The following is a 55,282-nucleotide window of genomic DNA, read 5'->3' on the forward strand; positions in this document are numbered from 1 at the left end:
CCGGCCGTGCCGCCCCGGCCGGAAGGAACTGATCCACCGTGCTCTTCCTCTACTGCGTACTGGTCGTCTGCTGCCTGGTCATGCTCGTCGCGGGCGTCGTCGAGCAGCGCCGGCACTACGCCAACCTCGCGCAGATACCGAACCGGGTGCTGGTCAACGGCATCCGCGGCAAGAGCTCCATCACCCGGCTGTGCGCGGGAGCCCTGCGCGGCGGCGGGCTCCTGACGGTCGCCAAGACCACCGGCACCGCGGCCCGCTTCATCCACCCGGACGCCACCGAGGAGCCCGTCTACCGCAAGTTCGGCATCGCCAACGTTGTCGAACAGATCGGCATCGTCCGGCGCGCCGCCGCCTACCAGCCGCACGCCCTGGTCATGGAGTGCATGGCGGTCATGCCCGCCCTCCAGGAGATCAACCAGTCGAAGCTGATCCAGTCGACCATCGGCGTCCTGTGCAACGTCCGCGAGGACCACGTCGCCGAGATGGGCCCCACCCTCGACGACATCGCGCGCTCCCTCTCGCGCTCCATGCCGCACGGCGGAATCTGTGTCACCGCCGAGAAGGAGCGCTTCCACGTGCTCCAGGAGGAGGCCGACGCGCGCGACTGCACGCTCGTCTACGCCGACCCCGACACCGTCAGCGACGACGAGCTGCGCGGCTTCAGCTGGTTCACCTTCAAGGAGAACGTCGCCATCGCGCTCACCGTCGCCGAGCTCCTCGGGGTCGACCGCGAGACCGCCCTCCAGGGGATGTACGACGCCCCGCCGGACCCCGGCGTGCTCTCCGTCGAGCGGTACGTGGCCCCCGGCGGCAAGCGGGTGCGCTTCGCCAACGTCTTCGCCGCGAACGACCCCGAGTCGACGCTGATGAACATCAACCAGCTCCTCGACCTCGGCGCCGTCGACCGCCCCCTCAACGTCGTGATCAACTGCCGCCCGGACCGCGTCGAGCGCAACGGCCAGATGGGCGCGATCGTCCCGGACCTGATGCCCGACAAGGTCTTCGTGATCGGGCACCCGGCCAAGAGCGCCATCGACGCGATCCCCGCCGAGTGGCGCGGGCGCGCCGTCGACCTCGGCGGCGACCAGCGCGTCGGCGCGGAGTTCATGAACGAGCTCCTCGGCCACCTGGGCGAGAGCTCCTCGCTGGTCGCCATCGGCAACATCCACGGCCAGGGCGAGATCCTCCTGGAACACCTGGCGGAACTCCCCGGCTTCGAGGACGAGCCCGGCCCGGAGGAACCCCACGGGCACCAGGAGCCCGCCGTACCCCGGCAGGCCGCGCCCGCCCAGCCGCTGTACGTCCCGCACCTCGACCCGTACGCCGACCTCACCGCCGCCCAGGAAGCCAGGTACGTGCAGCCTCCCGTGCCGCGGCAGTACGCCCACCCGCCCCAGCAGCACGTCCAGTCCGACCCCCGGGACGCGTACCCGCGGCAGACGGAAGGGCAGTGGCAGCAGGCCCCCCACGCGCAGCAGCAGCCGTACGGACACCAGCCCTGGCCGCCCCACCCGTACGAGCAGCAGCCGTACGGGGCCCGCCCGTACGAGCCCGATCCGTACGAGCCACGCGCGTACGAGCAGCACCCGTACGAGCCGCACCCGTACGAGCCCGACCCGAACCCGCAGTGGCAGAGCCCAGGAGACCCCCGTTGATCCCCGCAGTCCTCACCCCCGAGATCGCCGCCATCGGCATCGCGCTGGGCCTGCTGTTCTCCCTGCTGTGCTACCTGACGACGAACCTCTCGCCCGGCGGAATGATCACCCCCGGCTGGCTCGCGCTCACCCTCGTAGAAGACCTGCAGCGCGCCGCCCTCGTCGTCGGCATCACCGCCCTGACGTACGCGCTCACCCTCGTCACCCAGAAGTTCGTCATCCTCTACGGCAAGCGCCTGTTCGCGGCCGTCGTCCTCATCGGAGTCCTCCTCCAGGCCACGGTGGTGATCGTGCTCCAGATGAAGTTCCCCCTGCTGTACGCGAACCAGACCCTCGGCTTCATCGTCCCCGGACTGATCGCCTACCAGCTCGTCCGCCAGCCCAAGGGCGCCACGCTGCTCGCCACCGGTTCCGCGACCCTCCTGACGTACGTCGTCCTGACCGCGGGCATCCTGCTCGGCTTCATGCCGCACGCCTGACCGACGCCGGCCCGACCACCCGCACCGCCCGGAGCACACCGATGACCGCCAAGCCCGCCCGCCGCACCCGTCCCGTCCTGCACGCCGCCGTCGTGGGGATCCTGCTGGCCGGCAGCGCGTACTTCACCTACGAGCTGCGCAAGGAGGAACAGGCCAAGGCCCCCGAGGTGCTGCGCGTCACCGACCAGGCGCAGAAGGGCGGCGCCCAGGAGGGCGCCCAGAAGTGGGAGCGGCTGAAGAACCCGGAGCGCTCGGTCCTGCGGGGCGGGGACGGCGCCGTCCTCGCCACCTTCACGGACGGCGCGCGCACCGCCTCGCTCACCGGCAAGAGCCGTACCTTCACCGAGCCGGCCACCACCAAGACCCGCGTCGTCACCGACAACTGGGTCCGCCTGCTCCCGGAGAGCTGGCGCAACGGCGCCGAGCGCGAGCAGTGGTTCCAGGACTGGTTCAAGAAGTACTACGGGAGCGAGGAGGACGACCTCTTCGCGATCGCCTTCCAGTACGGGGACCAGGCACCGGTCAAGAAGGACGCGGCCGGCGTCCAGTACGCGGGCGACGCCGCCTTCGGGCCGCTCAACCCGAAGGGCTCCGAGGGCAACGACCTCCGCCTGGAGGAGTCGGACTTCTACGACTACCTCGGGATCCCGTACACCTTCCGCAACGGCACCACCCAGCAGCCGGAGAAGGCCAAGCACCGGTCCATGGACTGCTCCGGCTTCATCCGCACGGTCTTCGGCTACCGCGGCCGCTTCCCGCTGATGGCCTCCGACACCGGCGGCAACGGACTCCCGCGCACCGCCAACGCAATGGCCCGTTCGAAGGCCGGCGTGGACATCCTGGCCCTCAAGGGCGTCGGCCCGCAGGACCGGCCGGCCTCCGTCGACGTCCTCCAGCCGGGCGACCTGGTGTTCTTCAAGCTCGACGCGCGCACCGGGGACCGGCTGGACCACACCGGCATGTACCTCGGCAACGACACCGAAGGGCACAAGATCTTCATATCGAGCCGTGAGGAGGCCAACGGCCCCACCATCGGCGACAAGGGCGGCGCCTCCCGGCTCGACGGCAACGGCTACTACGCCGCCGCCCTGCGCAGCGCCAAGCGCCTGTGACCCGGCCGTCCGCGCCGCGCACGGACACCCGGGACATGTGAAGAGGCGGGATCGAGCGGACCCCCGTCCGCTCGATCCCGCCTCTTCCCCCCGCGGCCCCCGCCCCACCCCCGTAGGACGGGCCCCCTGGCCCGATGGCTTCTGTGTGTGCCGGCCTCTGCGCGTGCCGGCTTCCGCGTGTGCCGCGTTACGCGACGAGCTCCTCGAAGGACTCCGCCTCGTCACGGCCGAAGCTGAGCGCCTCGTCCTCCCGCAGGCGGCGCAGCGAGCGCCAGATGCTCGACTTCACCGTGCCGACGCTGATGCCGAGGATCTCCGCGATCTCCGGGTCCGTGCGGCCCTCGTAGTAGCGGAGCACCAGCATCGTGCGCTGCGGCTCCGGGATGCGGGTCAGGGCCTGCCACAGCACCGCGCGCAGCTCCGTACCGCGCATCGCGTCCGTGTCGGAGGCCGTCTCCGGCAGCTCCTCCGTCGGGTATTCGTTCAGCTTCCGCCGACGCCACGCGCTGATGTGCAGGTTCGTCATCGTCCGGCGCAGGTAGCCGCCGACGGCCGCCTTGTCGCTGATCCGGTCCCAGGCGCGGTACGTGGAGAACAGTGCGCTCTGCAGCAGGTCCTCGGCCTCGTACCGGTCGCCGGTGAGGTGGAAGGCCGTCGCGTACAGGGCGGCGCGCCGCTCCTGGACGTACGCCGTGAACTCGGCTTCGGAGATGGAGGAAGGAGCCTGCCCGGCGGCGGGAACCGCCTGGTACTGGTTTGCGTCAATGGCTACGACGTGGGCCGGCCGGGGACGGGCGACCGCCACCGTACGGACACCCGCCCGGCGGTTCACATCGTGCAGCCGCGTGACAACCGCGCTGGTCGTGGTGCTGTGCAGCGTGTTCATCTCGCGCCCCCCGTCGTGGAGTGTGTCTGCTTCGGTCCGTTGTGCGTTGATGAAAAGACTGCCCGGCCGACTTAACCGGGGTGTCCGTCGACTGTCACAGCCGTGTCACAGCGACTTCTGACAGGACCCCGACAGGATCACGTCGCGCGACGGTCGAGTTCCCGACGGCCGATGGGTCAGAATGAGCGCGTGCCTTTCCTGTTGCTGATCGAGGACGACGACGCCATCCGCACGGCCCTCGAACTCTCCCTGTCACGCCAGGGCCACCGTGTGGCCACCGCGGCGACGGGCGAGGACGGCCTGAAACTGCTGCGCGAGCAGCGGCCGGATCTGATCGTGCTCGACGTGATGCTGCCCGGGATCGACGGCTTCGAGGTGTGCCGGCGGATCCGCCGTACCGACCAGCTGCCGATCATCCTGCTCACCGCCCGGAGCGACGACATCGATGTCGTCGTCGGGCTGGAGTCGGGAGCCGACGACTACGTCGTCAAGCCCGTCCAGGGCCGGGTCCTCGACGCCCGGATCCGGGCCGTACTGCGCCGGGGCGAGCGCGAGTCGAGCGACTCGGCGAGCTTCGGGTCCCTGGTCATCGACCGGGCCGCCATGACGGTGACGAAGAACGGCGAGGACCTGCAGCTCACGCCGACCGAGCTGCGGCTGCTGCTCGAACTGAGCCGCCGGCCCGGCCAGGCGCTCTCCCGGCAGCAGCTGCTGCGGCTGGTCTGGGAGCACGACTACCTCGGTGACTCGCGGCTCGTCGACGCCTGCGTGCAGCGGCTGCGCGCCAAGGTCGAGGACGTGCCGTCCTCACCCACCCTGATCCGTACCGTCCGGGGTGTGGGCTACCGCCTGGACTCCCCGCAGTGATCCGGTCGTTGCTCGCGGGCCGGCGCTGGAGCAGCCTGCGGCTGCGGCTCCTCATGGTGTTCTGCCTGGTCGCCCTCACGGCCGCGGTCTCGGCCTCCGGGATCGCGTACTGGCTCAACCGCGAGGCGGTCCTCACCCGCGTCCAGGACGCCGCCCTCGGCGACTTCCGCCAGGAGATGCAGAACCGGGCCGCCGCGCTGCCCGCCGATCCCACCGCCGAGGAGCTGCAGCGCACCGCCGAACTGATGGCGGGCAGCAGCCCCGGGTACAGCGTGCTGCTGGTCCAGGTCGGCAAGGACAACCGGCAGATCTTCGGGGCGGCGGGCCCCGACTCCTTCGGGCTGGCCAACGTACCGAAGTCCCTGCGGAACGCGGTGAACGACCGGCAGAAGACCACCGCCGCGAACGACTCCGAGTACCACGTGTACTGGCAGCGGACGAAGCCGCGCGGCAATCCGTACCTGGTCGGCGGGACGCGGATCGTGGGCGGCGGGCTCACCGGCTACATGTACAAGTCCCTCGCGCAGGAACGGGACGACCTGAACGCGCTCGGCTGGTCGCTGACCATCGCCACCGGCCTCGCGCTGCTCGGCTCCGCCCTGCTGGCGCAGGCCGCGGCCCGTACGGTGCTCAAGCCCGTGCAGCGGCTCGGGGACGCGGCGCGGCGGCTCGGCGAGGGCGAGCTGGACCACCGTCTCGACGTGTCCGGCACGGACGAACTCGCCGACCTGTCGCACACCTTCAACAAGACGGCCGAGGCGCTGGAGAAGAAGGTCGCCGACATGAGCGCGCGCGAGGAGGCCAGCCGGCGCTTCGTCGCGGACATGTCGCACGAGCTGCGGACGCCGCTGACCGCGCTGACGGCGGTGGCCGAGGTGCTGGAGGAGGAGGTCGACGACCTCGATCCGATGATCGCGCCGGCGGTGGGGCTGGTCGTCAGCGAGACCCGGCGGCTGAACATCCTGGTCGAGAACCTGATGGAGGTCACCCGCTTCGACGCGGGTACGGCCAAGCTGGTGCTGGACGACGTGAACGTCGCCGACCAGGTCACGGCCTGCATCGACGCCCGGGCCTGGCTCGACGCGGTCGAACTCGACGCCGAACGGGGCATCGTGGTCCGCCTCGACCCGCGCCGCCTCGACGTCATCCTCGCCAACCTGATCGGCAACGCCCTCAAGCACGGCGGCTCGCCGGTACGGGTGTCGGTCACGGTCGAGGGGGAGTGGCTGGTGATCGCGGTGCGGGACAACGGTCCGGGCATCCCCGAAGAGGTCCTGCCGCACGTCTTCGACCGCTTCTACAAAGCGAGCGCGTCGCGACCCAAGTCCGACGGCAGCGGGCTCGGCCTGTCGATCGCCATGGAGAACGCGCACATCCACGGCGGCGACATCAGCGCCGCCAATGTCGCGGGCGGCGGAGCGCTGTTCACGCTGCGGCTGCCGGTGGACGTGGGAAAGGTGATCGCGGGTGACGCGGATGCGTAGGGCCCTGCCGGTGGTTCCGGCGGTGCTGGTCCCCTTCGTCGGGGTCGCGCTGCTCGCGACCTCCGCCTGCGGGATCCGGGCGACGACCGTCCCGGTGGACGTGGGCCCGGCCCCGTCGCGGGTCTCCTGCGACACCAAGGACCAGCCGAACGGTGTGCAGGGCTTCCGCGCCACGCTGCAACTGGTCTGCGGATCGCAGCTGGTGGGCGTGGAGCGAGTGGTTCCGGTGCCCGAGAAGAAGCCCGTACGGGACCCGCTGGCGATGGTCGCGCAGGCACTGCTGGAGGAGCTGGAGCGCACTCCGGGCACGGAGGAGCGGGACGCCGGCTTCACGAGCGAGGTTCCGGCGGGGCTGTCGGCGGGCGCGCCGAAGGCGGGCGACCCGGCGGGCACGGTGCGGCTCAGCCGGAAGCCGGAGGACCTGCCGCCGGTGGCGCTCTCGCAGATCGTGTGCACGCTGTCGGGCAGCGAAGCCCTGAAGGCGACCCCGGGCCCGGTGATCCTGGGCGGTCCGGACGCCGATCCGCCGCGCGCGTGGGAGTGCACGGACGCGGTCCGCTCCCGCCCGGAGTCGGTCCCGACCCTGGGCGAACTGGCGACCCCGACCCCGACCCCGTCCTGACGCGTCGCCCGCACGGCTCGGCCACCGCCCCGGCCGGTCCGGACGGGCGCGCCGCCGCTGCCGGGGGCGCTGACCCGGACCCCCGCGCCTCAAACGCCGGCGACCGCCAAGCCCGATGGACTGCGGACACCGGCGGCTGGACTCGCAGGCGGGTCAGCGTTCCAGGAAGGTGCGGCGCCACTGGAGCGGCGACATGGTCAGCGCGGCTTCGGCCAGGGCCTGCGCCGAGGCAGTCTTCAAGCTGGCGAGCGAGGTGTCGATCCAGTCCTGAACCTCTGCGTAGCCCTGCGCCCGGTACTCCACCGCCTGCACCAGGCATTCCAGCTTGTCGGCGTCGTGGGCGACCAGGACTTCGAGGGAGCTGCCGCTCTCGTACTCGTCCACGACGCGCTGCACGCCGGCCTTTACCGACGGGTGGGCGGCGGAGACCTGGTCGGCGGTGACGGTCTGGTTCGTGGCGGCGTCGATGTAGCGGCGGCCGATGTGCGGGATGTCGCCGAGGCGGGTCTCCTGCGTGTCGTGGAACAGGCACATCAACGCGACCTTGCCCGCGTCGGCGCCTTCCATCATCGCGAGGACCGAACCGATGATTCCGACGCGGAACGAGTGCTCGGCGATCGACTCCGGGTTGTTGTTCCCGGTGAACCACCAGCCGGTGCGCTTCGCGTTCTTCAAGACGCCCATCTCGAAGAGGAACCCGGCTGTGCCCTGCGCGTTCGCCGTCTCGTCTGCCATGGTGACCTCCGGTTGCCGATCATCGGTTCTGGTGCAAAACGTAGTGGACCGCGCCGAGTTCCCGTTTGGATCTCGGAGAGATGCCGCCTTCGTCCAGGAGCCTGTCCAGCCGCCCGGCGAGCGACGCGGACAGGGCAGGGAGGGCCTGCGGGAGCCAGGGGTGGGCATGGAGCAGCGCCCACAGCGAGTGCGTGTACAGGTCGACGTAGCCGGGGGCGAAGTGCATGCCGTCGGCGAGGGCCCTCAGGAGGGCTACCGGATCCAGGCCGGTGAGGGTCCGGTCGCGCATGAACGTGTCGTCGGCCTGCGGCTGGTGGGCAACGCCGAGCCAGTACGCCCAGTAGTTGAGGTTCGCGGCCTCGCCGTCGTCGTCGGCCATGGCCCGCTCGATGAAGTCGTACATGGGGACGGGGTCGCCCAGGCGGGCGAGGGCGGCGGCGGTCGAGCGGGCTTCGGCCCAGCGGGGGGTCCACCCGCGCGCGGTCAGTGCTTCGCGCCGGGCGTGGAGGGCGTCTGCGGTCCAGGCCACGGCCTGCGGGGAACGGTCGTAGGAGGACAGGTAGAGGGCTTGTCGGTGCAGCAGGATTCCGCCGGCGTCGGTGCGGGGCGCGCTCTCGGCGGTGTTCCTCAGCCGGTCGAAGAAGATGCGGCGGTCGTCGGGGTCCAGGAGCGGGGCGACGCCCGCCGGGCCTCGGCGGGGTGCGGCGAGGAGGTCGGCCACGGAGTGCGGCGGGGTGCCGGTGAGCGCCCAGGCGAGCATGTGGGCGGTCCGACGGGTGTGGACCCACTCGCCGAGGGGGTGCTCGGCGTCGTCGTCCGCGGTGAGGACGGCCGCGATGATGCGGTCGGCGTCCATCGCGGGATCCAGCAGTGCGAGGACGGCCGGAGAGGCGCCCAGCACGGCCAGGCGGCGGCGCATGCCGAGGAGGATCCCGGCCTTCATGTTCGCCAGTGGCCGACGCCCCGACTCCCAGCCCTGCACGATCGCCAGGTCCACGGCCAGGAGCTCGGCGAGTCCCTGCTGGGTGGTCGGGATCGACGTACGGGCTGCGCGCAGCACGAAGCCGCTGATGAGACCGGCGCGTAAGGGCCGGTGAGGTGTGGTGTTCATGGCGCTCCCCTTGGGCGTGGCGCGCTCTACTCGTACCCGCAGTCAGTCCTACTCGACGCCGGCCGCTCGTACGGTCAATCCGTGGAATCGGGCGGACCTGTTGGCGGCCCGACCGTGCTGGTGACGCCCGGATTGGCGAGGAGGCTGCCGTGCTGCCCGTGTCCCCCCAAAGCCGTACTGGTCGAGGGCCGGATGTGCCCGCGTTGACCGTGGCTCGCGCCGACGGAACCACCACCACGTTGCCGGTCGACGTGACGCTGATCAGCGAGACCGTGTCCATGGTCCTGGCGTGCCGGGCGGGCACCCCGGACAGGGCGACGTGCGCGGCCTGGCACCGCTGGCTTGCCGGGCACCTGCGTCTCCTTGCCCCGATCGCAGTGGAGCAAGCTCCCCGCTGGGATGATCTAGGGCGCACGTCGCTGGTGGAGGCGACTGCCGCGGCGGTCGCCGAAGTCCTTGCGGAGGGGCTTCCCGACGACCGGGAGACCGCGTATGTCCACGTTCAGGAGCTCGCCCGCGAATGCCGGGGCCTGCTCGGCCTCGTCCTGGATCAGCCCGGGGACGGACGGTGAGCGCCGAGGCCACCCGCGGGAAGGCCGCCCGGCTGTGCGTCGGCGACACGGTCACCGGCCGGTCCTACATCGAGCCGTGGGACCGGGCCCGTCAGCAGCCACAGCTCATCACCGGGACCGTCGCCCAGATCGGTTCCGGCTGGCCGGGGGGCGACGAGGTCCTCGGCTACGTGTGGGTGCGCTTGCCCTGCGGCCGGGAGGCCAAGGCCTTGGCGCGGGAACTGGAGAAAACCACCGCCGCCCCGTCGGCCGGTGAGGGGCACCGTCCGCGGCGGACCTGATGACTTCCGTACGCTCGGGGTGGGACATCGATCCCCCAGGCGTACGGGGGTACGGACTGCACCGGATCGACGGGGGCCGTGTGGGGCACCATGCCTTATGCCCAGCTGCGCCGGGTGGGTGCCTCGAGCGTTGGCGGGGATGCGGATCAGAGGACATGCGAAGGCCCGGTCCCGCCGGACGGGGCGGGACCGGGCCGGGCGGGGGCCGAAGCCCCGGCCGCCGCGCCTGACGGACGGAGTCCGGCGCAGCGGCGCGAAGCCGGTGAGGCCCCCTGGGCCGAGGCGCGCGAGTGGCGCGGGGAAAACTAGATGCCCATGGCCGCCGAGAGGTCCTTCTTGATCGCGTCCAGGACCTCCTGGCCGCGGACGCGTGCCGCCGCCAGGTCGGAGGCCTCGGCCACCGGGACCACGACCTCCAGGTAGCACTTCAGCTTGGGCTCGGTACCCGACGGGCGGGCGATGACCCGGGCCTTGTACGCGCCGTCCAGGTAGTAGCGCAGGCCGTCCGTGGGCGGGAGGGACTCCGTGCCCTTGGACAGGTCCTCGGCCGAGACCACCCGCAGACCCGCCAGCGACACCGGCGGCTGCGCGCGCAGCGCCGCCATCGCGTCGGCGATGATCGACAGGTCCGAGACGCGCACCGACAGCTGGTCCGTGGCGTGCAGCCCGTGGGCCATCGCCAGGTCGTCCAGCAGGTCGGCCAGCGTACGGCCCTGCTCCTTGAGGACCGAGGCCAGCTCCGCCACCAGCAGGGCGGCGGTGACGCCGTCCTTGTCGCGGACGCCCTCGGGGTCCACGCAGTAGCCGAGCGCCTCCTCGTAGCCGTAGCGCAGGCCCTCGACGCGGGCGATCCACTTGAAGCCGGTGAGGGTCTCCTCGTAGCCCACGCCCGCCGCCTCCGCGATCCGGCCCAGGAGGCTGGAGGAGACGATGGACTCGGCGAAGACGCTGTTGCTGTCACCGCGTGAGACCCCCTTGTGGACCAGGTGCGCCGCCAGCAGCGCGCCGACCTCGTCGCCGCGCAGCATCCGCCAGCCGTCCGCGGTGGGTACGGCCACGGCGCAGCGGTCCGCGTCCGGGTCGTTGGCGATCACGATGTCGGGCTGGACCTCGGCGGCCTTCGCGAAGGCCAGGTCCATCGCGCCCGGCTCCTCCGGGTTGGGGAACGCCACCGTCGGGAAGGCCGGGTCGGGCTCGGCCTGCTCGGCGACGAGGACCGGCTCCGGGAAGCCGTGCCGGGCGAAGGCCGCCATGACGACGTCCTTGCCGACGCCGTGCATGGCCGTGTAGACGGTCCGCACGCCCCGGGGCGAGCCGGGGGTCAGGACGGCGTCCGTGCGGTGCAGGTAGGCCTCCAGGACCTCGTCGCCGAGCTCCTGCCAGCCGGACTCCGGGCGCGGTACGTCGGCCAGCTTCTCGACCGCCGCGATCTGCGCCGCGATCTCGCTGTCGGCCGGGGAGACGATCTGCGAGCCGTCGCCGAGGTAGACCTTGTAGCCGTTGTCCCTGGGCGGGTTGTGGCTCGCGGTCACCTCGACGCCGGCGACGGCGCCGAGGTGCCTTATCGCGTACGCGAGCACGGGCGTCGGCAGCGGGCGGGGCAGGAGGGCCGCACGCAGCCCGGCACCGGTCATGACGGCCGCGGTGTCGCGGGCGAAGTCCGCCGACTTGTAGCGGGCGTCGTAGCCGACGACGACCAGGCCGCCGTCATGACCCTGGGCCTTCAGGTAGGCCGCGAGGCCCGCCGCGGCCCGGATGACCACGCCGCGGTTCATCCGCATCGGACCGGCGCCGATCTCACCGCGCAGTCCGGCGGTGCCGAACTGCAGGGTGCCCGAGAAACGGTCCGCGAGCTCCGCCGTGTCGCCGGCCTCGATGAGCGCGGCCAGTTCCGCGGCCGTCTCCGGGTCCGGGTCCTCGGCCAGCCAGGCCTGCGCCCGGGTGATCAGGTCGTCCTGTGCCTGTGCCTGTGCCTGTTCCTGCACTGCTTCCGCCTTAGCTCTCGTACGTCGATCAGATGCGGGCGAGGACCTGCGTCAGCAGCGTGCCCATGCGGGCGGCCGAGTCGCGGCCGGCCTGGAGGACCTCTTCGTGGTTCAGCGGCTCGCCGGACAGGCCCGCCGCCAGGTTGGTGACCAGGGAGATGCCGAGCACCTCGGCGCCGGCCTCACGGGCGGCGATGGCCTCCAGGACGGTGGACATGCCGACCAGGTCGGCGCCCATGACGCGGATCATGTTGATCTCGGCCGGGGTCTCGTAGTGCGGGCCGGGGAACTGGACGTAGACGCCCTCTTCGAGGCTCGCGTCGATCTCCTTGCACATCGCGCGCAGGCGCGGCGAGTACAGGTCGGTGAGGTCGACGAAGTTGGCGCCGACGATCGGCGAGGTGGCCGTCAGGTTGAGGTGGTCGCTGATCAGGACGGGCTGGCCGGGCTTCATGCCCTCGCGCAGACCGCCGCAGCCGTTGGTCAGCACGACGGTCTTGCAGCCGGCGGCGACGGCGGTGCGCACGCCGTGGGCGACGGCGGCGACGCCGCGGCCCTCGTAGAAGTGGGTCCGGCCGAGGAAGACCAGGGCGCGCTTGTCGCCGATCTTGTACGAGCGGATCTTGCCGCCGTGGCCCTCGACGGCGGCGGGCGGGAAGCCGGGCAGCTCGGTGACGAGGAACTCGGCCTCGGGGGCGCCGAGCGCCTCTGCGGCGGGGGCCCATCCGGAGCCCATGACGAGGGCGACATCGTGGGTGTCCACGCCGGTCAGCTCACGCAGGCGGGCGGCAGCGGCATCGGCGGCGGCGAAGGGGTCGGTAACAGATGCGTTCACGCGGACGAGCGTAACCGTTTTCCGGCTACGCGCGTAGATGGCACAGCTCACGGTGTTCGGATCGTTGCCTTGTCGTTTCCGCCCAAACGTCCCCGCGGGGGTGGCGGCCCCACGGCCGGCGGGGCTGACAGGACGGGGCTCCGCCCCGGACCCCGCGCCTCAAACGCCGGCGGGGCTGGATGGTGTCCCGGCGGGGGCTGGAAGAGCGGGGCTCCGCCCCGGACCCCGCGCCTCAAACGCCGGCGGGGCTGGATGGTGTCCCGGCGGGGGCTGGAAGAGCGGGGCTCCGCCCCGGACCCCGCGCCTCGGACGTCGGACGTCGGTCGGGGTGGGGCTCCGGCCCGGGCGCCGTGCCGGTGGGGGCGGAATCGGGCGAGCGACCCCGCAGGGGATCAGCAGGGGCGCTTGCGGATTTCCATCACGTAGTCGTGGGGGGCGCCCGCGGATTCCGCGGCGTCGGCGATCTCGCCGAGGTAGCGGGCCGAGGGCAGACCGCCCTCGTAGCCGTTCAGTACGTACACCCAGGCCGCCTCCTCGCCGTCCAGCGTGTGCACCCGCACCCGCATCCGGCGGTAGATGTCGAGTCCGACACCCTCCCAGCGGTCCATCGAGTCCTCGTCCAGCGGCGCGATGTCGTACAGCGCGACGAAGACCTGGTGGCGCGGGGCCTCGACGATCGTCGCGAGAGCGCCCTCCCAGCCCATCTGCTCGCCGCCGAAGGTCAGCCGCCAGTCGTTGATCCAGCCCGTGCCGCGCAGCGGCGAATGCGGGGCGCGGCGCGTCATCAGCCGCGGGTCGAGGTTGCCGGCGTACGCGGCGTAGAGCGACATGGGGTCGAGAGTACGGGAGGGGTGCCGGTGCACGCGTGCCCGGATGGAGGGACCGGGCGCGAAGCACCGTGGAGCGTGCGGGACAATGGAGCACGGAATGCATCCCCCGGGGAGACCCCCCGGAACACCGGCCGGGGCGGCAGCCGGCCGGGTAGACGTGAGGCGGACTTTTCGTGACCCGGATCGTGATCATCGGCGGCGGACCCGGCGGGTATGAGGCAGCCCTGGTGGGGGCCCAGCTCGGCGCGGAGGTGACCGTCGTCGACTGCGACGGTCTGGGCGGGGCCTCGGTCCTCACCGACTGCGTACCTTCCAAGACTCTGATCGCGACCGCCGAGGTGATGACGACCTTCGACTCCTCGTACGAGGAGCTCGGCATCGTGGTCGCGGACGACACCCCGCACATCGAGCAGGCCGCGCGCGTCGTCGGCGTGGACCTCGGCAAGGTGAACCGGCGCGTCAAGCGTCTCGCGCTCGCCCAGTCGCACGACATCACCGCCTCCGTCACCCGGGCCGGCGCCCGCGTGGTGCGCGGCCGCGGCAAGCTCGGCGGGCCGCAGGGCATCGACGGCACGCGGGACGTCATCGTCACCGCCGCCGACGGGTCCGAGACGATCCTGACCGCCGACGCCGTCCTGATCGCGACCGGCGGCACCCCGCGCGAGATCCCCGACGCCATGCCCGACGGCGAGCGGATCCTGAACTGGACCCAGGTCTACGACCTCGACGAGCTCCCGGAGGAGCTCATCGTGGTCGGCTCCGGTGTGACCGGCGCCGAGTTCGCCGGCGCGTACCAGGCCCTCGGCTCCCGGGTGACCCTCGTGTCCTCCCGCGACCGCGTGCTCCCCGGCGAGGACCCGGACGCCGCCGCCGTGCTGGAGGACGTCTTCCGGCGCCGCGGCATGAACGTCGTCGGACGCTCGCGCGCCGAATCCGCCAAGCGGGTGGGCGACCGGGTCGAGGTCACCCTCTCCGACGGCCGCGTGCTGACCGGTACGCACTGCCTGATGGCCGTCGGCGCGATCCCCAACACCAAGAACATGAACCTGGAGGAGTCCGGGGTCCGGCTCAAGGACTCCGGGCACATCTGGACCGACAAGGTCTCGCGCACCTCGGCGCCCGGTGTGTACGCCGCCGGTGACGTCACGGGCGTCTTCGCCCTCGCGTCGGTCGCGGCGATGCAGGGCCGCATCGCGATGTACCACTTCCTCGGTGACGCGGTGGCCCCGCTGAACCTCAAGACGGTCTCCTCGAACGTCTTCACCGACCCCGAGATCGCCACCGTCGGCTACACCCAGGCGGACGTGGACGCCGGCAAGATCGACGCCCGCGTGGTGAAGCTCCCGCTGCTGCGCAACCCGCGCGCCAAGATGCAGGGCATCCGGGACGGCTTCGTGAAGCTGTTCTGCCGTCCGGGCACCGGCATCGTCGTCGGCGGCGTGGTCGTCTCCCCGCGTGCGAGCGAGCTGATCCACCCCATCTCGATCGCCGTCGACAACAACCTGACGGTCGAGCAGATCGCAAACGCGTTCACCGTGTACCCCTCGCTCTCGGGCTCGATCGCCGAAGTGGCCCGCCAGCTGCACACGCGGAAGGCCGCCGGGGAGGCCTGATCCCGGCTAACCGCCCCATGCCGTAAGGGTTTTGGGGCGGGGCCCGGATTCGTGGCGAGAAGTTCACACAACTCTCGGGCTGCGTATACCACTAGTCGCCCTGCCTTACGGACAACTTCGGTATTCCGGCGTAAAGAGCTGAAAGCAGACGGTCGTTGGGGTTACTGTCAGTTTCGTGTTCGCTGCAGAACGTCGCCAATTGATCCTCGAAATGGTGCGGGCCAACGGAGCGGTATCGCTCCGGGAGCTCGCCCGCGTCGTCCAGACCTCCGAAGTGACCGTACGGCGGGACGTGCGGGCACTGGAGGCAGAAGGACTCCTCGACCGCCGACACGGCGGTGCGGTCTTGCCGGGCGGTTTCACGCGGGAGTCCGGCTTTCCGCAAAAGTCCCATCTCGCGACGGCGGAGAAGACCGCCATTGCCGATGTCGCGGCCTCCCTCGTGGAAGAGGGCGAGGCCGTCGTCGTCGGCGCGGGCACCACGACCCAGGAGCTGGCCCGCCGGCTCGCCCGTGTGCCCGGACTGACCGTCGTCACCAACTCGCTGCTCGTCGCCCAGGCCCTGGCCCACGCGAACCGGGTGGAAGTGGTCATGACCGGCGGCACCCTGCGCGGGTCCAACTACGCCCTCGTGGGCAGCGGAGCCGAGCAGTCCCTCCAGGGGCTGCGGGTCTCCCGGGCCTTCCTGTCGGGCAGCGGTCTGACGGCCGAGCGCGGGCTGTCCACGTCCAACATGCTGTCCGCCAGCGTGGACCGGGCGCTGGTGCAGGCGGCGGCGGAGGTGGTGGTGCTGGCCGACCACACGAAGCTCGGCACCGACACCATGTTCCAGACCGTGCCGACCGACGTGATGACGCGTCTGGTGACGGACGAACCGCCGCCGCACGACGACCGGGCGGGTACGGAGCTGCAGGCGCTGGCGGACCAGGGCGTGCAGATCACCGTGGCCGGCGGGACCGTTCCCTCCGGGGGCGTGGACGGGATGCAGGGCCGGCGGCCGCGCCGCGAGTCGCCGCTGCCGGTGCAGCGGCGGGGCGGGCCGACCGCGCAGCTGCGCAGCGCCGCCGGCGGGATGCTGGAGCCGCAGGCGGAGCGGGCCCGCGTGGCCGACATGCGGCGCCGCTAGGGCCTGGCTCCGGCCGCGGTCGACGACGCCCACCGCCGTGCGACGCGCGACGGCCCCACCGGACCAGGGTCCGGTGGGGCCGTCGTGGCCCAGGCTCCTCGCCGACGCCTACCGGCCGGCGGCATCCTCCGGCTTCGCCATGATCGCGTTACCGCGCACCTTCACGAGGTAGCCGTCGTTCTGCGCGATGACGACGAACCCGGTGGCCGGCGACACCACGATCACGTCGGCCCACATGAAGTAGTGCCGGACCCGGGTGTCGAACGCCTTGACGAACTCGACGAGGCGTGACGCTTCGACGAAATAGGGCCCCTGATCCGGGTCGAAGCTGGTGCTGTTCACCACGATGAGCGGGCCTTCGAGGTCCTCGCAGTAGGACAGGAAGTCGTCCTCGATGACGTCGTCGTCGCGCGCTTCGAGGTCGAAGGGCCGCCAGTCCTCCAGCGGAATCCCCGTCATCTTGTCCGGGTTGTACGCCGTCGATCCGGGGAGCACCGCGGCCAGCACCCTTTCCGCGAACTCCCAGTTGACGTGCCTCTGTGCCGTCGCCACCCGTCCGTCTCCCGTCCTTACGTGAACACCTGCGCCGTAGCCGTGCCCGCGGATGACACCGGCCCCCAGGACCCGAACGGGTCCTGGGGGCCGGGTGCGTGCTGCGGGGCCGGACGTCAGTCCTTGATCTCGCAGATCGTGGCGCCCGAGGTGACCGAGCCGCCGACCTCGGCGGTGAGGCCGACCACGGTGCCGGAGCGGTGCGCGTTCAGCGGCTGCTCCATCTTCATGGCTTCGAGTACGACGACCAGGTCGCCCTCGTTGACCTGCTGGCCCTCCTCGACCGCGACCTTGACGATCGTGCCCTGCATCGGGGACGCGAGGGTGTCGCCGGAGGCGGCCGGGCCGGACTTCTTGGCCGCGCGGCGCTTCGGCTTCGCGCCACCGGCGGCGGCCGTGCGGGCCAGGGTCATGCCCAGCGACGACGGCAGCGAGACCTCCAGGCGCTTGCCGCCGACCTCGACGACGACCGTCTCGCGGCCCGGCTCGTCCTCGACGTCGTCCGCGGCCGGGGCCGTGAACGCCGGGATCTCGTTGACGAACTCGGTCTCGATCCACCGGGTGAAGACGGTGAAGGGGCTGCCGTCGGTGGGGGCGAACGCCGGGTCGGCGACGACCGCGCGGTGGAACGGGATGGCCGTGGCCATGCCCTCGACCTCGAACTCGGCGAGCGCGCGGGCGGCGCGCTGCAGGGCCTGCTCGCGGGTGGCGCCGGTGACGATCAGCTTGGCCAGGAGCGAGTCCCAGGCCGGGCCGATCACGGAGCCGGACTCGACGCCCGCGTCGAGGCGGACACCCGGGCCCGACGGCGGGGCGAACCTCGTCACCGTGCCGGGCGCCGGGAGGAAGCCGCGGCCCGGGTCCTCGCCGTTGATGCGGAACTCGATGGAGTGACCGCGCAGGACCGGGTCGCCGTAGCCGAGCTCCTCGCCGTCGGCGATGCGGAACATCTCGCGGACCAGGTCGATGCCGGAGACCTCTTCGGTGACCGGGTGCTCGACCTGGAGGCGGGTGTTGACCTCCAGGAAGGAGATCAGGCCGTCGGCGGAGACGAGGAACTCCACGGTGCCGGCGCCGACGTAGCCGGCTTCCTTCAGGATCGCCTTGGAAGCGGCGTACAGCTCCGCGTTCTGAGCCTCGGTCAGGAACGGCGCCGGGGCCTCCTCCACCAGCTTCTGGTGGCGGCGCTGGAGGGAGCAGTCACGGGTCGACACGACGACGACGTTGCCGTGCGTGTCGGCCAGGCACTGGGTCTCGACGTGGCGGGGCTTGTCGAGGTAGCGCTCGACGAAGCACTCGCCGCGGCCGAAGGCGGCCACGGCCTCACGGACGGCGGACTCGTAGAGCTCCGGCACCTCTTCGAGGGTGCGGGCGACCTTCAGGCCGCGGCCGCCACCACCGAAGGCCGCCTTGATGGCGATCGGCAGGCCGTGCTCCTTGGCGAAGGCGACGACCTCTTCGGACCCGGAGACCGGGTCCGGCGTACCGGCGACCAGCGGAGCCCCGGCACGCTGGGCGATGTGACGGGCGGCCACCTTGTCGCCGAGGTCACGGATGGCCTGCGGCGGCGGACCGATCCAGGTCAGGCCGGCGTCGATCACGGCCTGGGCGAAGTCGGCGTTCTCGGACAGGAAGCCGTATCCGGGATGGATGGCGTCCGCACCGGAGTCGGCTGCGGCCTGGAGGACCTTGGAGATGTCCAGGTAGCTGGCGGCCGGGGTGTCACCGCCCAACGCGAAAGCTTCGTCGGCCGCGCGGACGTGCAGAGCGTCCCGGTCCGGATCGGCGTAGACGGCTACGCTCCCGATCCCGGCGTCCCGGCAGGCCCGAGCAACGCGGACAGCGATTTCGCCACGGTTGGCGATGAGCACCTTGCGCACGATGGCTCCCTCCTTGAAACAAGCTGAGTTTAGGGACAGCCCACACGGCCTTTCGACCCTTCCCCGGTGGTGACCTTGCCCACACAGAGTGTGATGCGAGGGCCGAACCGCCGGGGAACCCTTGTGGCGCCCCAGGTCAGGGGGATCCCCGACTGCACAGTAACCCCGTCGTGTAGCCAAGGTCTCTGTCCCTCCGGTCAGCGGCCCCGGGTGATTCTTTGTCGAGTCCCTACGAACGGCCCACGGTTTCTTTGCGGTCGTGCGAGGAGTTGTCCCCTTGTTTACTGATTGGTAGCACGGTCGTCCCGCAAGCCGAACAGGGACAACACCGTACCCACAGTGACGTGGCCCGCACGGGCCCGGGCGGGCGGCAGCGCGCCGGGCGTGTCCTCCGGATGGACGACACGGGGCCCGCGACGGCGTGGCGCCGGCGGTATCGGCGAGTTGACAACCCGGCAGGGACGAACGGCGTCTTACGCACGGCGTGGAAACGACGACGGCGAGACGCCGACGACGCGCCGGTGAGACGAGGACGACGCGCCGGCGAGACGACGACGCGCCGACGACACGACGACGAGACGAGGACGAGCGAATGGCGTTAGAGGACTCCTTCCCGGAGCCCGCTCCCACCCGGTCCGGCGCGGCACGGGCCGGGTGCTGCCCACCGGCCGCCGACGCGTGAGCGCCCCGGCGAAGGCGCCCGCGGATCCGGCCGGGCGCCGGGTCCTCTCGGCGGCCCTGTTCGCGAGTGCCCCGGCGGAGGTCCTCGACTTCCTGCTGCCGCTGTGGGCGGGGTCCACGCTGAACGCGGGGGCCTCCGTGGTCGGCGCGCTGATCGCCTTCGAGGCGGTGCTGTCGCTGATCGTGCGTCCGTCGGCCGGGGAACTGGCCGACCGGTTCGACGAGCGGCGGGTGGCCGCGGCCGGCGCGGTCCTGTACGCCCTGTCGTTCGCCGGCTACGCGCTCGCCGACTCGCTGGTGGTGGCCTTCGCGGCGGCGGGCCTGGGCGGGGCCGGCGGTGCGCTGTTCTGGGTCGCGCTGCGCGCCTGGACGGGGCGGCGGGCGCGGGACGGTGACGGTACCGCCGCGTACGGCAGGCTGCTGTCGGCGGAGGGCCAGGGCGCTTTCGCCGGCTACCTGGTGGCGTTCTCGCTGCTGGAACGCGGCGGCTATCCGCTGCTGTTCTGGCTGGGCAGCGCCGCCTGCGCGGTGGCGGCGGCCTCGCTGCTGCGCGGGCCCCGCCCGGAGCGGGGCCGGGCCGTGGCCGGGCGCGGGGAGCGGAGCCGGACGGCGGGGCGGCGGCTGCTGCCGCTGATGGTGGTGTCCGCGGTGACGGCCGCCGCCGAGGCGGGGCTGTGGATGCTCCTGCTGCTCCGGCTGCAGACGGACCTGGCGCTGTCCCCGAACGAGATCGCGCTGGTCTTCGCCCCCGGCTTCGTGGTGTTCGTACTGCTGCCTGCGCACGCGCACCACCTCACCGACCGGTTGGGCCGTACGGCGGTCATGGTCGCCGCGTTCGCGGTGAGCGCGCTGTTCGCCGCGGGACTCGCGGTGCTCTCCACACCGCCCGCCATCGCCGTCCTGTGGGCTGTGGCCGCCGCCGCTTTCGCCGCGCAGATCCCGGTGGAGCAGGCGGCCGTCGCCGCCGCCTCCGGAGGGCGGACGGGCCGGGCCATGGGCCTGTACGAGAGTGCCCGCCTGGCCGGTGTGGTGGTCGGCCCCCTGGTGATGGGCCTGCTCTACGAGGAGGCCGGCTGGGCCGCCGCCTGCGGGGCGGCCGCGGCCACCTCGGTCGTGGGGGCGCTCGTGGTGCCGTACGCGGTCCGCACGCTGGGCCTGGCGGACGAGGGGAACGGGTCCGGGCCCCGGGCCGGTGGCGCGGCAGCCGACCGGGAGGGCCGGGCCCCGGGCAGGGACGCCGACGCCGACCCGGGCCCGGGCTCGCACGAAGGCACCCGCACGGGCACGGACAGCGACACGGAGACGGACACAGACACGGACACGGACACGGATAGGGAGACGGACATGAGCGAGCGGGAACCGGCGCGGCAGGCGGCCGCGGAGAGCGTCCCCGGGCCGAGGGCCCATGCCCGCAAGGAGCGGCGGGACTGGTACGTCCACACGGCGGCGTTCGCGCTGGGCCAGCTGGTCCTGTGGGCCTTGGACTCCAGCTGGCTCGTGTGGCAGATCACGGACGGTGCCGTGCCCGACGACCGGCGCGGACCGCTGGTCTGGGCCGGCCGGATCTGGCTGACCATCTGGCTGGTCGACACCGTCTGGTCCTGGTCGTACACCGTGTGGCCGCGCGAGAGGAAGCCGAAGTCGGCGTCGTAGCCCGGCCGTACGGCGCGCCGTGGGGCGGGAGACGTCCGCAAGCCGGGTGTGCGGATGTCTTGCCCGCCGGGCTACCCGTTAGTAGCCTCCAGGGCGTCGAACGGGCTTGTGAGACGTGGGGGTGGGGCATCGTGCTGCGAAGACTCGTGGCCGGACTGGCCGCGGTCGTGCTCGTCGTGGAAGCGGCGGTGCTCGTGCTCGTCCACATCGTGCTGGGCCGGACCACGGCGAACCAGTCGATGTCGATCGCGGGCAGTGACCCGGAGGTCATGTCCAAGGCGACCTATGCCATGGGGGCGGGCATGGGCGCCTTCCTCGTCCTGTGCGCCGTACTCGCCGCCGTCACCGCGCTGCGCGACCGCCCGCCGGGGCGCTTCGCCCGCGTCGTGCTCATCGGCGCCGCCGTCGTCCACGCCGTGCTCGGCATCCTCGTCGTCGGGCTGGTCGGCTGGGCCGCCTTCGCGACGCTGATGCTGATCCTGTCTCTCCTCGTACTGACCCTGACGCTCTACCCCGCCGCCCGGCGGACCGGCGACACGGACGGCGGCGGACCGGTCGAGGACACCCCGCCACCGCCGCCGTTCGGGGAGCTCAAGCCCACAAGTCCGTGATGGACACGTCCAGTTCGCCCAACAGGGAACGCAGCAGCGGCAGCGACAGCCCGATGACGTTGCCGTGATCCCCGTCGATGCCGTCGATGAACGGCGCCGACAGGCCGTCCAGGGTGAACGCGCCCGCCACGTGCAGGGGCTCCCCGCTCGCCACGTACGCCGCCACCTCCGCGTCCGTCGGCTCACCGAAGCGGACCGTCGTGGACGCCGTGGCCGAGACCTGACGGCCGTTCGCCGTGTCGATCACGCAGTGCCCGGTGCGCAGCACGCCCGCCCGTCCGCGCATCGACTTCCAGCGCGCGGTGGCCTCCTCGGCGTCGGCCGGCTTGCCCAGGGCCTCGCCGTCCAGCTCCAGCACCGAGTCGCAGCCGATCACCAGGGCCCCCGCGGCCTCGTCCAGACCCGCGACGACGGCGGCCTTCGCCTCGGCCAGGGCCAGCGCCAGGGCGGCCGGCTCGTCGTGGTTCAGGGTGTCCTCGTCGAAGCCGCTGACGATCACGTGCGGGGCGAGCCCGGCCTGCCGCAACAGGTTCAGCCGGGCGGGGGAGGCGGAGGCGAGGACGAGCTTGCGCCCGGTCGTCGTGGGCTCAGGTGTGGCAGTCATGGGGGCCATCGTAGGCGCGCCCCGCACCCCGCGGACAAGGCCTAGAAGTGGCCCACACCCAGGACGTACACCACCACGAGCATGGCGAGGGCGAGCACCAGGGTCAGCCGCCGGATCATCGCCTGCGCGTCGCGCATGTCCTTGGGCGGCTCGTTCTTCGGGTCGGACCAGAGCATGCCTCGATCCTGGCCCGGGAAAGGCCGTGGCGCCTGAGTACGGGTACTCAGGCGCCACCGTCCGTTCGCATCGATCCGGCTACGCGGGCCAGTACGTACGGCCCCAGGCCCGCGGCCCCGGATGGGGAACCCGGCGCCGGGCCACCCGCGCCGGAGCCGACCACTCGTCCGCGACCCGCGGGGCGCCCGACGGTGCCATGGCCAGCACCGCCGCGCGCGCCTGGACCACCGCCAGTGCGGCGGCCAGCTCCTCCGGGGTCGGGTTTCCCTTGACGACCTTGATCACCACAGGACTGACCTCCTACAGGGGGATGTTGCCGTGCTTCTTCGGGGGCAGCGACTCCCGCTTGGTGCGGAGCTGGCGCAGCCCCTTCACCACGTGCGCGCGGGTCTCGGACGGCATGGTCACCGCGTCGATGTAACCGCGCTCGGCGGCCGTGTACGGGTTGAGCAGTGCGTCCTCGTACTCGGCGATGAGCCGGGCCCGGGTCTCCTCGGCGTTGCCCGCCTCCTCCGCCTCGGCGATCGCGCGGCGGTGCAGGATGTTGACCGCGCCCTGCGCTCCCATGACGGCGATCTGCGCGGTCGGCCAGGCCAGGTTCAGGTCCGCGCCGAGGTGCTTGGAGCCCATGACGTCGTACGCGCCGCCGAAGGCCTTGCGGGTGATGACGGTGATGAGGGGGACGGTGGCCTCGGCGTAGGCGTAGATCAGCTTCGCGCCGCGCCGGATGATTCCGTTGTACTCCTGGTCGGTGCCCGGAAGGAAGCCCGGGACGTCCACGAAGGTCAGCACCGGGATGTTGAAGGCGTCGCAGGTCCGGACGAACCGGGCCGCCTTCTCGGAGGCGTCGATGTCCAGGCAGCCGGCGAACTGCATCGGCTGGTTGGCGACGACGCCCACCGGATGGCCCTCGACCCGGCCGAAGCCGGTCAGGATGTTCGGCGCGAAGAGCGCCTGCGTCTCCAGGAACTCCGCGTCGTCGAGCACGTGCTCGATCACGGTGTGCATGTCGTACGGCTGGTTGGCGCTGTCCGGGATCAGGACGTCGAGCTCGCGGTCGGCGTCGGAGACCTCGGTGTCCGCCTCCTCCGGGAAGGCGGGCGGCTCGGAGAGGTTGTTCGACGGCAGGTACGCGAGCAGTGACTTCACGTACTCGATGGCGTCCTTCTCGTCGCCCGCCATGTGGTGGGCGACGCCGGACGTGCTGTTGTGCGTGCGCGCCCCGCCCAGCTCCTCGAAGCCGACGTCTTCGCCGGTGACCGTCTTGATGACGTCCGGGCCGGTGATGAACATGTGCGAGGTCTGGTCGACCATGACCGTGAAGTCGGTGATGGCCGGGGAGTACACGGCGCCGCCCGCGCAGGGTCCGACGACCAGGCTGATCTGCGGGATCACGCCGGACGCGTGGACGTTGCGGCGGAAGATCTCGCCGTACATGCCCAGCGCGCTGACGCCCTCCTGGATCCGGGCGCCGCCGGAGTCGTTGATGCCCACCAGCGGGCATCCGGTCTTCAGCGCGAAGTCCATGACCTTCATGATCTTCTGGCCGTAGGTCTCGCCGAGGGCCCCGCCGAAGACGGTGAAGTCCTGCGAGAACACCGCCACCGGACGGCCGTCCACCGTGCCGTAGCCGGTGACGACGCCGTCGCCGTAGGGCCGGGTCTTCTCCAGTCCGAAGTTGGTGGAGCGGTGCCGGGCGAACTCGTCGAGCTCGACGAAGGATCCCTCGTCCAGCAGGAGGGCAACCCGCTCACGTGCCGTCAGCTTGCCCTTGGCGTGCTGCTTCTCCACGGCACGCGCGGACCCGGCGTGGGTGGCTTCGTCGATGCGGCGCTGCAGATCCGCGATCTTGCCCGCGGTGGTGTGCGTGTCGATCGGCTCGGACGGTTGTGACATCGGGGTCGCGGCTCCCTGCGTGGTGTCAACTGCCTGGTCAATTGATTGACTACTGCTGGCTACTGGTGCGTAGCGTATCGGCGGGCATGGCGCTCGGCAGTGCGGCGTTTGACACACCTAATGTGGCTTGCATGACGCCATCAGATGCCTCAGCAGGTGCTTCCGGTCGCTGGTCGAGCCTGGACCGGCCGCCGCTCAACGTCGCCGCCCTTCAGCGGGCCCTCGTCACCGGGGACGGGCTGTGGACCTCCGTGGAGGTCGTCGCCAGTACCGGGTCCACCAATACCGACCTTGCCACCCGGGCGGCGGAGCTGCCCGAGGGGGCCGTGCTCGTCGCCGAGGAGCAGAGTGCCGGGCGCGGGCGGCTCGACCGGAGCTGGGTCGCGCCCGCGCGGTCGGGGCTGTTCTTCTCCGTCCTGCTCAAGCCGGGCGACGCGGTGCCGCAGGAGCGGTGGGGGTGGCTGACGCTGCTGGCCGGTGTGGCCACCGCGACCGGGCTGTCCCGGGCGGCCGGCGTGGACACCGCCCTCAAGTGGCCCAACGACCTGCTGGTCAGTGTGGACGGCGAGGAGCGCAAGACCGGCGGGATCCTCGCCGAGCGGGTCGAGGACGGCGTGGTCATCGGGATCGGGCTCAACGTCACCCTGACCGAGGACGAGCTGCCGGTACCGGCGGCGGGCTCGCTGGCGCTGGCCAAGGCCTCCGTGACCGACCGCGACCCGCTGCTGCGGGCCGTCCTGCGGTCCCTGGAGGAGTGGTACGGGAACTGGCGCGCGGCCGGCGGCGACCCGGCGGCCAGCGGCCTCCAGGAGACCTACGCGGCGGGCTGCGCGACCCTCGGCCGGCACGTGCGCGCGGAACTGCCCGGCGGGCGCACTCTCACCGGAACGGCCGAAGCGGTGGACACCGATGGCCGCCTGGTGATCCGTACGGCCGAGGGCCGGCACGAGACGGTGGGCGCGGGCGACGTCATCCACCTGCGTTCCGTGCACTGACAGGGGCGCGGGTGCCGGGTGCGGCGCCGGACCGGGGCCGCGGCCCCGGACCCCGCACCCAGGTCGCGGGCGGGCCGGAAGCGGGGAGGGGGAGTGAGCTACGGCACACCTGCCGTATGGTTTAGGCGATCCCGGTGCTCGTGGTGATCAACCGGTTCGCAGGGCAGTGCGCACGGATATGGACAGGAGGCGGCCCTTGACCGTCGACGACCCTACGTCCAGCGCGTCCGCCGGCGGCGGCTCCGCGTCCGGCCCGGGCACCCCGATCGGCCGTGACCAGCACACCCCGCACCACGAGGTCGATCACACGGCCCAGCCGACGGCGGACCCCCTGGCCATCCGGCTGGAGCAGCTGATCCTCGGTGCCGAGCGCCGGTACACGCCCTTCCAGGCCGCCCGCAGCGCGGGCGTGTCCATGGAGCTGGCCTCGCGCTTCTGGCGGGCCATGGGCTTCGCCGACATCGGGCAGGCCCGGGCGCTGACCGAGGCCGACGTGCTGGCCCTGCGCCGGCTGGCCGGTCTGGTGGAGGCCGGGCTGCTGTCCGAGCCGATGGCCGTGCAGGTGGCGCGGTCCACGGGGCAGACCACGGCCCGGCTCGCGGAGTGGCAGATCGACTCGTTCCTGGAGGGGCTGACGGAGCCGCCGGAGCCGGGCATGACCCGTACGGAGGTCACGTACCCGCTGGTGGAGCTGCTGCTGCCCGAGCTGGAGGAGTTCCTCGTCTACGTGTGGCGCCGCCAGCTGGCGGCCGCGACCGGACGTGTGGTGCAGGTGGCCGACGACGACGAGATGGTCGACCGGCGGCTCGCGGTGGGCTTCGCCGACCTGGTGGGCTTCACCCGCCTGACGCGGCGGCTGGAGGAGGAGGAGCTCGGCGAGCTGGTCGAGTCCTTCGAGACCACCTCGGCGGACCTGGTGGCGGCGCACGGCGGCCGGCTGATCAAGACCCTCGGCGACGAGGTGCTGTACTGCGCCGACGACGCGGCGACGGCGGCCGAGATCGCGCTGCGGCTCATCGAGACGATGGAGGCCGACGCCCAGATGCCCGAGCTGCGGGTGGGGATCGCCTTCGGCACGGTGACCACCCGGATGGGCGACGTCTTCGGCACCACGGTGAACCTGGCCAGCCGGCTCACGTCCATAGCCCCCAAGGACGCGGTGCTGGTGGACGGGGCGATGGCCGAGGAGCTGTCCCGGACCGGGGCCGCTCCGGTGTCGGAGAAGGAGGCCGAGACGTCGCCCGACGAGGGTGCGTCGTACCGCTTCGCCCTGCAGCCGATGTGGCAGCGGCCGGTGCGCGGGCTCGGCGTCGTGGAGCCCTGGTCGCTGACGCGGCGCAAGCGGACCCCGTAGGCCGGCCCTCCCGGATCGTGCCGGGCTCTCGCCGTCCCCGTCGCGGATCCCGCCGTGCGTACGGCGTCCCCGTCGCCGATCCTGCCGGGCCCGGCCCGATCGGCGGACCACCCCCTAAGATCCCGGGTAACGTTCGTTAACCGGGAGGGTTCTTATGGCGTCCGAGTCCGCATTCGAGTCGGAGTTCGTGGCGGTACGCCGCCACGAGAGCGGGGTCGCGGAGCTGGTCCTGGACCGCCCCAAGGCCATGAACGCGATGTCGACCGCGATGGCCCGCGACCTCGGGGCGGCCTGCGCCCATCTGGCCGCCGACCGGACCGTACGGGTGGTCGTGCTCTCCTCGACGTCCGAGCGGGCCTTCTGCGTCGGCGCGGACCTCAAGGAGCGCAACTCCTTCTCGGACGCCGAGCTGGTCCGGCAGCGGCCGACCACGCGGGGCGCGTACGGGGGCGTGATGGCCCTGCCGATGCCCACGGTCGCGGCGGTGCACGGGTTCGCGCTGGGCGGCGGCTTCGAGCTGGCGCTGGCCTGCGACGTGATCGTCGCCGACGAGACCGCGGTGGTGGGCCTGCCCGAGGTGTCGGTGGGCGTGATCCCCGGCGGTGGAGGTACGCAGCTGCTGCCGCGCCGCGTGGGTGCGGCGCGGGCCGCCGAGCTGGTCTTCACGGCGCGCCGGGTGGAGGCTGCCGAGGCGCTCTCGCTGGGGCTGGTGGACTCGGTGGTCCCGGCCGGCCAGGACACGGCGGAGGCGCTGGCGCTGGCGTCCCGTATGGCGGCGAACTCCCCGGTGGGCCTGCGGGCGGCCAAGCGGGCGCTGCGGCTGGGGCACGGAATGGACCTGGAGGCCGGTCTGGAGATCGAGGACGCGGCCTGGCGGACGGTGGCCTTCTCGGGGGACCGGGTGGAGGGCGTCGCCGCGTTCAACGAGAAGCGCAAGCCGAACTGGCCGGGGGAGTAGCCGTCCGGGGGCGGCGGCCGCCGTGTTCCGCCCCGGCCGCCGCCGCCCGCCGCCCGTACCCGGGCGTCGCCGATCACCCTTCGTGATCTTGGTGGTACCGAATGTCGCGCTCATTGTCCCCAAATCGGACAAAAGTCCCTAACCTGGGGTGATGGGAGTTGACGGGCGGCTACGAGCCGTGGTGGGACTCGCTCAGGCGATGGCCGCGGCCTGCGCGCCGCGGGACAGCGTGCGGGCGGCCGCGCGGGGCGCGCGCGTGGCGCTGGACGGCTCGTTCGCCGCGATCTCCGCGTGGGAGCGGGAGCGGGGGCGCCTGCGGGTGCTCGTGAACGAGGGCGAGCGGCGGGCCGGCGAGGAGGAGTTCCCCGAGGACGAGTCCTATCCCGTGCACGACTTCCCCGAGATCACCGAGTTCCTGCACGAGGTCTGGGTGGGGGGCGGCGGCCCGCACGCCTGGGTCGAGAGCGCCGTGGGCGACCGGCCGGGGCGACGTGGGGAGGCCCTGCGCCGCCGCGGCCGCGGCACGTGCGTGGTCGCGCCCGTCGTGCTCAGCGGCCGCGCCTGGGGCGAGCTGTACGTCGCGCGGGACGAGGGGCTGCCCGACTTCGACGAGGACGACGCCGACTTCGCCACCGTGCTCGCCGCCGTGATCGCGGCCGGTCTCGCGCAGAACGAGCGGCTGGAGGAGGCCCGGCGGCTCGCCTTCACCGACCCGCTGACCGGGCTCGCGAACCGGCGGGCGGTCGACATGCGGCTCGACGAGGCCCTGGAGGAGCACCGGCGGACGGGGGCGGTCGTCAGCCTCGTCGTCTGCGACCTGAACGGCCTGAAGAAGGTCAACGACACCCTCGGCCACGCCATGGGCGACCGGCTCCTGGAGCGGTTCGGGTCGGTCCTGAGCCTGTGCGGGGCGATGCTGCCCGGAGCGCTGGTGGCCCGGCTCGGCGGCGACGAGTTCTGCCTGGTCGGGGTCGGTCCCACGGCGGACGAGATCGTGCGCGTCGCCGAGGAGGTGTGCACCCGCGCGGCCGAGCTGGAGCTGGGCGAGGGGGTGGCCTGCGGCGTGGCCTCCACCGGGGACCCGATCGGCCTGGTGAAGTCCTCCCGGCGGCTGTTCCGGCTGGCGGACGCCGCGCAGTACAAGGCGAAGGCCGCGCGCTCGCCCAAGCCCGTCGTGGCGGGCCGGGACACCGCGGTGGTCCGGCTCGCGGACGCCGCCGCAGAGGAGGCCCCCGGGGAGCGGCGCCGCTTCCGGGGCCGCCAGTGACCCCCGGCCCCCGGCGGCGGCCCGTAAGGGTCCCAGCCGCGTCGCGATCGTGACGAAACGAGCTAGTGACATGAAGCGATTCAATCCGTAGGGTGCTGAATATGGATATGCACACTGTCGTGGTGGGGACGTCCGGGACCACCGCCGAGGACGTCATCGCCGTAGCCCGCGGCAACGCACGCGTCGAGCTCTCCGCGGAGGCGCTCGACGCGCTCGCCCGGGCCCGCGAGATCGTCGATGCCCTCGCCGCCAAGCCCGAGCCCGTCTACGGGGTGTCCACCGGGTTCGGCGCGCTCGCCTCCCGGCACATCAGCCCCGAGCTGCGGGCCCAGCTCCAGCGCAACATCGTCCGCTCGCACGCCGCCGGCATGGGCCCGCGCGTCGAGCGGGAGGTCGTCCGCGCGCTGATGTTCCTCCGCCTGAAGACCGTCGCCTCCGGTCACACCGGCGTACGCCCCTCCGTCGCGCAGACCATGGCCGACGTGCTCAACGCCGGGATCACCCCGGTCGTCCACGAGTACGGCTCCCTGGGCTGCTCCGGCGACCTCGCGCCGCTGTCCCACTGCGCGCTCGCCCTCATGGGCGAGGGCGACGCCGAGGGCCCGGACGGTACCGTCCGCCCCGCCGGCGAGCTGCTCGCCGAAGCCGGCATCGAGCCCGTCGTGCTCCGCGAGAAGGAGGGCCTGGCCCTCCTCAACGGCACCGACGGCATGCTCGGCATGCTGGTCATGGCCCTGGCCGACCTCGGCAGGCTCTACACCTCCGCCGACATCACCGCCGCCCTCACCCTGGAGGCGCTGCTCGGCACGGAGAAGGTGCTCCAGCCCGAGCTGCACGCCATCCGCCCGCACCCCGGCCAGGGTGCCTCCGCCGCGAACATGGCCGCCGTCCTGGAGGGCTCCGGGCTCGTCCGCCACTACCAGGAGGAGACCGCCCCGCGCGTGCAGGACGCCTACTCGGTGCGCTGCGCCCCGCAGGTCGCCGGCGCCGGCCGCGACACCATGGCGCACGCCGCCCTGGTGGCCTCCCGCGAGCTGGCTGCCGCCGTCGACAACCCGGTGGTGCTGCCCGACGGGCGCGTGGAGTCCAACGGCAACTTCCACGGTGCCCCGGTCGCCTACGTGCTGGACTTCCTCGCCATCGCGGCCGCCGACCTCGGTTCCATCGCCGAGCGCCGCACCGACCGGCTGCTCGACAAGAACCGCTCGCACGGCCTGCCGCCGTTCCTCGCGGACGACGCCGGCGTGGACTCCGGTCTGATGATCGCCCAGTACACGCAGGCCGCCCTGGTCAGCGAGATGAAGCGGCTCGCGGTGCCGGCCTCGGCCGACTCGATCCCCTCCTCCGCGATGCAGGAGGACCACGTCTCGATGGGCTGGTCGGCCGCGCGCAAGCTCCGTACCGCCGTCGACAACCTGACGCGGATCATCGCCATCGAGCTCTACGCGGCCACCCGCGCCATCGAGCTGCGCCACGGGCTGACCCCGGCCCCGGCCAGCCGGGCCGCGATCGCGGCCGCCCGTGCGGCGGGCGTGCAGGGGCCTGGGCCGGATCGTTTCCTCGCCCCCGACCTGGCGGCTGCCGACGAGTTCGTCCGTTCGGGCGGCCTCCTGGCCGCGGTGGAGCCGGTGACGGGCCCGCTGGCCTGACGGCAGGCCGCGTACACGGTGGAGGGCCACCCCGGGAGCGGATCCCGGGGTGGCCCTCCGCCGTGTACGCCGTGTCTACGACGCGTGCGAGCGGCGCACCGAGAAGGCCACGAAGCCGGCCCCGACCCCCAGGAAGAGGGTGCCGCCCAGCAGGTAGGGGGTGGTGTCCACGGACCCGGTGGCGGCGAGCAGGGGCTGCGGGTGCGAGGCCGGCCCGGAGGCCGTTCCCGTGACCGTCCGGGGGGCGTCGGAGCCGGAACCGGAAGCGGAGTCGGCGGAACCGGTCGCGTCGCCGGTCTTCCCGGCGGCGTTCGCTCCCGCGGGCACGCCGGAAGCGGACTCCTCGGTACCGGCCGAGGTGGCGCCAGCCGATGGCACGAACCACAGGGCGGCGAGGAGGGTGGTCGCTCCGAGAGCGGTGAGCAGCGGTCGGCGTGCGGACACGGTGCGATCCCCCTTGTGGCAGCAGCGAATTGGCCGTGTGCGGTGATGCTACGGAAAGGGGCGGGTCGTGGGAAAGTCGGGGCTTCCGCGGGCTTACTCTCCGTCGTATGAACTCTTCTGAGACATCACGTTACGTACGACTTCGCGTGGATTTGGTGCTGGAAGTGCCGGACGTCCAGGCACTCACCGGAGCCGCCCTCGCCCACATCAAGGCCGACGAGTTCATGCCGGACGAGGAGCGCGGCCATGCGGAGTCCGCCGTCCGCGAGGACGAGTCGGAGGCCCTCGCCTACCTCGTCGACCCCACTGACCTGGTCACGGACATCCCCGGCGTGGAACTCGCGCAGGCCTCCTGGAGCAGCGAGCCCGTCGAATACGACCCCGAGTCGATGGAGTGGGACCTGGGCGAGGAAGATGGGGACTTCGACGAGGAACCCGACAACGCCTGACCGTGTGGTGGACCACATCCCAACGGAATGTGGAACCGGCCGGTGCCGTTAACGCGTTGTCAGGACCAGGCAGGGGGTGTGCCCCCTGCCCGGCCAACCCCGGGGACGGCCAGCTTCCGGGGTATCCGGCAACGATGGAGTGGCGTGTGAGGACGGACAGTAAGCGGCGGAGAAGGTCCCTGGTGGCCATATCCGCCGTTCTCGGTGGGGTACTGATGCTCTCGGCGTGCGGCGGCGGGGACGACGACAAGCCCAAGGGCAAGGGCGATTCCGCCAGTGCCCAGGCGGACGTCGACGCGGCGGCGGCCAAGGACGCGGCCAAGGCCAAGATAACCATCACGCCGAAGGACGGCGCCACGAACGTCGGCCTGAACGACGCGGCCAACGTAGCCGTCACCGACGGCACCCTCACCCTGGTCGAGCTGAAGACCAGCGAGGGCACGGCCGTGCCCGGCAAGATCGCCGCCGACGGCAAGAGCTGGAAGCCCGACGGCGCACTGAAGCGCTCCACGAAGTACGCGCTGGCGGCGACCGCCAAGGACGCCGACGGCAAGGAAGCGCACGAGAACGCCTCCTTCACCACCGTCTCCCCGGAGAACAGCTTCGTCGGCTCGTTCGTCCCGGACGAGGGCCAGACGGTCGGCGTGGGCATGCCGGTCTCGATCACCTTCAACAAGCCGATCCAGGACAAGAAGGCCGTCCAGGCGGCCATCTCGGTCAGCTCCAGCAGCGGCCAGGAAGTCGTCGGCCACTGGTTCGGCGCGCAGCGCCTGGACTTCCGCCCGGAGCAGTACTGGCAGGCGAACTCCACCGTCACCATGAAGCTGGCGCTGGAAGGCGTCCAGGGCGCTCCCGGCGTCCAGGGCGTCCAGAACAAGACCGTCACCTTCAAGATCGGCCGCAGCCAGGTCTCCACGGTCGACACGAAGACCAAGAAGATGACGGTCACCCGGGACGGCGCGGTCATCAAGACCATCCCGATCTCGGCGGGTTCCCCGGACAACCCGACCTACAACGGTCAGATGGTGATCTCCGAGAAGTTCAAGGAGACCCGCATGGACGGCTCCACCGTCGGCTTCAAGGACAGTGAGGGCAAGGGCGAGTACGACATCAAGGACGTCCCGCACGCCATGCGCCTGTCCCAGTCGGGCACCTTCCTCCACGGCAACTACTGGGGCGCCGACTCGGTCTTCGGCAGCGCGAACACCAGCCACGGCTGCGTCGGCCTGAACGACGTCAAGGGCGCGGGCGACCCGAACCAGCCCGCCGCCTGGTTCTACGACAACTCGCTCATCGGCGACGTGGTCACCGTGGTCAACTCCCCCGACAAGACCATCAAGCCCGACAACGGCCTCAACGGCTGGAACATGGGCTGGGCGGAGTGGAAGGCCGGCTCGGCCGCCTGACCACCCGGCTGCGCACCGCGCACCACGAACGGCGGGGATCCCTCACGGGGTCCCCGCCGTTCGGCGTGAAACCCCCCGGTCCGACCACACGTGATCACCTACTGTCCCCGGTATGACCATCCGCGCGCTGCCGCTGCCCCCGACCGACGCCCAGATCGACACCTGGACCGCGGTCCTCACCGCCGCCCGGGCCGCCGACCTGCCGCGGGTACCACCACCCGCCCGGACGGAGGTGGCCGGACGGCTGCGCGTGACACCGGCACGCGGCCGCGCCGCACTCTGGGCCGCGGACGCGGGAACGGGCATCGCCGCGCTGATCCTGTTCAGGGACGAGGCCAACGCGCACACCGCCTTCCTCGACGTGCTCGCCGTCCACCCGGACGCCCGGCGCCGCGGCCTGGGCCGCGCCCTGTGGGAACAGGTCCGCACCGAGCTGCTGGCCCACGGCCGGACCTCGGTCTCGACCCTGGTGGACCTGGGCGGACCGGGGCAGGCCTTCGCGGAGTCCCTCGGCTTCGTGAACGTCCTGCCCATGGCCTGGTACGAACAGGACGTGACGCGGCAGCCGCCCCCGGCCGCCGCCCCGGTCCCCGGGTACGAGCTGCGCGCCTGGCACGGCCTGGTGCCCGACGACTGGGCCGCGCCGCTGGCCACGGCCCACGGGGCGATGGAGGACGCGCCCACGGGCGACATCGACGAGAAGAGCGAGACCTGGACGCCGGACAGGCTCCACGCCGCGCACCGGCTGATCCTGGACCGGGGCGGCGAGATCACCACCGTCGCCGCGGTCACCGGCACCGGTGAGGTGGCCGCGTACACCGAACTGGTCCTGCCCGATCCGGCCGGGCCGCGCGCCCTGCAGTACGACACCGTGGTCGCCCCCGCCCACCGGGGCCGCGGCCTGGGCCGCGCGGTCAAGCTGCACATGCTCGAACTGGCCCGCCGCCGGTATCCGGACCTGGGCCGGATCGCCACCACGGTGGCCGACGAGAACACCGCGATGCGGGCGGTCAACGAAGGCCTCGGCTACCGCCTCGACCGCCCCGCCGCGTACTACCAGCTCAGCCTGTAGCCGCCGGGTTCCGCACCCCGGCCCCCTCGGACGGGGTCGACCACGAGGCCAGCAGACGCAGGGCGTCCGCCGAGGGGGAGCCGGGGACGGCGTGGAAGGTGACCAGGGACTGCGCCGGGTCGTCCGGCAGCTTCAGCGTCTCGAACGACAGCCGCAGCTCACCCACCAGCGGGTGCCGCAGCAGCTTCTCACCGTGCGTCTTGTCCGCCACCGTGTGCGCCGCCCACAGCCGCCGGAACTCCTCGTTCTTCACCGACAGCTCCCCGACCAGCGCCGACAACTGCTCGTCGTCCGGGTGCTGGCCCGCGTACATCCGCAGGTTGCTCACCACCTCGCAGGCCCGGCACTCCCACTCCCCGTACAGCTCCGCCGTCGCCGGATCCAGGAACACCAGCCGCACCAGGTTCCGCTCGGCGGCCGGCAGCGCCCCGAAGTCCCCGAAGACCGCCGCCGCCAGCCGGTTCCAGCCGATGACGTCCTGCCGGTGCCCCACCAGGTACGCCGGTACGCCGTACATCGCGTCCATCAGCGTGCGCAGCTCCGGCCGGACCTGCTGAGGGCGCCGGCTGTGGCGGCGCCGGTGCGCCTTCGGCCGCGCCAGGTCCATCAGGTGCGCCCGTTCGCTCCCGTCCAGGCGCAGGGCCCGCGCGAGCGCGTCCAGTACCTCCACCGACACGTTGTGCCCGTCGCGCTGCTCCAGCCGCGTGTAGTAGGCGACCGACACCCCTGCCAGCTGCGCCAGTTCCTCGCGGCGCAGCCCGGGCACGCGCCGGCGGCGCCCGTGGTCGGGCAGGCCCACGTCCTCGGGGCGCAACCGCGCACGGCGGGAGCGGAGGAACTCGCCGAGGCAGGCTCGCTGATCAAGCTGGTCCATCCCGTCAGTATCCCCGGGCGGCGCGCCGCGGTGCAGGCGTGAGCCTGACCCCGCCAGGAGTAGGTTCGCCAGGCGTAGGCAGGACAGGGGGATGGCTGCCTTCCGGACGAACCGGCAGCGTGGGGGCCACCGCAGAGGCACGACCCCGTTCGAGGAGCACACCCATGTCCGCCACCCAGACCGCCCGTTCGACGCAGGCCGCCATCGGCGCCCACACCCCCCGGGGCACTCGGGTCGCCGCCTACGCCGCCCCCGCGGCCAAGGCCCCGCTGGAGCGCACCACCATCACGCGCCGTCCCGTCGGCGAGCACGACGTCCTCATCGACATCAAGTACTCCGGCATCTGCCACTCCGACATCCACCAGGTGCGCGACGGCTGGGGCGAGGGCATCTACCCGATGGTCCCCGGCCACGAGATCGCCGGGGTCGTCTGCGAAGTCGGCCCGTCCGTCACCCGGTTCTCCGTCGGGGACCGGGTCGGCGTCGGCTGCTTCGTCGACTCCTGCCGCCGCTGCGCGTACTGCCTGCGCGGCCAGGAACAGTTCTGCGCCGAGGGCATGACCGGCACCTACAACGCCCTCGACCGCAACGGCGAGCCCACGTACGGCGGTTACTCCACCCACCTCGTCGTCGACGAGAAGTACACCGTGCGCATCCCCGACGGCCTCGGCCTCGACGTCGCCGCCCCGCTGCTGTGCGCCGGCATCACCCTCTACTCGCCGCTGAAGCACTGGCAGGCGGGCCCCGGCAAGAAGGTCGCGGTCGTCGGCCTCGGCGGCCTCGGCCACCTCGGCGTGAAGATCGCGCACGCGCTCGGCGCGGAGGTCACCGTCCTGTCGCAGACCCTGCGCAAGCGGGAGGACGGCCTGAAGCTGGGCGCCACCCACTTCCACGCCACCGGCGACGAGGCCACCTTCGAGGAACTGGCCGGCCGCTTCGACCTGATCCTGTCCACCGTCTCCGCCCCGCTCGGCCTGGACGCCTACCTGGGCCTGCTGAAGGTCGACGGCGCACTGGTGAACGTCGGCGCCCCGGAGGAACCCGTCGCCCTCAACCTGTTCTCCGTCATCGGCGGCCGCAAGACCCTCGCCGGATCGATGATCGGCGGGATCGCCGAGACCCAGGAGATGCTGGACTTCTGCGCCGAGCACGGACTGGGCTCGGAGATCGAGCTGATCGCCGCCGGGCAGATCAACGAGGCGTACGAGCGGGTGCTGGCGAGCGACGTGCGCTACCGCTTCGTGATCGACGCCTCGACGATCTGACCCGGAGCGGCCCGGCCGGCCCGGTCCCCCGCGCGGGGAGACCGGGCCCGGTCAGCGCACCCAAGAGGCGGTCAGGCCCTCGTACGCGGTGCCGGCGACGGGCCGGCGACGCGTACGACCACGCGGTCGCTCACGCCCCGGGGGCCTTGGCCACGCCGATCGGGCAGGCCACGCCCGTGCCGCCGATGCCGCAGTAGCCGCCCGGGTTCTTGTCCAGGTACTGCTGGTGGGGTGCCTCCGCGGGCCAGAAGGGGCGCTCCGCGGCCGGCAGCACCGCCGTGGTGATCGGGCCGTAGCCCGAGGAGGCCAGGACCTCCTGGTAGGCGGCGCGGGAGGCCTCCGCCGTCTCCTGCTGCTCGGGGGAGTGGGTGTAGACCGCCGAGCGGTACTGGGTGCCGACGTCGTTGCCCTGGCGGAAGCCCTGGGTGGGGTCGTGGGACTCCCAGAACACCTTCAGCAGGGCGGCGTAGGAGACCTGGGACGGGTCGAAGACCACGCGGACCACCTCGGTGTGACCGGTCAGACCCGAGCAGACCTCCTCGTAGGTCGGATTCTCGGTGAAGCCGCCCTGGTAGCCGGCCAGCGTGGTCCAGACCCCGGGGGTCTGCCAGAACTTGCGCTCCGCACCCCAGAAACAGCCCAGACCGAAGTCGGCGACTTCCAGGTGCGCGGGGTAGGGGCCGGACAGCGGGTTGCCCAGCACGGTGTGCCGGTCGGGCACGGCGAACAGCGGCTCCGCGCGGCCCGTCAGGGCCTCCTCGCGGGTGGGGAGCTCGGGCGTACGGCGGTACGAGAACATGGATCGCCTCCTTGTGGGAGTGACAACGTGCGGAGGGCGGGCCGGGATTCCCCGGCCCGCCCTCCGTCCCCGCACCGGTCAGAGACCCGGCGTGGTCACGCCCACCGCCCAGTCCCGGGCGTACAGGTACCGGCGCTTCGGCGAGCCCGCGTAGGACCACGGCAGGCAGCCGATGTACCCGTCGATGTACCGGAACTGCTCGACGGCCTCGGCGTCACGGTCCTGCCAGAAGAGCAGGTACGCCAGGATGTGCCGCATGCCCGTCGTCCCCGGGTGGTCGTCGCCCGCAGCCGCCAGGTCCAGCAGCGCCGCGTCCACCGCCGCGACGATCTCCGGCTCCTTGAAGAACGTCTCCGCGGCCAGGTCGTCCTCGTGCGTCTCCTGCTCGAAGTACGCGATCAGCGGCAGCCGCGAGAACAGCTCACCGGGCTCCCCGGCAGCCGCCGACTCTCGCGCGAAGGCCAGCGCCAGCTCGTGCGAGCCGCGCCACTTCTGGCACCAGTACTGCAGTGCGCTGACGTGCGCCCACAGCACCTTCGGATCGCGCTCGACGATCTTCGCCCACAGGTCGCGGTACCGCTCGTGCGAGTAGCCCAGGCCCTGCCCGATCGGCTGCTCCACGATGTACGGGGTCGGGTCCGCCGGGTCGGCGAGGCGCTGGGCCGCGTGGGCGGCCTCCTGCGCCTTGACCAGCAGATCGCGGAAGAGCCGGAACTGCTCCTGCGTGGTGCGGCTGCCCGACTGGGAGCCGCGCACGTTCCACGCCACCTGGATCGCGGTGTCGGCGTCGACCAGGGCCGCCGTCGGGTCCGTGGGCCGCGCCGCACGCCAGGCCAGCAGCCACGCGTCGTCCTCGGCGGCCTCCTCGGCCAGCGGGCGGACCCGCTCCATGCGCTCGTGCCAGTTCTTCCCGGCCGCCTCGACGTAGGCGGCTGCCGCCTCCCAGTCGCCCGACCGGACCGCCTCCAGGACGGCGGTCTGCTCCGGCGGCACCGGAGCGGCGTTCTCGGTGTCCAGGTCGGCTTCGGCCACGAACCCCAGAGCGACGACCGCGGCCGCCTTCCCGGCCTTCTCCTCGGCCTCGATCGCCTCGGTTTCGGCGTTCAGGGCCTCGGTCCGGCCCTCGATGACGGCGATCTCCGCCTCCAGCCGCTTCGCCTTGCGGATGAAGTAGACGCCCCGCAGGAACTTGAACGCGCCGAACAGCAGCACGGCGCCCAGGATGTACAGGCCGATCACGGGGCAAGCACCAGCTTTCGCAGGGATTCGGTCTCCGGCAGGTCGGCGACGGCCGCGTCCAGGGCGGCGCCCAGACGGTCCTCGAAGCCGTCGGCCGGGTAGCGCAGAGCGGCCGAGTCGGACCAGGACAGCTGCCAGCGGGCGGCGCCGCGGGCCGTCAGCTCGACGGTGACCAGCTGGTTCAGCGCCCGCCGGACGACCGGGCGGGCGAACTCACGGGCCGTGCGGCCGGTGGCGGCCTGCGCCTCTTCCGACTTCGGGAACCGGTCGGCGATGCGCCAGCGCACCGCCGGGTCGGCGTCGAACGCGTCCAGCACGGCGTCGAGCCCGGGGCCGGCGCCCTCGGCGGCGAACGCCTCGCGGACGTCCTCCGCGCCCTGGCCGACGTACAGGGTCATGGACTCGTGGACGAGGTCCTCCCAGTCGAGCCGCTTGAGGGCGAGCGCCTCCGGGGTGAGCACGGCCTGCTCCAGCGCGGCCAGCGCCGTACCGGCGTCGGCCAGCAGCTCCAGGGCCGGCCGGGCGGCCTGCCCGGCGCGGCCGTCGTCGGGCAGGGCCTCGATGCGGGCCACGCGCTCGGCGAGCGCCGGGTGGGAGTCGTAGGGGGAGGTGGGCTCGGTCGACAGTTCCTGGCGCAGCTCGTCCAGCTCGGCCGACCGCGCGTCCAGGAGCCGGCGCAGGCCGCCGAAGACCTCGCCGGGGCGGGGCAGCAGGCCGGCGCCGACACCGAGGGTGGCGTACGAGCCCATGTAGAAGTCGTGCGCCGAGCCCAGGGCGTTCAGCTCGCGCAGCGCGGACGCGGCCGAGTCGCGGCCGGCGACCCGGACCGACGCGAGGTCGGCGGCGAGCTCCTGGCGGCGGGAGGTGGAGCGGGTGGCCCGCATGTAGAAGTTGCCGTACCCGATGTAGATCTTGGCCATGGCGCGGTACATCGCACCCTCGCCCGAGGTGTCGACGCCCTTGGCCTTCTTGCCCTTGGCGATCCGCTTCTCGTCCTTGCGCTCCTGCTTCACGCGCTCCTTGGCGACCTTCTTGTCGGCGCGGTCGTGGAAGTAGCCGATGGTGCGGATCAGCTGCGCGCGGCCGCGGGCGATCAGCGGCGTGAGACGGGTGTCGAAGTTGGCGTAGTGACCCATCTCGTGGGCGAGCACGGCGCGCAGCTGCATCTCGTCCAGGCCCGTCATCAGGGGCAGGCCGAGGTAGAGGCGGCGGGTGCCGGGCCGCAGGCCCAGCAGCTTCGCGTCCTCGGCGACGGCCGCGTTCACCTCGTCGATCAGCACGATCTCGTCGGGGGCGCGGGTACCGACCTGCTGCGCGATGTCACGCACGACGGCCCACAGCTCGGGCTCCTGCGCCTCCCCGACCGTCACACCGGCCGGGGGCTCGCCCTTGGGGGTGCGCAGCATGAACATGCCGCGGACGATCGGGACGGTCAGGACCAGGGAGGCGAGGACCAGCTTGGCCACGATCGGGCCGTGCAGGTTGGTGACGACGGCGTAGTCGATGGCGCCGAGGGCGGCCAGCAGGAACACGCCGAGCAGATAGAAGCCTGCGAGCAGGACGAGGGCGCGCAAGGCGCGCAGTGATGCGCCCATATGGACAGATCCCCCCACGGGATGAAAGCGGTGTGCCGGAGTCGGTGGCAGGGCAGAAGGCCGCCACCGCCGCATCATGCGGCCTGTGATTACTTACGGCAACTTTATTGGCCCACGTCGAGGCCCGTCCCGTGGGGTGGGGACACGCGGCGGGGCCCCCGGGGCGGGCGGGCCGCCGCCCGGCCCGCAGGCACGACGGCGACCCCGCCCGCAAGCACGACGGCGACCCCGCCCGGAGGCACGACGGCGACCCCGCCCGGAGGCACGTCGGCGACCGGCCCGGAGCCAGTTCGGCGACCCGCCCGGCGGCACTACGGCGACCGGCCCGGGGAAGAGGCGGACTACCCCGCCAGCGTCGCCGGCGAGCCGCCGTTCGCCTCGTACCCCGCCACCGCCATCGCCCGGTACACCGCGTACGCCGCAGCCGGGTTCTCCGCCTCCGACCACGGCAGCGCGCCCACGTACCCGTCCACGTGCCGCACCTGCTCCATCGCCTCCGCCCACCGCTCCATGCAGACCAGGAACATCAGCAGCAGGTGCCGTACGTGCGCCACCATCGGGTCGTCCTGCCGTGCCGTCTGCACCGCGTACAGGGCACCCGCCACCGCCCGCGTGACGACCGCGCCCCGGTAGAAGCCCGGGCTCAGCACGATGTCCGGCTGGTTCTCACGCAGCGCGAACATCGGCAGCGCCGCCAGCAGCGAACCCTGCGGGGCACGCGCCGCGGCCGCGTGCGCGAAGGCGTCGGCCTTCTCCCGCGAGCCGTGCCACTGCGCGCCCCAGTAGTGCAGCGCCGCGAGGTGGGCGCCCATGTGCTGCGGCGCCCGGTCGACGACCTTCGCCCACAGCTCGTCGAACTCCGCCTCCGGGTACGCCAGTCCCCGCGCGATCGCCAGCTCCGTGATGTACGGGACCGGGTCCTGCGGAGCCAGCAGCGCAGCCTTGCGGCACGCCTCCCGGGCCTCCTCCAGGATGATCCGGTGGTCCTCGGAACCCACCCCGCCCGACTGCCGCCACGCCTGCTGCACCAGCAGCTCCGCGTGCACCTGCGCGCCGCCCGGGTCCTCCTCCGCCTCCAGCCGCCACGCCTTCAGCCACTGCGCGCCCGCCCCGGGCTGCGCCATCAGCTCCAGGGCCGCGGCCCCGCCGAAGGCCTGTACGCGCTGCCAGCGCTGCTCGCCCTCCCGAGGGGTCCCGGCGAGCAGCTGCGAGGCCGCCTGCCACCGGCCGGTGAGCCGTACGTTGTCCAGGGCGTCCATCAGGTCCTGGTCGGGCCCCGGGACGCGGATGTCGAGCTCTTCCTGCGGGTCGAATCCGTAGTCCGCGGGGTCGGCGGCGTCGGGGCTGTCCGGCGTGACCAGGCGGATACCGCCGTGCCGGCGGCGGATGTACGGACCGACGATGAACACGATCATGAGCATCGCGAACACGAACCACAGAATCTCCATGCCTCCAGCGAACCAGACCGAGTGCGAAGCAGGCCAATAGGGGGCCCGTCCGGCCCTGGGCGGGCATAGCATCGGACCATGAGCGACGACAGCCACGAGCACCAGAGCTTCGAGACCCGCGCGATCCACGCGGGCAACAAAGCGGACCCGCTGACCGGCGCGGTCGTACCCCCCATCTACCAGGTTTCCACTTTCAAGCAGGACGGCGTGGGAGGGTTCCGCGGCGGTTACGAATACAGCCGCAGCGCCAACCCGACCCGCACCGCGCTGGAGGAGAACCTCGCGGCCCTGGAAGGCGGCCGTCGCGGTCTCGCCTTCGCGTCCGGACTCGCCGCCGAGGACTGCCTGCTGCGCACGCTGCTCGCCCCGGGCGACCACGTGGTCATCCCGAACGACGCGTACGGCGGCACCTTCCGCCTCTTCGCGAAGGTCGTCTCCCGCTGGGGCGTGGAGTGGTCGGTGGCCGACACCTCCGACGCCGAGTCCGTACGGGCCGCCCTCACCCCGAAGACGAAGGTCATCTGGGTCGAGACCCCCTCCAACCCGCTGCTCGGCATCACCGACATCGCCGTCGTCGCCGACATCGCGCGGACGGCCGGCGCCAAGCTGGTCGTGGACAACACCTTCGCCTCGCCCTACCTCCAGCAGCCGCTGTCGCTGGGCGCGGACGTGGTCGTGCACTCGCTGACCAAGTACATGGGCGGGCACTCCGACGTGGTCGGCGGCGCGCTGATCACGGCCGACGAGGAGCTGGGCGCGGAGCTGGCCTACCACCAGAACGCGATGGGCGCGGTGGCCGGACCGTTCGACTCGTGGGTCGTGCTGCGGGGCATCAAGACCCTGGCCGTGCGCATGGACCGGCACGCGGAGAACGCGGCCAAGATCGTCGAGGTGCTCCAGCGGCACCCGAAGGTCACCAAGATCTACTACCCGGGCCTGCCCGAGCACCCGGGTCACGAGATCGCCGCCAAGCAGATGCGCAACTTCGGCGGCATGGTCTCCTTCCAGGTCGCCGGCGGCGAGGAAGAGGCCCTCGCGGTCTGCGCCCGCACCAAGATCTTCACCCTCGCCGAGTCCCTGGGCGGCGTCGAGTCCCTGATCGAGCACCCGGGCCGCATGACGCACGCGTCGGTGGCCGGCTCGGCCCTGGAGGTCCCGGCGGACCTGATCCGTCTGTCGACGGGCATCGAGAACGCCGACGACCTCGTGGCGGACCTGACCCAGGCCCTGGGCTAACCCACCCGGCCGCCGGGCCCACCCGGGCCCGGCGGCCTTCCCGGCTGCGCCGCCCCCTTCCCGGCTGCGCCGCCCCCTTCCCGGCTGCGCCGCCCCCTTCCCGGCTGCGCCGCCCCCTTCCCGGCTGCGCCGCGCCACGTCCAGCTTCGCCGGCGGGGTTTGCGCCTCGGCCGGGCCGTCTCCAGCCCCGCCGGCGTTTGAGGCGCGGGGTCTGGGGCGGCGCCCCAGGAGACCCGGCTCCGCCGGGCACCGGGCTCCGCCGGGCACCGGGCTCCGCCCGGACCCGCTCCTCAAACACCGGAGGGGCTGGAGACGGCCCGGCGGGGCTGGAACGGGCCCTGCGGAGCCGGGGTTACCAGCCCTCCAGGGGTGGGGAGATGCCGCTCGGCGGCGTGGCCCAGGGGCGGGTCAGCGAAGCCCACACCACGAAGGCCACCGCGGCAGCGAAGAGCACGGCCCAGCCGAACCTGCGCAGGGCCCGCCGCCGGCGCAGGAGCCGGTCGCCCCGCGCCGCCGCACCCGCCGCGAGCCCCGTCGGCACCGGCGGGTACGGGCCCTCCAGAAGCCGTCTGACCTGGGCTTCCTTCCGGTCGGGGAGCCCGCTCACGCCGCTTCCCGGTTCCGCAGGGCCTCCACGGCCCGGTTGCACAGGACCCGTACCCGCTCCACCGGCATCCCGAGCTGCGCCGCCGTGACTTCCTCCGCGACCCCCTCGTAGAGCCGCAGGACGAGCACGAGCCGCTCCGGCGGGCTCAGCCGCGCCAGCACACCGGCGCCGCCGTGATGGCGCCAGCCGGTCCGGGCGAAGGCCCGGCACAGCTCCTGGCGGGTGAAGTCGTACGGATCGTCCCCGCGCAGGCGCCGCCAGTGCGCGTACGTCCGGGCCAGCGCGCCCCCCAGCAGCCGCCGGGCCGACTCCCGTTCACCGGTCAGCAGCAGTGCGACATGCAGGAGACGCCCGGCCGCGCCCGCGACGAAGGCTTCGAACTCCGCGTAGGAGCCCACCTGTTGATCAACCACCCGCATAGTCCACATAGTGCGGCCAGCGGGGCCGTCCCGGTCAATAGGGAGGACGGACTCCGCTCAGGAAGCGGGGCCGGCTTCGGCCACGGCTGCCATGAGCTCCGACAGCGAAAGGTTGAAGCGGGTCAGCAGACCGGTGAAGGACTCCCGCTCGCCCTCGCTCCAGCCCTCCGTCACCCGGGCCATCAGCTCGCGCCGAGAGGAGCGGACCTCCTCCAGCCGGGCCAGCCCCCGCTGGGACAGCGCGAGCACCACAGCCCGTCCGTCCTCGGGGTGGGAGGTCCGCTTGACCAGACCGCTGTCGACCAGCGGCGCGACCTGCCGGGTCACCGTGGAGGAGTCGATCCCCATGCCGCCGGCGAGCGCCTTCACGCCCATCGGGCCTTCCAGGTCGAGCCGGTTCAGCAGCAGGTAGGCGGCGCGGTCCATCGAGTTGCGGGCCTGGCCCACACCGCCCAGACGGGTCTGCTCGGCACGGCGGGCGAAGACCGCCACCTGGTGCTGGAGCGCGTCGAGGAGACCGGCTCCGGCGGGCGCTTCGGGCGCCGCGGGCAGATCGGAATTGGCCGGGGTGGAAGGCATGGCCGTGGGCTCTCTTCGCGTGGGTCCGACAAGGTTGGGGGACAGAGTACGCGGCCGTGCGGCGGCTCGTACGCCTCGTACGAGAACTGGTGCGGCCGGTTCGGCCCCCCGCGCCGCCGGTGTCCCGGATGGCGAGATATCGCCCCTCCCGCGCACTCTCCCGCGCCTCTTTCCGTACGCCCTCCTGCGTCCCCGCCCGCGCCCCCTCCCGCGTCCCCGTCCGCACCCTCCGCGGCGTTCCCGTCCGCGGCACGGAGCCCGCTCCCGCCGGGGCTGCGAGACTGGCGGCATGAACTACCGTGTGCCCCAGCCCGTCCCCCAGGTCATCCTCGACGACGTCCGGGGGGCCCAGAAGATGCTGTCGGGCGTCTCGCGGGTCACCGCCATGGAGGGCAGCCGGCACCTCTCCGCGCTCACCGGCTCCCCGGTCCACCTCAAGTGCGAGAACCTCCAGCGCACCGGCTCCTTCAAGCTCCGCGGCGCCTACGTACGCATCGCCGGCCTGCGCCCCGAGCAGCGGGCCGCCGGTGTCGTCGCCGCGAGCGCGGGCAACCACGCCCAGGGCGTGGCGCTGGCCTCCTCGCTGCTCGGGGTCCGCTCGACCGTGTTCATGCCGGTCGGGGCGCCGCTGCCGAAGGTGGCCGCGACCCAGGACTACGGAGCCGACGTACGCCTGCACGGGCAGGTCGTCGACGAGACCTTCCTGGCGGCCCAGGAGTACGCGGACCGCACCGGCGCGGTGTTCATCCACCCCTTCGACCACCGCGACGTCATCGCGGGCCAGGGCACGGTCGGCCTGGAGATCCTGGAACAGTGCCCGGAGGTGCGGACCATCCTCGTCGGGATCGGCGGCGGCGGTCTCGCGGCCGGTGTCGCGGTCGCCGTGAAGGCGCTGCGGCCGGACGTGCGGGTCATCGGGGTGCAGGCGGCGGGCGCGGCCGCGTACCCGCCTTCGCTCAGGGCCGGGCACCCGGTCTCGGTCGACGAACCGATGACGATGGCCGACGGGATCAAGGTCGGCCGCCCCGGCGACGTCCCCTTCAACATCATCGCCGAGCTCGTCGACGACGTCCGTACGGTCTCCGAGGACGCCCTGTCCAGCGCCCTGCTGCTGTGCCTGGAGCGGGCCAAGCTGGTGGTCGAACCGGCCGGGTGCAGTCCGGTCGCGGCCCTGCTCGCCGAACCCGAACTGTACGGCGGCGGACCGGTGGTGGCCGTCCTGTCCGGCGGGAACGTCGATCCGCTGCTGCTCCAGCGGATCCTGCGGCACGGCATGGCGGCGGCGGGCCGGTACCTGTCCCTGAGGCTGCGCGTGGCCGACCGGCCGGGCGCCCTGGCGGGGCTCCTGGCGGTGTTGTCAGTGGTGGATGCGAACGTGTTGGACGTGAGCCATATGCGGACCGACCCGCGGCTGGGGCTCACGGAGGTGGAGGTGGAGCTGCACCTGGAGACGAAGGGCCCGGAGCACTGCGCGGAAGTCGCGCGTTCCCTGCACGGCGCGGGATACAAGGTGATGAGCTAGGCGGACACCCCCAGGGGACGTCCCCGACTTCACGGCCGTCCCGGGACATCCCCCGTTCGGCCGAGCAGGACCTGCCCGGCACCCATAGGATTTGCCTAGAAATGCCCTGAACATCCTGATTCTACTGGCCCGATTCACTGGGAGAATCCATATGCCAGGCGCTATCTACGCCGAAGGTCTGGTCAAGACCTTCGGCGATGTACGGGCTCTCGACGGCGTGGACCTCGATGTCCCCGAAGGCACCGTCCTGGGTCTGCTCGGCCCGAACGGCGCGGGCAAGACCACGACCGTACGTGTCCTGACCACCCTCCTGCGGCCCGACAGCGGAAAGGCCGTCGTCGCGGGCACAGACGTGCTCAAGCACCCCAACGAGGTCCGGCGGGCCATCGGCCTGTCCGGCCAGTTCGCGGCCGTCGACGAGTACCTGACCGGCCGCGAGAACCTCCAGATGGTCGGCCAGCTCTACCAGATGAAGGCCAAGGCGGCCAAGGCCCGGGCCACCGAGCTCCTCGAACGCTTCAACCTCTCCGACGCGGCGGACCGCACCGCCAAGACGTACTCCGGCGGCATGCGCAGGCGCCTGGACCTCGCGGCCGCCCTCGTCGTCAGCCCGCCCGTGATGTTCATGGACGAGCCGACCACCGGACTCGACCCCCGCAACCGCCAGCAGCTGTGGGGCATCATCCAGGAACTGGTCGCAGGCGGCACCACCCTGCTCCTGACCACCCAGTACCTGGAGGAGGCCGACCACCTCGCGCACGACATCTGCGTGGTCGACCACGGCAAGGTCATCGCCCGCGGCACCTCCGACCAGCTCAAGGCCCGTACCGGCGGCGAGCGCGTGGAGGTCGTCGTCCACGAGCGGCAGCACATCACCACCGCGCGCGAGGTGCTCGCCGGCTTCGGCAAGGGCGAGACCACGGTCGAGGAGCACACCCGCAAACTGACCGTGCCCGTGTCGGGCGGCGCCAAGCTGCTCGCCGAGGTCATCCGCGAACTCGACGGCCGGGGCATCGAGATCGACGACATAGGCCTGCGCCGTCCCACCCTCGACGACGTGTTCATCTCCCTGACCGGGCACGCCGCGGAACGCACCGCGGACGAGAACGGCGACACGCCGGCCGCTCCCGGCGCCAAGGACCGCAAGGCGGCCCGCAAGGAGGTGGCGAAGTGACCCTCACCTCCCCGACCCCGGGCGCCTCCCCGCACCGCGAACTCGCGGCGCCCCGTCCGCGCGGCGGAGTCGTCCAGAGCGTGAACGACTCCCTGGTGATCGCCAAGAGGAACGTCATCAGGCTCAGCAGGATTCCCGAGATGTTGATCTTCGGGTTGATCCAGCCGGTCATGTTCGTGGTGCTGTTCAGCTTCGTCTTCGGCGGCTCGATGATGATCGGCGGCTCGACCAGCGCCAGCGACTACCGGAACTTCCTGATGGCCGGCATCTTCGCCCAGACCGTCACCTTCGCCACCGCGGGCGCCGGCGCGGGCATCGCCGACGACATGCACAAGGGGCTGATCGACCGCTTCCGGTCGCTGCCCATGGCCCGTGGCGCCGTGTTGACCGGCCGCACCCTGGCGGACCTGATGCAGACGGCCCTGACCATGGTGGTGCTGGCGATGGTCGCCCTGCTCGTCGGCTGGCGCACCCACACCAGCGCCGGCGAGGTGCTGGCCGGCTTCGCCCTGCTGCTCCTGCTCGGGTACGCGTTCTCCTGGATCGGTGCCCTGATCGGGCTGTCCGTACGGACTCCGGAGGCGGCCACCTCGGGCGGACTGATCTGGCTGTTCCCCGTCACGTTCATCTCCAACGCGTTCGTCCCCACGGAGAACATGGCGAGCTGGCTCCAGCCCATCGCCGAGTGGAACCCGTTCAGCGCCACCGTCCAGGCCTGCCGCGAGCTCTTCGGGAACCCGGGCGTCTCCCCGTCCGACGCCTGGCCGATGGTCCACCCGGTCTGGGCCTCGCTGATCTGGTCGGCCCTGATCATTCTGCTCTTCCGCACGCTCGCGGTCCGCAAGTACCGCGGGGCGGACGGCTGAGACCCGACCCGGAACGCGCGATGCCCGGCCGGGAGAGTCCGGCCGGGCATCGCGCTCCGCTCGGTCACGAAAAACGGTGACCGAGGGTGATCAGCCGGTGAAGGGCTTGACGTCCAGGATCTTGACCGAGGCCTTCTTGCCGTTCGGCAGCTCGTACTCGGCGTCCTCGCCGATCGCCTTGCCCAGCACACCGCTGCCCAGCGGGGACTGGGGGGAGTACGTCTCGAAGTCCGAGGACGCGTACTCGCGCGAGGCCAGCAGGAACTCCATGGTGTCGTCCTCGTCGCCGTCGAAGGCGATCTTGACGAGCGTGCCGGGGGCCACCACGCCGTCGGACGCGGGCGCGGTGCCGACCTTGGCGTTCTCCAGGAGCTGCGTGAGCTGGCGGACCCGGAGCTCCTGCTTGCCCTGCTCCTCCTTCGCCGCGTGGTAGCCGCCGTTCTCACGCAGGTCGCCCTCCTCGCGGGCGGCTGCGATCTTGGTGGCGATCTCCGTGCGGGCGGGACCAGAGAGGTAGTCCAGCTCCGCCTTCAGCTGGTCGTACGCCGCCTGGGTCAGCCAGGTGACGCTTTCGCTCGTCTGGGTCACGGGTGCTCCTCGTCGGTACAGGGGACTACAGGCCGCCGTCGGCGGACGAAACCACGAGCCTAACAATTCGGGAAGAAAAGGGGGAGGACCCCAGAGGCTCATTGCCTCGTGAGGCGCCACTTCAACCCTCTGCGGACCTCAGCCGGCGGAAGGCGCCGACTGGCAGCCGATCAGCTCGATCATCGTGGCCCGGCCGGTGGTCTTCAGGGTGACGATCTCGTCCACCCTGGACCGGTCCTGGGCGAAGGTGAAGTCGGCGCGGCCCACCTCGGCGTGCGCCTCGTTCTGGGAGCTCAGCGAGCAGACCCCGGTGACCGAGGAGTCCTTGCGGACCTCCAGGTGAACCTTCACCTCGGTGTCCGAAATCACCTGGAACTTGATCACCTCGGCGCTCACGCTCTGTCCCGCGACGTAGTCCCAGCCGATCCAGCCGACCACGCCCAGCAGCGCCACGCCCAGCACCGATCCGATGATCTTGAGCTTCCGGTCCGCACGCTCGTCCGCCGACCGGCCGTACCGGCCCTCGGGCAGTCCCTCGCGCACCGCGCTCATGATCGTTCCTCTCGCCGGGGACGGCTCGGTCACCCCTGGAATTTTCCGCCCCCCAGTTCGGTCACTATAGGAGCTGAGTGTCGCGCCGAATCGCAGAGGATCCTGTTTTGACCGAGCAGCTTCGACTGATGGCCGTCCACGCCCACCCCGACGACGAGTCGAGCAAGGGCGCGGCCACCATGGCCAAGTACGTGTCCGAGGGGATCCCCGTGCTGGTCGTCACCTGCACCGGTGGCGAGCGCGGCTCGATCCTGAACCCCAAGCTCCAAGGCGACAAGTACATCGAGGAGAACATCCACGAGGTCCGCGCCAGGGAGATGGACGAGGCACGCGACATCCTCGGCATCGAGCAGGAATGGCTCGGCTACGTGGACTCCGGTCTCCCCGAGGGCGACCCGCTGCCCCCGCTGCCCGAGGGCTGCTTCGCGCTCGCGGACGTCCACGAGGCCGCCGGCGAGCTGGTGAAGAAGATCCGCGCGTTCAAGCCGCAGGTCATCACCACCTACGACGAGAACGGGGGCTACCCGCACCCCGACCACATCATGACCCACACGATCTCCATGCTGGCCTTCGACAGCGCGGCCGACACCGAGAAGTACCCGGAGAGCGAGTACGGCCCGGCCTACCAGCCGCAGAAGCTCTACTACAACCAGGGCTTCAACAAGCCGCGCACCATCGCCCTCCACGAGGCGCTGCTCGCGCGCGGCCTGGAGTCCCCCTACGGGGAGTGGCTGGAGCGGTGGAAGGAGTTCGAGCGCAAGGAGCGGACCCTGACCACCCACGTGCCCTGCGCCGACTTCTTCGAGATCCGTGACAAGGCGCTCATCGCGCACGCCACGCAGATCGACCCGGACGGCGGCTGGTTCCGCGTCCCGATGGACATCCAGAAGGAGGTCTGGCCCACCGAGGAGTACGAGCTCGCGAAGTCGCTCGTCGACACTTCCCTCCCCGAGTCCGACCTCTTCGCGGGCATCCGGGAGAATGCGTAGCTATGAGCGCTACGCAGGCAGCACTGACCCAGCTCCTTCCGCTGGCGGGTGACACCTTCGACAAGAACAAGGTGACGCCCGGCCTCCTCGGCTTCGTCGTGTTCGCGGCCCTCGCCGTCGGCGTGTGGGCCCTGATGAAGTCCATGAACCGGCACATGGGCCGGGTGGACTTCGAGGAAGCCCCCGAGCCGGCCGCCCCCGGCGCGGACGGCACACGGGCCCCGTAGGGCCGGGCAGGACCTCCGCGTGAACGCCGCCGCCCCCGTGGGGGCGGCGGCTCCCGCGCGCGCCCGGCCGGTCACGCGCCCGGCCGGTCCGTCGGCCGCCCTGTTACGCGCCCGCCCGGCCCGTCGGCCGCCCCGCGAACCGGCGGGGGAGCGGCGGGGACGGGAGGGGCGGGGCCGCCGTGGTCCGCCATGGTCAGCCGTGGTCCGCCGAGCCGGGTCAGGTCCGGGGCACGCCCATGACCTCCCGCGCGTGCAGGTCCGGTACCAGGCCGAGCCGCCACGCCTGCCAGCCCTCCGCCGGATCCACCCCCCGCCCCAGGATCACCGAGTAGGTCTCCAGGCAGTCCTCCAGCCGGCCGTCCCGCGCCGGATGCGGCGCCTGCACGAGGCGCCCCAGCTCCGCCCGCGCCTCCTCCGGCGCGGCCGGCACCGCGTACGGGAGCATCGTGCACCGCAGGAACCGCGCCCAGTCCTCCCCGCGCCGGTCCCCGTACGCGATGAACAGCCGCACCGCCTCCTCGCACAGCCCCAGCGCCTGCGACAGCCGCCCGTTGCCCGCGTCGACCACCGCCAGCTCCAGACACGTCCACGCCTCGCCGTGCGCCAGACCGATCCGCCGGAAGTCCGCACGCGCGTCCACCAGCAGCTGACGGGCGAAACCGGAGTTGCGCAGGTTCCCCGTCTGCGCCGCCCGCTGGTCCCGCGTCACCCGGCCCGAGTGGTGGCGGGCGTACGCCAGCCCGTACACGTCCCGCATCCGCGAGAACATCGTCCGGGCCCGCTCCAGCTCCCGCACCGCCTCGTCGCGCTCCCCGCCCACCTCCAGCGCCTGCCCGAGGTAGTACTGCGTCCAGGCCTCCCCGCGCGCGTCCTCCGCCTCCCGGTGCCGGGCCAGCGCCTCCCGCAGCCCGTCCGCCGCCGGCCCCGGATCCCCGTCCACCACCCGGGCCCGCCCCAGCTGGGTCAGCGCCCAGGCCTCACCGCGGTCGTCACGGGTACGCCCGTACAGGTCGAGGGCCAGCCGCAGCTCGACCTCCGCCCGCTCCACGTCCCCGAACCGCAGGTGCACCTGACCCAGCTGGAAGTGCGCCCACGCCTCCCCGTGCACGCTCTCGTTCTCCCGGTGCAGCGCCAGCGAGGTCTCCAGCAGCCGCGCCGCCTCCGCCAGCCGCGCCCGGTCCCGCTCCACCGCCGCCAGGGCGTGCAGACCCCAGGCCCGGTCACCCGCCAGCTCCGGCGGCTCCTGCAGCACCAGCGCCTCCCGGATCCGCACCGACGCCTCCGGAAGGTTGCCCTGGTGGTGCAAGGTGATCCCGAGGGAGATCAGGGCCATCGCGGCCGCCGCCTCCTGATCGGCCTCCATGTACTGGTCCACCACCGAGGTCAGCGTGGTGCGGGCCTTGTCCAGCTCGCCCAGCTGGCGCGCCGCGATACCCGTACGCCACTGCACCGACCGCACCAGCCGCCCCTGCTGACCCTTCGGCCCGTTCTGACCCGCCGCGACCACCTGCGTCAGCTCGTCGATCTCACCCAGCCGGTACAGGTCCCCGCGCAGCAGGCAGAAATCGCACAGCGCGCCCAGCAGGTCCAGCACCGCCTGCTGGTCCACGCCCTCCGAATGCCGCAGCGCCGCCGTGATGAAGCTCGACTCGTCGTCCAGCCAGCGCAGGGCCGCGTCCAGCGAGGTGAAACCGTGCCCTCCGACGGGACCCTTCAGGAACGTGTTCGCCCGCGTCGACATCTTCCCGTCGACCATCCGGATCACCGAGTCCGCGAGCCGCGCGTAGTCGCGGATCAGCCGCTCGTGCGCCGCCGCGGCCTGCGCCCGGTCCTCGTCCGCCACCGACCGCGCCGCCGCGTACGTACGCACCGCGTCGTGCATCCGGAACCGCCGGCCGCGCACCCGCTCGATCAGCCCGGCCTCCCACAGCTCCTCCAGCGTCCGCAGCGCCGCCGCCTCCGGTACGTCCACCAGCGCGGCCGCCGCCGCGGCGCCCAGCGACGCCCGCCCGGCCAGCGGCAGCCGCCGCAGCAGCTGCCGGGCGGGTTCGGACAGCCGCGCGTCCGCCGCGCGCAGCGCCGCCTCCACCGGGTGCGCAGCCGGGTGCGCTGCCGGGTGCCCGGCCAGGTGCCCGGCCTCCACCGGGGCCTCCACTCCGGCCTCCACCGGGGCCGCCGCACCGCCGCCCGGGGCCCTGTCCCCGCCCGCCGACGGAGCCAGCAACCGCAGCGCGAGCGGGAGCCCGCCGCCCAGCTCCACCGCAGCGGCGACGGCCTCCTCCGTGAGATCCGCCCGCACCGCCCGCAGCAGCTCCGCCGCCTCCTGCGGCGCCAGCCGCTCCACCGGCAGCTGGTACACCCACGCCGCCAGATCCGGCGGCAGCTCCAGCGGCTCCCGCGCCGTCACCAGCACCAGGCTCTCCGAACGCTCCGGAACCAGCGTCCGCACCTGCGCCGCGTCCACCGCGTCGTCCAGCAGCACCGTCACCGGCAGCCCCTGCAGATGCAGGTGGTACAGCTCGCCCAGGCGCCGCACCTGCTGCTCCGCCGACGCGCCCTCGCGGAACAGCAACTGCTCGCGCGGCGCACCCAGCCGGTTCATCAGGTGCAACAGCGCCTCCCGGGTGGCCAGCGGAGCCTCCCCGGACACCTCCCCGGCGGAACCGCCCCGCAGGTCCACCACGCACGCACCCCGGAACTGGTCCCGCAGAGCGTGCGCCGCCCGCAGCGCCAGCGCCGTCCGCCCCACCCCCGGCTCACCGTGCAGCACCACCACCACGGGCCGCGTCTCCGTGCTCGCCCGGGCCGCCTGCACCCACTGCGCGATCCGCGTCAGCTCGGAGCGCCGCCCCGCGAACCCCTCCACCGGATCCGGCAGCTGCCCGAAGGAGTGCTCCAGCGCACTGCGCCGCCGTGCCTCCGCGCTGCGGTCCGCACCCCGCAGCCGCGGAGCGGGCCGCGCCACCGCCGGCCGGGCCACGGGCCGGGCCGCCCGCGCCGCCGCTGCCACCGCACGCTGCTGCTCCAGGAACGGCCGTATCCCGCGTACCTCCAGCGCCGACAGCCACTGCAGCTTCAACTGCTCCGGCCCGCCCGGCCGGCCCCGCTCCCCGGCCCGCCGGTTCGCGGCCGGCAGGTGCAGCGCCGTCACCTTCGCCACCGTCGCCACCGCCCCGGAGATCCCCACCACGGCCCCCGCGGTCAGCGCCGTACCCGCCGCGACCCCCAGCGACAAGTCCGCGCCCACCGCCGTGGCCGCAGCGACCGCCGTCACCAGCAACGCCGTGGAGTGATCACCCCGCCGGAAGGCCTCGCCGAGCGACTGGTCCCCGGCCGCCGCCTCGTCCAGAGCCCGTACGTACGCCTCGTACTCCGGCGCCGCACTCGCGGCGAGCGCGTCCAGCGCCTCCCGGCCCCGAGCCAGCAGTGTCGCCCGGTCGACGCCCGCGCCCGTTCCCCGCTGCGCGGCGTCGTCCACGGCCCGCTCCAACAGCCGCTCGGCATCACCGCGATGGCTGTCCCGCATCGGCATCCCCCTCAGAGAGCTCCGGCAACGAGCCCCAAGTGTCCTGCGGGACCACGCCGAGCGCGAGGGAATCTGAGCTACTTCAGAGGGAAGTGCGCACTCTTTCCTACAGTCGGGTCGGAATCAGTCAACTGACATATTCGGAGGGCAACATGACGCTCCCTCGCTTACGCACCGCTCTCGTGTCGGCCGTGTGCGCGACGACACTCTTCCCGGCCCTCGCCGGATGTCAACCAGCGCCGCCCGACCGCGGGTTCGTACCCCGGCACGAGGAACCGGCCGAAGCCGACCGCGACAGCGCCGGCTTCCTGAAGCGGTCGCAGCTCGTCGAGCGCGTCACCGCCGACCTCAACGCCTACCTCGACGTCCCCTACCGGATCACGGTCGTCGCCCGCTCCTGCGCGGGCGAGGGCAGCGGCTACGACCCCGGCACCCACCGCATCGAGCTCTGCTACGACGACCTCACGGAGGACCGGCACCTGTTCGAGGAGGCCGACGGCCGCCCGGCCGACGAAGCCCTCTCCGAGGTCGTCCGGGAGACCCTCCACCACGAGGCGGGCCACGCCCTCGTCGACGCCCTGGACCTCCCCGTCCGCGACCGGGGCCGTGCCGAGGAGGACGCCGCCGACCGCTTCGCCCAGCTGATGCTCCTGCGCGACCCGCGGGGCGACCACGCGCTGCTGACCGCCGCCCGCGCCTACGACCTCGCGGCGGCGGCCGATCCCGCGCGGGACCCCGCCCCCGACCCCGACGACGACCACGCCCCGGACCCGGCCCGCGCGGAGTCCCACCGCTGCGCGGTCTACGGCGCGGCCCCCGCCCGCCACCCGGACCTCGCGACACCGCCCCGCGCGGACTGCCCCCGCACCTGGACCGCCACCCGCGACACCTGGACCGCCGACCTGGCCCCGCTCCTGAAACGGCAGTGATGTCGTAACCCGACCATCGCTTCGCTCGTTGAAGCGAACATCGGACACGAGCTCGAAGATGAGGGGGCGCCATGGACTCCAAGCCGCACGAGACCGAGGGCGGCCGCATTCCGGTCGCGTCCTACGCACGTACGTCGCAGGACGCACCGCGACAGGAGGGACGCGGCGTACGGCACCAGCACCGCATCAACGAAGGCACCGCCGCACAGTACGGCTGTGTCGTCGTCGCGACGTACACGGACAGCGCGCGCACCGCCACGAAGGACGACCGGCAGCGCCCGGCCTTCGACCACTTGCTCGCCGACCTCCACCGTGGACACGCCTTCGTCGCCGGACCGCTGATGGGCGTCGTCGCGGTCGCCGACGACCGGCTGTACCGCAGGCCGGAGGACTTCATCCGCTTCATGGCGGCGCTGACGAGCGAACCCGGGCGGGTGTACGTCGACCGGGACGGCCTGCGCGACCCGTACAGCAAGACGGGCCTCCTCCAGGGTGCGGAGTCCCTTCAAGCAGCGGCCGAGGAAGGTCGGACGCGGAGCCGCAGGGTGCAGGACTGGCACTGGTCACGGGCGATGGACGGGCTGCCGCACAGCGGTCCCAGGCCCTTCGGATGGCAGGAGGACCGGAAAACCCTGCACCCGGTGGAGTCCGCGCTCGTACGGAAGGCGATCGAGGACCGGATCGCGGGCAAGGCCGTAGGCCAGGTCGCGCGGGAGTGGAACGCGCTCAGCATCACAGGGACCCGTGGGGGCCGTCCCAACCCGCAGACGGTCACGCAGATCATCACTTCCCCGCGCGTTTGCGGATTCCGCGGCAACCGGGGCGAGCTGCTGGCGGATCCGGTGACGGGGGAGCCGGTGGTCGGAGCCTGGCAGGCCATCGTCACGCCCGAACAGTGGAAGGCGGTCTGCGCGACTTTTGCGCCCGGCAGCCAGTTCATGCACAGGGGTCCGCTCAGCCCGCGGCTCACCGACCGCAGAGCCGGCCCGAAGTACCTTGCCAGCGGG

The 55,282-nt window shown here is 72.4% G+C and carries 54 protein-coding genes (2 of these 54 cut by a window edge); 30 read left to right on the forward strand and 24 right to left on the reverse strand.

All coding sequences use genetic code 11. The features are described from left to right. The 4 genes in view from DEJ51_RS20745 to DEJ51_RS20760 are tightly spaced (at most 41 nt apart) and all read left to right on the forward strand, a layout consistent with a single transcriptional unit that may run on beyond the window. Positions 1 to 32: the 3' end of a HAMP domain-containing protein gene (locus DEJ51_RS20745; RefSeq protein WP_150258907.1), read on the forward strand. It extends 2,227 nt beyond the left edge of the window; the window shows 32 of its 2,259 coding nt (coding positions 2,228–2,259); the start codon falls outside the window, past its left edge; its stop codon occupies positions 30 to 32. A gap of 6 nt (positions 33 to 38) precedes the next feature. Continuing rightward, on the forward strand, positions 39 to 1,655 hold the full coding sequence (gene pgsB / locus DEJ51_RS20750; protein WP_223835904.1) for a poly-gamma-glutamate synthase PgsB: 1,617 nt from the start codon (positions 39 to 41) through the stop codon (positions 1,653 to 1,655). Continuing rightward, positions 1,652 to 2,134: a poly-gamma-glutamate biosynthesis protein PgsC/CapC gene (locus DEJ51_RS20755; protein WP_150258908.1), complete on the forward strand. Its 483-nt coding sequence runs from the start codon at positions 1,652 to 1,654 to the stop codon at positions 2,132 to 2,134. The genes pgsB and DEJ51_RS20755 overlap by 4 nt, the downstream gene beginning before the upstream one ends. A 41-nt stretch (positions 2,135 to 2,175) precedes the next feature. Next, complete coding sequence (locus DEJ51_RS20760) at positions 2,176 to 3,246, forward strand: C40 family peptidase (protein ID WP_150258909.1); 1,071 nt, start codon at positions 2,176 to 2,178, stop codon at positions 3,244 to 3,246. A gap of 187 nt (positions 3,247 to 3,433) precedes the next feature. Here the strand turns inward: DEJ51_RS20760 and DEJ51_RS20765 are convergent, their stop codons facing one another. Continuing rightward, the gene (locus DEJ51_RS20765) at positions 3,434 to 4,132 is read right to left on the reverse strand and encodes a SigE family RNA polymerase sigma factor (protein WP_150258910.1); all 699 of its coding nucleotides are present in this window, start codon (positions 4,130 to 4,132) and stop codon (positions 3,434 to 3,436) included. A 189-nt stretch (positions 4,133 to 4,321) separates the two neighbouring features. Between DEJ51_RS20765 and afsQ1 the strand changes: the two genes are divergently transcribed. From afsQ1 to DEJ51_RS20780, 3 genes are read left to right on the forward strand one after another with little or no spacing between them, the layout of a single operon-like run. After that, positions 4,322 to 4,999 (forward strand): two-component system response regulator AfsQ1, encoded by a 678-nt coding sequence (afsQ1, locus tag DEJ51_RS20770; RefSeq protein WP_063754818.1) that lies wholly within the window; start codon positions 4,322 to 4,324, stop codon positions 4,997 to 4,999. 53 nt (positions 5,000 to 5,052) lie between these two features. After that, positions 5,053 to 6,483 (forward strand): sensor histidine kinase, encoded by a 1,431-nt coding sequence (locus tag DEJ51_RS20775; RefSeq protein ID WP_223836195.1) that lies wholly within the window; start codon positions 5,053 to 5,055, stop codon positions 6,481 to 6,483. Next, positions 6,476 to 7,105, forward strand: a complete 630-nt coding sequence (locus tag DEJ51_RS20780) for a hypothetical protein (RefSeq protein ID WP_150262052.1) — start codon at positions 6,476 to 6,478, stop codon at positions 7,103 to 7,105. Before DEJ51_RS20775 ends, DEJ51_RS20780 begins: the two co-directional genes overlap by 8 nt. Before the next feature lie 153 nt (positions 7,106 to 7,258). On the opposite strand, the gene DEJ51_RS20785 is transcribed toward DEJ51_RS20780, so the two are convergent. Both DEJ51_RS20785 and DEJ51_RS20790 read right to left on the reverse strand, forming a co-directional pair. Continuing rightward, positions 7,259 to 7,840: an HD domain-containing protein gene (locus tag DEJ51_RS20785; RefSeq protein ID WP_150258912.1), complete on the reverse strand. Its 582-nt coding sequence runs from the start codon at positions 7,838 to 7,840 to the stop codon at positions 7,259 to 7,261. 19 nt (positions 7,841 to 7,859) lie between these two features. Continuing rightward, the gene (locus DEJ51_RS20790) at positions 7,860 to 8,951 is read right to left on the reverse strand and encodes an XRE family transcriptional regulator (protein ID WP_150258913.1); all 1,092 of its coding nucleotides are present in this window, start codon (positions 8,949 to 8,951) and stop codon (positions 7,860 to 7,862) included. 149 nt (positions 8,952 to 9,100) lie between these two features. Between DEJ51_RS20790 and DEJ51_RS20795 the strand changes: the two genes are divergently transcribed. After that, complete coding sequence (locus DEJ51_RS20795) at positions 9,101 to 9,523, forward strand: DUF6415 family natural product biosynthesis protein (protein ID WP_150258914.1); 423 nt, start codon at positions 9,101 to 9,103, stop codon at positions 9,521 to 9,523. Next, a complete protein-coding gene (locus DEJ51_RS20800) occupies positions 9,520 to 9,804 on the forward strand; it encodes a hypothetical protein (RefSeq protein ID WP_150258915.1) in 285 nt (94 codons plus the stop codon). The genes DEJ51_RS20795 and DEJ51_RS20800 overlap by 4 nt, the downstream gene beginning before the upstream one ends. A gap of 305 nt (positions 9,805 to 10,109) precedes the next feature. Here the strand turns inward: DEJ51_RS20800 and DEJ51_RS20805 are convergent, their stop codons facing one another. The 3 genes from DEJ51_RS20805 to DEJ51_RS20815 all read right to left on the reverse strand — a co-directional run bounded on the left by DEJ51_RS20805 (position 10,110) and on the right by DEJ51_RS20815 (position 13,454). After that, positions 10,110 to 11,789 (reverse strand): phospho-sugar mutase, encoded by a 1,680-nt coding sequence (locus DEJ51_RS20805; protein WP_150258916.1) that lies wholly within the window; start codon positions 11,787 to 11,789, stop codon positions 10,110 to 10,112. Between the two features lie 28 nt (positions 11,790 to 11,817). Then, entirely contained in the window at positions 11,818 to 12,624 is an 807-nt protein-coding gene (locus DEJ51_RS20810) for a purine-nucleoside phosphorylase (protein WP_150258917.1), read from the reverse strand. 392 nt (positions 12,625 to 13,016) lie between these two features. Further along, on the reverse strand, positions 13,017 to 13,454 hold the full coding sequence (locus DEJ51_RS20815; RefSeq protein WP_030012228.1) for a gamma-glutamylcyclotransferase: 438 nt from the start codon (positions 13,452 to 13,454) through the stop codon (positions 13,017 to 13,019). Positions 13,455 to 13,627: 173 nt separating this feature from the next. On the opposite strand from DEJ51_RS20815, the gene DEJ51_RS20820 reads away from it, so the two are divergent. Further along, on the forward strand, positions 13,628 to 15,067 hold the full coding sequence (locus DEJ51_RS20820; RefSeq protein WP_150258918.1) for an NAD(P)H-quinone dehydrogenase: 1,440 nt from the start codon (positions 13,628 to 13,630) through the stop codon (positions 15,065 to 15,067). A 175-nt stretch (positions 15,068 to 15,242) separates the two neighbouring features. Beyond that, entirely contained in the window at positions 15,243 to 16,193 is a 951-nt protein-coding gene (locus tag DEJ51_RS20825; RefSeq protein ID WP_150258919.1) for a DeoR/GlpR family DNA-binding transcription regulator, read from the forward strand. Positions 16,194 to 16,301: 108 nt separating this feature from the next. Here DEJ51_RS20825 and DEJ51_RS20830 read toward each other — a convergent pair whose 3' ends face one another. Beyond that, positions 16,302 to 16,745 (reverse strand): hypothetical protein, encoded by a 444-nt coding sequence (locus DEJ51_RS20830; RefSeq protein WP_150258920.1) that lies wholly within the window; start codon positions 16,743 to 16,745, stop codon positions 16,302 to 16,304. Positions 16,746 to 16,861: 116 nt separating this feature from the next. Next, complete coding sequence (locus DEJ51_RS20835; RefSeq protein ID WP_150258921.1) at positions 16,862 to 18,625, reverse strand: biotin carboxylase N-terminal domain-containing protein; 1,764 nt, start codon at positions 18,623 to 18,625, stop codon at positions 16,862 to 16,864. Positions 18,626 to 19,303: 678 nt separating this feature from the next. On the opposite strand from DEJ51_RS20835, the gene DEJ51_RS20840 reads away from it, so the two are divergent. Together DEJ51_RS20840 and DEJ51_RS20845 are read left to right on the forward strand one after the other, a co-directional pair. Then, the gene (locus tag DEJ51_RS20840; RefSeq protein WP_223835906.1) at positions 19,304 to 20,959 is read left to right on the forward strand and encodes an MFS transporter; all 1,656 of its coding nucleotides are present in this window, start codon (positions 19,304 to 19,306) and stop codon (positions 20,957 to 20,959) included. Between the two features lie 131 nt (positions 20,960 to 21,090). Further along, positions 21,091 to 21,570 carry a hypothetical protein gene (locus DEJ51_RS20845; RefSeq protein WP_150258922.1) on the forward strand — a complete coding sequence of 160 codons (480 nt, stop codon included), beginning with the start codon at positions 21,091 to 21,093 and terminating at the stop codon, positions 21,568 to 21,570. Here DEJ51_RS20845 and DEJ51_RS20850 read toward each other — a convergent pair. From DEJ51_RS20850 to DEJ51_RS20860, 4 genes are all read right to left on the reverse strand, one after another. Beyond that, positions 21,551 to 22,174 carry a nucleoside triphosphate pyrophosphatase gene (locus tag DEJ51_RS20850; RefSeq protein ID WP_150258923.1) on the reverse strand — a complete coding sequence of 208 codons (624 nt, stop codon included), beginning with the start codon at positions 22,172 to 22,174 and terminating at the stop codon, positions 21,551 to 21,553. The genes DEJ51_RS20845 and DEJ51_RS20850 overlap by 20 nt on opposite strands. A 41-nt stretch (positions 22,175 to 22,215) precedes the next feature. Further along, a complete protein-coding gene (gene mmpB / locus DEJ51_RS35590) occupies positions 22,216 to 22,350 on the reverse strand; it encodes a morphogenic membrane protein MmpB (RefSeq protein ID WP_263411711.1) in 135 nt (44 codons plus the stop codon). 79 nt (positions 22,351 to 22,429) lie between these two features. Then, positions 22,430 to 22,636, reverse strand: a complete 207-nt coding sequence (locus tag DEJ51_RS20855) for an acyl-CoA carboxylase epsilon subunit (RefSeq protein WP_150262054.1) — start codon at positions 22,634 to 22,636, stop codon at positions 22,430 to 22,432. Positions 22,637 to 22,651: 15 nt separating this feature from the next. Then, on the reverse strand, positions 22,652 to 24,247 hold the full coding sequence (locus DEJ51_RS20860; protein ID WP_150258924.1) for an acyl-CoA carboxylase subunit beta: 1,596 nt from the start codon (positions 24,245 to 24,247) through the stop codon (positions 22,652 to 22,654). Positions 24,248 to 24,378: 131 nt separating this feature from the next. Between DEJ51_RS20860 and DEJ51_RS20865 the strand changes: the two genes are divergently transcribed. The 5 genes from DEJ51_RS20865 to hutH all read left to right on the forward strand — a co-directional run bounded on the left by DEJ51_RS20865 (position 24,379) and on the right by hutH (position 30,470). Next, the gene (locus DEJ51_RS20865) at positions 24,379 to 25,242 is read left to right on the forward strand and encodes a biotin--[acetyl-CoA-carboxylase] ligase (RefSeq protein ID WP_150258925.1); all 864 of its coding nucleotides are present in this window, start codon (positions 24,379 to 24,381) and stop codon (positions 25,240 to 25,242) included. Between the two features lie 196 nt (positions 25,243 to 25,438). Beyond that, positions 25,439 to 26,596 carry an adenylate/guanylate cyclase domain-containing protein gene (locus tag DEJ51_RS20870; RefSeq protein WP_150258926.1) on the forward strand — a complete coding sequence of 386 codons (1,158 nt, stop codon included), beginning with the start codon at positions 25,439 to 25,441 and terminating at the stop codon, positions 26,594 to 26,596. Between the two features lie 154 nt (positions 26,597 to 26,750). Next, a complete protein-coding gene (locus DEJ51_RS20875; RefSeq protein WP_150258927.1) occupies positions 26,751 to 27,554 on the forward strand; it encodes an enoyl-CoA hydratase/isomerase family protein in 804 nt (267 codons plus the stop codon). A gap of 151 nt (positions 27,555 to 27,705) precedes the next feature. Next, positions 27,706 to 28,821: a GGDEF domain-containing protein gene (locus DEJ51_RS20880; protein ID WP_150258928.1), complete on the forward strand. Its 1,116-nt coding sequence runs from the start codon at positions 27,706 to 27,708 to the stop codon at positions 28,819 to 28,821. Positions 28,822 to 28,928: 107 nt separating this feature from the next. Further along, the gene (gene hutH / locus DEJ51_RS20885; RefSeq protein ID WP_150262055.1) at positions 28,929 to 30,470 is read left to right on the forward strand and encodes a histidine ammonia-lyase; all 1,542 of its coding nucleotides are present in this window, start codon (positions 28,929 to 28,931) and stop codon (positions 30,468 to 30,470) included. Between the two features lie 75 nt (positions 30,471 to 30,545). Here hutH and DEJ51_RS20890 read toward each other — a convergent pair whose 3' ends face one another. After that, positions 30,546 to 30,914, reverse strand: a complete 369-nt coding sequence (locus DEJ51_RS20890; RefSeq protein ID WP_150258929.1) for a hypothetical protein — start codon at positions 30,912 to 30,914, stop codon at positions 30,546 to 30,548. 107 nt (positions 30,915 to 31,021) lie between these two features. Between DEJ51_RS20890 and DEJ51_RS20895 the strand changes: the two genes are divergently transcribed. The 3 genes from DEJ51_RS20895 (at position 31,022) to DEJ51_RS20905 (ending at position 33,841) form a co-directional block, all read left to right on the forward strand. Continuing rightward, entirely contained in the window at positions 31,022 to 31,363 is a 342-nt protein-coding gene (locus DEJ51_RS20895; protein WP_223835907.1) for a hypothetical protein, read from the forward strand. A gap of 134 nt (positions 31,364 to 31,497) precedes the next feature. Further along, positions 31,498 to 32,769 (forward strand): Ig-like domain-containing protein, encoded by a 1,272-nt coding sequence (locus DEJ51_RS20900; protein WP_150258931.1) that lies wholly within the window; start codon positions 31,498 to 31,500, stop codon positions 32,767 to 32,769. Between the two features lie 112 nt (positions 32,770 to 32,881). Next, positions 32,882 to 33,841: a GNAT family N-acetyltransferase gene (locus DEJ51_RS20905; RefSeq protein WP_150258932.1), complete on the forward strand. Its 960-nt coding sequence runs from the start codon at positions 32,882 to 32,884 to the stop codon at positions 33,839 to 33,841. On the opposite strand, the gene DEJ51_RS20910 is transcribed toward DEJ51_RS20905, so the two are convergent. Further along, positions 33,831 to 34,715, reverse strand: coding sequence for a helix-turn-helix transcriptional regulator (locus DEJ51_RS20910; RefSeq protein WP_150258933.1), 885 nt, complete (start codon positions 34,713 to 34,715; stop codon positions 33,831 to 33,833). The two genes, DEJ51_RS20905 and DEJ51_RS20910, sit on opposite strands and share 11 nt — an antisense overlap. Positions 34,716 to 34,879: 164 nt before the next feature. Here DEJ51_RS20910 and DEJ51_RS20915 point away from each other — a divergent pair, with 164 nt between their 5' ends. Next, on the forward strand, positions 34,880 to 35,980 hold the full coding sequence (locus DEJ51_RS20915; RefSeq protein WP_150258934.1) for an NAD(P)-dependent alcohol dehydrogenase: 1,101 nt from the start codon (positions 34,880 to 34,882) through the stop codon (positions 35,978 to 35,980). Positions 35,981 to 36,110: 130 nt separating this feature from the next. On the opposite strand, the gene msrA is transcribed toward DEJ51_RS20915, so the two are convergent. The 4 genes from msrA to DEJ51_RS20935 form a co-directional block, all read right to left on the reverse strand. After that, positions 36,111 to 36,779 carry a peptide-methionine (S)-S-oxide reductase MsrA gene (msrA, locus tag DEJ51_RS20920; protein ID WP_150258935.1) on the reverse strand — a complete coding sequence of 223 codons (669 nt, stop codon included), beginning with the start codon at positions 36,777 to 36,779 and terminating at the stop codon, positions 36,111 to 36,113. Between the two features lie 78 nt (positions 36,780 to 36,857). Next, positions 36,858 to 38,018, reverse strand: coding sequence for a hypothetical protein (locus tag DEJ51_RS20925; RefSeq protein ID WP_150258936.1), 1,161 nt, complete (start codon positions 38,016 to 38,018; stop codon positions 36,858 to 36,860). Next, entirely contained in the window at positions 38,015 to 39,613 is a 1,599-nt protein-coding gene (locus tag DEJ51_RS20930; protein WP_150258937.1) for a M48 family metallopeptidase, read from the reverse strand. Before DEJ51_RS20930 ends, DEJ51_RS20925 begins: the two co-directional genes overlap by 4 nt. A 341-nt stretch (positions 39,614 to 39,954) precedes the next feature. Beyond that, complete coding sequence (locus DEJ51_RS20935) at positions 39,955 to 41,061, reverse strand: hypothetical protein (RefSeq protein ID WP_150258938.1); 1,107 nt, start codon at positions 41,059 to 41,061, stop codon at positions 39,955 to 39,957. Between the two features lie 78 nt (positions 41,062 to 41,139). On the opposite strand from DEJ51_RS20935, the gene DEJ51_RS20940 reads away from it, so the two are divergent. Then, entirely contained in the window at positions 41,140 to 42,297 is a 1,158-nt protein-coding gene (locus DEJ51_RS20940) for a cystathionine gamma-synthase (protein ID WP_150258939.1), read from the forward strand. 352 nt (positions 42,298 to 42,649) lie between these two features. Here the strand turns inward: DEJ51_RS20940 and DEJ51_RS20945 are convergent, their stop codons facing one another. The 3 genes from DEJ51_RS20945 to DEJ51_RS20955 form a co-directional block, all read right to left on the reverse strand. After that, entirely contained in the window at positions 42,650 to 42,904 is a 255-nt protein-coding gene (locus DEJ51_RS20945) for a hypothetical protein (RefSeq protein WP_150258940.1), read from the reverse strand. Next, a complete protein-coding gene (locus tag DEJ51_RS20950; RefSeq protein ID WP_317852412.1) occupies positions 42,901 to 43,317 on the reverse strand; it encodes a sigma factor-like helix-turn-helix DNA-binding protein in 417 nt (138 codons plus the stop codon). Before DEJ51_RS20950 ends, DEJ51_RS20945 begins: the two co-directional genes overlap by 4 nt. Positions 43,318 to 43,380: 63 nt before the next feature. Next, on the reverse strand, positions 43,381 to 43,902 hold the full coding sequence (locus tag DEJ51_RS20955) for a MarR family winged helix-turn-helix transcriptional regulator (protein ID WP_150258942.1): 522 nt from the start codon (positions 43,900 to 43,902) through the stop codon (positions 43,381 to 43,383). Positions 43,903 to 44,191: 289 nt separating this feature from the next. Between DEJ51_RS20955 and ilvA the strand changes: the two genes are divergently transcribed. The 3 genes from ilvA to DEJ51_RS20970 all read left to right on the forward strand — a co-directional run bounded on the left by ilvA (position 44,192) and on the right by DEJ51_RS20970 (position 47,464). Beyond that, positions 44,192 to 45,424, forward strand: a complete 1,233-nt coding sequence (ilvA, locus tag DEJ51_RS20960; protein ID WP_150258943.1) for a threonine ammonia-lyase — start codon at positions 44,192 to 44,194, stop codon at positions 45,422 to 45,424. 151 nt (positions 45,425 to 45,575) lie between these two features. Further along, on the forward strand, positions 45,576 to 46,598 hold the full coding sequence (locus tag DEJ51_RS20965; RefSeq protein WP_150258944.1) for an ATP-binding cassette domain-containing protein: 1,023 nt from the start codon (positions 45,576 to 45,578) through the stop codon (positions 46,596 to 46,598). Further along, positions 46,595 to 47,464: an ABC transporter permease gene (locus DEJ51_RS20970; RefSeq protein WP_150258945.1), complete on the forward strand. Its 870-nt coding sequence runs from the start codon at positions 46,595 to 46,597 to the stop codon at positions 47,462 to 47,464. Before DEJ51_RS20965 ends, DEJ51_RS20970 begins: the two co-directional genes overlap by 4 nt. Before the next feature lie 90 nt (positions 47,465 to 47,554). Here DEJ51_RS20970 and greA read toward each other — a convergent pair whose 3' ends face one another. After that, a complete protein-coding gene (gene greA, locus DEJ51_RS20975; protein ID WP_030009952.1) occupies positions 47,555 to 48,052 on the reverse strand; it encodes a transcription elongation factor GreA in 498 nt (165 codons plus the stop codon). 138 nt (positions 48,053 to 48,190) lie between these two features. After that, on the reverse strand, positions 48,191 to 48,604 hold the full coding sequence (locus DEJ51_RS20980; protein ID WP_150258946.1) for a DUF4307 domain-containing protein: 414 nt from the start codon (positions 48,602 to 48,604) through the stop codon (positions 48,191 to 48,193). 107 nt (positions 48,605 to 48,711) lie between these two features. Between DEJ51_RS20980 and mca the strand changes: the two genes are divergently transcribed. Together mca and DEJ51_RS20990 are read left to right on the forward strand one after the other, a co-directional pair. Further along, entirely contained in the window at positions 48,712 to 49,593 is an 882-nt protein-coding gene (gene mca, locus DEJ51_RS20985; protein WP_150258947.1) for a mycothiol conjugate amidase Mca, read from the forward strand. A 2-nt stretch (positions 49,594 to 49,595) separates the two neighbouring features. Then, positions 49,596 to 49,820 (forward strand): hypothetical protein, encoded by a 225-nt coding sequence (locus tag DEJ51_RS20990; protein WP_150258948.1) that lies wholly within the window; start codon positions 49,596 to 49,598, stop codon positions 49,818 to 49,820. A gap of 217 nt (positions 49,821 to 50,037) precedes the next feature. On the opposite strand, the gene DEJ51_RS20995 is transcribed toward DEJ51_RS20990, so the two are convergent. Further along, positions 50,038 to 53,346, reverse strand: coding sequence for a tetratricopeptide repeat protein (locus tag DEJ51_RS20995; RefSeq protein WP_190620515.1), 3,309 nt, complete (start codon positions 53,344 to 53,346; stop codon positions 50,038 to 50,040). 152 nt (positions 53,347 to 53,498) lie between these two features. On the opposite strand from DEJ51_RS20995, the gene DEJ51_RS21000 reads away from it, so the two are divergent. Both DEJ51_RS21000 and DEJ51_RS21005 read left to right on the forward strand, forming a co-directional pair. Further along, positions 53,499 to 54,275 (forward strand): DUF4344 domain-containing metallopeptidase, encoded by a 777-nt coding sequence (locus DEJ51_RS21000; RefSeq protein ID WP_150258950.1) that lies wholly within the window; start codon positions 53,499 to 53,501, stop codon positions 54,273 to 54,275. Between the two features lie 71 nt (positions 54,276 to 54,346). Continuing rightward, positions 54,347 to 55,282, forward strand: partial view of a recombinase family protein gene (locus DEJ51_RS21005; protein ID WP_150258951.1) — the 5' portion only. Its footprint extends 405 nt past the window's final position; only the first 936 of its 1,341 coding nucleotides appear in the window; its start codon is at positions 54,347 to 54,349; its stop codon lies off the right edge, out of view.

This window comes from Streptomyces venezuelae (assembly GCF_008642275.1).
In the GTDB taxonomy this organism is placed as follows: domain Bacteria; phylum Actinomycetota; class Actinomycetes; order Streptomycetales; family Streptomycetaceae; genus Streptomyces; species Streptomyces venezuelae_E.

What these genes read in the sequence shown, in the direction of transcription:
- DEJ51_RS20760 (WP_150258909.1), top strand. Translation starts at nt 2,176, where the DNA reads ATGACCGCCAAGCCCGCCCGCCGCACCCGTCCCGTCCTGCACGCCGCC.
- DEJ51_RS20765 (WP_150258910.1), bottom strand. Translation starts at nt 4,132, where the DNA reads ATGAACACGCTGCACAGCACCACGACCAGCGCGGTTGTCACGCGGCTG.
- DEJ51_RS20775 (WP_223836195.1), top strand. Translation starts at nt 5,053, where the DNA reads ATGGTGTTCTGCCTGGTCGCCCTCACGGCCGCGGTCTCGGCCTCCGGG.
- DEJ51_RS20780 (WP_150262052.1), top strand. Translation starts at nt 6,476, where the DNA reads ATGCGTAGGGCCCTGCCGGTGGTTCCGGCGGTGCTGGTCCCCTTCGTC.
- DEJ51_RS20785 (WP_150258912.1), bottom strand. Translation starts at nt 7,840, where the DNA reads ATGGCAGACGAGACGGCGAACGCGCAGGGCACAGCCGGGTTCCTCTTC.
- DEJ51_RS20790 (WP_150258913.1), bottom strand. Translation starts at nt 8,951, where the DNA reads ATGAACACCACACCTCACCGGCCCTTACGCGCCGGTCTCATCAGCGGC.
- DEJ51_RS20815 (WP_030012228.1), bottom strand. Translation starts at nt 13,454, where the DNA reads ATGTCGCTCTACGCCGCGTACGCCGGCAACCTCGACCCGCGGCTGATG.
- DEJ51_RS20850 (WP_150258923.1), bottom strand. Translation starts at nt 22,174, where the DNA reads ATGACTGCCACACCTGAGCCCACGACGACCGGGCGCAAGCTCGTCCTC.
- mmpB (WP_263411711.1), bottom strand. Translation starts at nt 22,350, where the DNA reads ATGCTCTGGTCCGACCCGAAGAACGAGCCGCCCAAGGACATGCGCGAC.
- DEJ51_RS20860 (WP_150258924.1), bottom strand. Translation starts at nt 24,247, where the DNA reads ATGTCACAACCGTCCGAGCCGATCGACACGCACACCACCGCGGGCAAG.
- DEJ51_RS20865 (WP_150258925.1), top strand. Translation starts at nt 24,379, where the DNA reads ATGACGCCATCAGATGCCTCAGCAGGTGCTTCCGGTCGCTGGTCGAGC.
- DEJ51_RS20875 (WP_150258927.1), top strand. Translation starts at nt 26,751, where the DNA reads ATGGCGTCCGAGTCCGCATTCGAGTCGGAGTTCGTGGCGGTACGCCGC.
- DEJ51_RS20880 (WP_150258928.1), top strand. Translation starts at nt 27,706, where the DNA reads ATGGGAGTTGACGGGCGGCTACGAGCCGTGGTGGGACTCGCTCAGGCG.
- hutH (WP_150262055.1), top strand. Translation starts at nt 28,929, where the DNA reads ATGCACACTGTCGTGGTGGGGACGTCCGGGACCACCGCCGAGGACGTC.
- DEJ51_RS20895 (WP_223835907.1), top strand. Translation starts at nt 31,022, where the DNA reads ATGAACTCTTCTGAGACATCACGTTACGTACGACTTCGCGTGGATTTG.
- DEJ51_RS20900 (WP_150258931.1), top strand. Translation starts at nt 31,498, where the DNA reads ATGGAGTGGCGTGTGAGGACGGACAGTAAGCGGCGGAGAAGGTCCCTG.
- DEJ51_RS20905 (WP_150258932.1), top strand. Translation starts at nt 32,882, where the DNA reads ATGACCATCCGCGCGCTGCCGCTGCCCCCGACCGACGCCCAGATCGAC.
- DEJ51_RS20910 (WP_150258933.1), bottom strand. Translation starts at nt 34,715, where the DNA reads ATGGACCAGCTTGATCAGCGAGCCTGCCTCGGCGAGTTCCTCCGCTCC.
- DEJ51_RS20915 (WP_150258934.1), top strand. Translation starts at nt 34,880, where the DNA reads ATGTCCGCCACCCAGACCGCCCGTTCGACGCAGGCCGCCATCGGCGCC.
- msrA (WP_150258935.1), bottom strand. Translation starts at nt 36,779, where the DNA reads ATGTTCTCGTACCGCCGTACGCCCGAGCTCCCCACCCGCGAGGAGGCC.
- DEJ51_RS20930 (WP_150258937.1), bottom strand. Translation starts at nt 39,613, where the DNA reads ATGGGCGCATCACTGCGCGCCTTGCGCGCCCTCGTCCTGCTCGCAGGC.
- DEJ51_RS20935 (WP_150258938.1), bottom strand. Translation starts at nt 41,061, where the DNA reads ATGGAGATTCTGTGGTTCGTGTTCGCGATGCTCATGATCGTGTTCATC.
- DEJ51_RS20940 (WP_150258939.1), top strand. Translation starts at nt 41,140, where the DNA reads ATGAGCGACGACAGCCACGAGCACCAGAGCTTCGAGACCCGCGCGATC.
- DEJ51_RS20955 (WP_150258942.1), bottom strand. Translation starts at nt 43,902, where the DNA reads ATGCCTTCCACCCCGGCCAATTCCGATCTGCCCGCGGCGCCCGAAGCG.
- ilvA (WP_150258943.1), top strand. Translation starts at nt 44,192, where the DNA reads ATGAACTACCGTGTGCCCCAGCCCGTCCCCCAGGTCATCCTCGACGAC.
- DEJ51_RS20965 (WP_150258944.1), top strand. Translation starts at nt 45,576, where the DNA reads ATGCCAGGCGCTATCTACGCCGAAGGTCTGGTCAAGACCTTCGGCGAT.
- DEJ51_RS20980 (WP_150258946.1), bottom strand. Translation starts at nt 48,604, where the DNA reads ATGAGCGCGGTGCGCGAGGGACTGCCCGAGGGCCGGTACGGCCGGTCG.
- DEJ51_RS20990 (WP_150258948.1), top strand. Translation starts at nt 49,596, where the DNA reads ATGAGCGCTACGCAGGCAGCACTGACCCAGCTCCTTCCGCTGGCGGGT.
- DEJ51_RS20995 (WP_190620515.1), bottom strand. Translation starts at nt 53,346, where the DNA reads ATGCGGGACAGCCATCGCGGTGATGCCGAGCGGCTGTTGGAGCGGGCC.
- DEJ51_RS21000 (WP_150258950.1), top strand. Translation starts at nt 53,499, where the DNA reads ATGACGCTCCCTCGCTTACGCACCGCTCTCGTGTCGGCCGTGTGCGCG.